Genomic DNA, 54566 nt, shown 5'->3' with positions numbered 1-54566 from the left:
CGCATGGACATCTCGCGTCTCCCCTCCGAGCTGGAGCAGGCGGCCGTCCGGCTGTGGCACGACTGCGGCCTGACCCGCCCGTGGAACGACCCCGCCGCCGACCTTGCGCGCGCTCTTGACGGCCCGTCCTCGACGGTGCTCGCGGCGGTGGACGACGGCCGGCTGGTGGGAACGGTCATGGCGGGCCACGACGGCCACCGCGGCTGGGTCTACTACCTGGCGGTCGACCCCGGCTCGCGCGGGGCCGGCCTCGGGCGGGCGCTGATGGAGGCGGCCGAGTCGTGGCTGCGCGAGCAGGGCGCACCCAAGGTGCAGCTCATGGTGCGGGCGGACAACACGGCCGTCGTCGACTTCTACGAGCGGCTCGGGTATGTCGACCAGAAGGTCGCGCTCCTCGGTCGCTTCCTCGACGAGGAGCTGCAGGCGATGCGCGAGCGGGCGTCGCACGACTGACCGGCTACCGGCCGGCGGTCAGCCCCTCTGCACCGGGCCGAGGGCCTCCAGCACGGCGTGGCCCCCGTCGAGGATGCCGCCGACCACGCCCTCCTGCCCGTCCGACCCCGGAGGCGTGTGGTGCGGGTCGTCGGTCAGGCGGACCCGCCGGCAGCCGTAGTCGTCGACCACCACGCCGGTCAGGTCCCCGTCGTGGCTGTAGACGACCATCCAGCGGGGGCCGAGGTCCGCCGTGCAGGCCTGGTCGTCCGGGACGAGGGCGAGCCCGTCCAGGGCCTCCCCGAGAGCGGGCAGCGTCTCCGGCGCGACGGCGTCGGGGCCTGCGGCACGACGCCACCCCATCACGACGCCGCCCGACTCGGTGGTCGCGCGGTCCTCGCTGTCATAACGGCATACCCACGCCTCCTGCGGCTCGAGCAGCTCGGGGAGCTCCTCGGCCGCGTGCTCCACGCCGAAGCCGTGGCCCGAGGGGTCGTCACCGATCGGCAGCTCCTCGGGACAGGGGTTGCCGCCCGCCTCGTCGAGCTCGCCCGGCTGGACGGTGGGGGTGTCCGCAGCGCCCTCCGTCGTCACGACGCAGCCGGTCAGTGCCAGTGCGACAGCGGCAAGGGCTGTGACCGTCACCCTGCGCGCGTCGCCAGGACCGGAGAGGTATGCAGTCCGCATACCTGACCATCCCACGACCCGGGGATGCCGTGGGGTCAGGCGCCGTCGGGCGCGCTCGCCCGGGTGCTGGCGTCGATGAGGCGGTGCAGCACGTCGCGCAGGCCGACGAGCTCCTCCAGGCTCATGCCGAGCCGGTCGAGGATGCCGGCGGGGATGCGTTCGGCCTCGGCGCGCAGCTCGCGGCCGCGCGGGGTCAGGGAGATGGCGAGGGATCGCTCGTCGTCGGGCCGCCGCTCGCGCGTGATCAGGCCACGCGCCTCGAGACGCTTGAGCAGCGGCGACAGGGTCGCGGGCTCGAGGCTGAGCCGCTGGCTGAGCCGCACGACGCTGACGGGCGTCTCCTCCCAGAGGGCGAGCATCACGAGGTACTGCGGGTGCGTGAGCCCCATCGGGTCGAGGAACGGGCGGTAGAGCGCGATGACGTTGCGCGAGGCGACGGCCAGCGCGAAGCACACCTGCTGGTCGAGCGCCAGCAGGTCGGGCTCCCCCGAGGGCAGGGACGTCGGCACGGTCGTCATGAGCGACACGGTAGCCCACGACGGGCGGGTAGACTCTCCCCTAATCATTAGGGCACTAAGCATTGGGAGCGGGCATGGCCAAGAAGGTAGAGAGCGACGGGCTGTCGCTCTGGTATCGGTTCACGTGGCGGGTGAAGTACATCGTGCTGACCTTCTACGGCCCCCCGCGCCTGGCTGGTCGCCTGGACCCGATCACCCGGCTCGAGCAGGACCGGGCCGCCAAGGTCGCCGAGGCACGCGCGGCCCGCGGTGGCGCGGGGACGTCGTCCGCCTTCTGACGGCGGCCGTCCCCTTCGACGTCAGGCGTCGTCCGGCTCGTAGCCGACGAGCCAGCGCAGGCCGTAGGGGTCGATGACCTGCCCGTCGGTCGCGCCCCACGAGCGCTCCCGCAGCTCGTCGACGACATGCCCGTCCTTGGCGAGCTTGTCGAACCACTCGTGCAGGACGGCGGGCGGCGCCGCGCCGAGCAGCGAGAAGAGCAACCCCTCGCACGAGAACGGCGGCTGGTCACCGGTGGCGTCGGCGACGAACAGCGTCACGGGACCGCCCGAGACCGAGCCGTGCGCGATCGCGTCGGGCGGCCCGTCGGTGCGGCCGAAGTCCGCGAGCGTGTGCATCTCGACGGTGCCGCCGAAGACGTCCGCGTAGAAGCCCAGGGCCTTACGCGCCGTGCCGGGCAGGAACAGGTATGGCGCAGGTGACGTCATACCTGCACCCTAGGCACGGGTGGGGACACCAGGTGGGAAGAACGGCGCTCCGCGCCGGTTCGCTCAGGCCAGCTCGACGCGGTCGGCCTGCGGGCCGCGGTCGCTCTGACGCACCTGGAAGCGGACCCGGTCACCGGAGTAGAGCTCGTCGACGCCCTTGAGGGTCGAGACGTGGACGAAGAGGTCCGCCCCGCCGGAGTCGGGCGAGATGAAGCCGAAGCCGCGCTCCGGGTCGTAGCGCACGACCGTGCCCTCGCCGCCGCGCGCCGGCACGCCGGAGTCGTCGCGCCCGCGGGACCCCGGACGGGAGCCCGACCGCTGGGGCGCACGGCCCCGCGCCTTGGAGCCGCCGCCGGCCAGGCGCACGTCGCGGGCCTGCGGGCCGCGGTCGCCCTGGACGGTCTCGAAGGTGACCCGGTCGCCCTCGTCGAGCTCGTCGAGGTCGCCGTCGAGCTCGCGGGCGTGGACGAAGACGTCGGCGCCGCCGGACTCGGGGGTGATGAAGCCGAAGCCCTTGTCGGCGTCGTACCAGGTGACGGTGCCGTCGGCGCCGTCCGCCTGCGCGGCGGCCGCGGGGCCGGCGGCCTCCGAGCCCAGCGGGAGGAGGTGGTCGGCCTGCGGACCCTTCTCGCCGGGCACGACGAGGAAGGCGACGCGCTGCCCCTCGGTGATGATGCCGCCGCCGACGATGGCCGAGCTGTGCACGAAGATCTCGCCGTCGCCGCTGTCGGGGGTGACGAAGCCGTAGCCCTTGGATGGCTCGTACCAGGAGACGGTGCCGAGCACGCCCAGCGGCGAGTCGGCGGACTGGTCGGCCGTCACGCGGACGCGGCGGGCCATCGGACCGCGGTCGCCCTCACCGATCTCGAACTCGACGACCTGCCCCTCGCGGAGCACCTTCACCGCGTCGTTGCTGATGATCTCGGACGCGTGGACGTAGAGGTCCTCGGCGTCCGGGCCGAGGGCGATGAACCCGAAGCCCCGGTCGGTGTCGAACCAGCGGACGGTTCCCTCGGTCACGGTGTCTCCTAGCGATGTGCTGAACGTGTGCTCCCCCATTCTCCCCGACCGGGCAGGGTTCCGCCCAGCGCACGTCAGCCCGCCTGCGGAGGCCGTCCCAGGTCGTCGATCCGATCGACGCGGTCCCGCGCCGCGTCATACGCCTGGTCCAGGCCGCGGCCGAGGACGGCGATCAGGTCGGGCACCTCGTCGGCCGCGAGGCGGCAGGTGCCGACGCAGACGTTGTCGCGCCACAGCGAGAGGACGACGACCTGCCACTCCTGGTGCCAGGTCGCGCGGAGCATCCGGCCGTCTCCCCGGAGGTCCGGGAAGATCGCCCCCGTGCCGGTGTCGCGCTGCAGGGCCATGAGCCATTGTGCGCCTCGCCCGACGAAACCACCAGGGTCCTGGCGACCCCGGATGCCACACTGACCGCTCGCGACGACGAGGAGAGATCATGCAGGTGAGAGCGATCGGCGCAGCGTTCGGCTCGGCGGACCCCACCTCCGTCTTCCCGACCGCCCCCCCGGCGCGCAACACCCCGAGGCTGGGTCCGATCCTGGCCGGCGTCCGCGTCTCGATCCGGATGACCGCCGTCCTCGCCTAGCGTCGCGCCCGTAGACTCGGCGAGTGGGCAACCCTCGGCCGTACCTCACGATGGAGGACGTCATCGGCGACACGCCGCTGGTGCGTCTGCAGCGCCTCCCGGGGCCCGAGAACGAGCGGCGCGGCAACGTCATACTCGCCAAGCTCGAGGGCAACAACCCGGCCGGCTCCGTGAAGGACCGCCCCGCGATCAGCATGATCCGCGGCGCCGAGGCACGCGGTGAGATCTCCCCCGGCGACACCCTGCTCGAGGCCACGTCGGGCAACACCGGGATCGGCCTGGCCATGGCGGCGGCGATCAGCGGCTACCCGCTGATCATCGTGATGCCCGAGGACGCCTCGGTCGAGCGGATCCAGACGATGAAGGCGTATGGCGCCGAGCTGGTCCTCACCCCCGCCGCGGGTGGCATGGAGGAGGCTCGCGACGTCGTCACGCAGATGGAGCAGGAGGGTCGGGGCCGGGTCCTGGACCAGTTCGGCAACCCGGACAACCCGCGCGCCCACGAGACCGGCACGGGTCCGGAGCTCTGGCGGCAGACCGACGGGCGGATCACCCACTTCGTCTCCGCGATGGGCACGACCGGCACGATCACCGGGGTCAGCCACTTCCTGAAGTCGCAGAACCCCGACGTCGAGATCATCGGGGCGCAGCCTGCGGAGGGTGCCAGGATTCCTGGCATCCGCGCCTGGCCGCCGGAGTACGTGCCGCGGATCTTCGACCCCTCCGCGGTGGACCGGACCATCGAGGTCAGCCAGCCGGACGCCGAGGAGATGGCCCGCCGGCTGGCCCGCGAGGAGGGCATCTTCGGCGGGATCTCCGCGGCCGGTGCCTGCTGGACCGCGCTGCAGGTGGCCGAGGAGGTCGAGGAGGCGACGATCGTCTTCGTCGTCTGCGACCGAGGGGACCGTTACCTCTCAGGGGGCGTCTTCCCTGCCTGAGCCGTCCAGGGCACACCGCCGGGCGGCGCGCGGGACGAGTGCCGCAAGCTCACCCAGGTGGGATGCCTCAAGGGTGGGGCGTGGTCCGTCCGGGTCGAGCTCGTGTCCGGGGCGCCGAAGGCGGACCACCGGAAGGCCAGCCTCCAGCGCACCTCTGACGTCCCTCGCGGACGTGGGGATGTGAACGATGGGGCCAAGTGCCTCCTGTGCGCGCTCATAGATCGCAGGACTCGGCTTGTATGCGCCCAGACGCTCAGAAGTCATCGCGAGGTCCGGTTGGATGTATGCCGCTGCCTGGGTCCGAGCGAAGAGCTCATCGTCAACGTTCGAGAGCAGGCCAAGACGGTAGCGCTCCCCCAGGGTCGGCAGTCCCTCACTCACGTCCGGCCAGAGCGGCCATGCGGGAATCGAATCGAGAACCTGCGCGAGATCGGCGGCGACATCTCCCTCGATGTGCAGCGCGGCATAGGCCTCGGCGAGCGCCTGACCCGCCAGCGCCCGGTAGGGCTGCCACGTCGCACAAAGCCGTTGCGCCCGCTTGTTCTGAACATCCCAGGCGTCGTACACGGTCTTGCCGTTCACCGACCAGCCGTAGGTGGCGCTGAGGCGGTCGAAGACGGCCCCTGCCCCGGTGCGCGAGTCGATCAAAGCGCTGAAAAGGTCGAAAGTCACCGTCATAGGTTCGCCAGCGGACACAACACGCCCTCGTGAGTAGATCGATCACCATCCCCGCGTTCGCGGCTCGAGCCAGCCTATCCGGACCCGGCTGACCAGCCCGGCCCCGCTCATCGGTCGGGAGTCCGACAGTTGCTTGGCTGAGCTCCGCCCGCGGCTACATCTTCATCTACGCCAGTAGCGCGCATCCGATGGAGGCCGGCCGTGCCAGACTCGGGCATGCCTGACCAGCGCCTGCTGGCCCTTGCCGCCGTTGACGAAGCTCTGAAGGACCCCGTCCGAGTTCTGCGGACGGTGACGGCGTCGGCTGACTTCGACGAAGCGTTGCACGCGCTCCAGGAGTCCTTCGGCTGGGATGAAGTCCAGGCGCGGCTGGTGATGCAGTTGCCCATAGGCAATACGCACAGGGACTTCAGGGAGCGGGTCGCGCAGGACCTGCAGCATCATGACCGCTGATCCCACGCTCCGCGCGGATCCAGGTTCGTCAGGCGGCTGCGTGATCCCGGGCCCGACGGTCCTTGCGTAGCCGTCTGAATAGATGGGCCAGCGACTGATGGATCGCAACTCCGACAGCCGTGTTCAAGGCAGCGAGGCCAGCTGCTCCGAGGAACTCCGTGGGTGATTCGACGATGTGGTCGAACCACAGAAGTAGCGGCCAACCCAGGGTCCCGACCACGAGGCAGGCCTTCCACCAGCGACCCAGGACCAACCCGAACAACAGCATCGTGGGAATCATCGGCCCCTCCTCAGACCCTCACGGTACGCCGTGCGGCCAGGTCATGGCATGTTGCCATCAGCGGCATGTCAGTGTGTTCCTACCCGCGGGCCCCCATACGGCGCCGGGCCGGGTTGTTGACGTGGGAAGGAATCGCATCGGGATGAACGAGCCCGTGGGCCACATGGAGGCGGTGCCGACGTCGGAGCCGGTGGGGGACGTGGCCGAGATCAGGTTCACGGCGGTTCGTGGCGGGCACCAGGTTCCTGCGGTGGCGTGGCTTCCTGCCACCCCCGCAGGCTCACGGGTGGTTCTTCTTGGTCATGGTGGGAGTGGACACAAGGGCATCCACCGGCACCGCGTGCTCGCACACCAGCTCGCGAGCGAGGGTGTGGCCTGTCTCGCAATTGACGGGCCGTATCACGGAGACCGCGCGGTCCCGGGCGATGGCCTGTTGGACTATCAACGACGGGTCGTAGACGAGGGGCCCGAGGCTGTTCATGCCCGCATGCGCCAGGACTGGCTCCATGCCCTGGATCACGCATCTCACCGATGGGGACTAGATGCGGAATCGGTCGGGTACTTCGGGGTTTCGATGGGCGCGCGGTACGGCATCGTGGTTAGCGCGGCGCTGGGTCCGCGGCTGAAGACTGCAGTCCTTGGCAAGTTCGGGCTCGTTACTCACGATTCGATGATGCTGGCCGTGTCGGCGAACGATGTGGTGCGGCAGTGCGCTGCTCAGATCAACGCGCCGCTGCTCCACCACGTCCAGTGGAACGACGAGATCTTTCCCCTGCAAGGGCAGTTAGAGCTGTTCGACCTGTTCGGCTCGCCTGAGAAGATCCTGCGGGGACGACCAGGGCCACATCATCAGACACGAGCCGATGACCTCCTCGCATGGAGCCAACACCTGGCTCAGTATCTGCGCCACACCTCTAGATAGGTCACCGATAGGCGCTCCACCAGCGGCATGGTCGGCCGCTACGCGTTCACAGCGGCAGTGCAGGTCGTTGCTGCGGAGTCGAGCAGCGTCGAAGATCATCGGGGCTGGAAATCAACCTTGATGCCCATATCTCGCCCCAGTCGCCGGAGCTGGCTGCGACGTTGCTTGTCACCGTCGTAGTAGTTGACCGTGCGGGCGGTCCAAAGCATGCAGACAGCCATGAGCCAGGCGTTGCCCTCTGATGACGACAGTCGCTCGGCCCTTGGCATGAGGGTGAACGGGAAACCGCGGCCGTCGTCCCCTTCCAGGTAGCAGTCCGTGAGGGTGACGGACGGGTGCGTGACGGCGCTCAGTAATCTGTAAAACGCATAGAAGTCTTGGGCGCCAAGTCTCTCCAGCAGCCGGTTGAACCGCCTCGCCTCTTCTGCCGCCGAAGTCGGCTGCGGATCGTCTCCGGCATGCGCAACTTGGTCGGCATGTGCCGCGAACCACGGCGTTTCCCGCAGGGTGTTCTGGAGGTTGTTCCTCTGACGAATTTCTTCGTTCAAGAAGGCGGCGGCGGCGTCCTCCACCTTGTCGACCCACAGAACCGTCATCGCCGACTCCAGGATTGCGCGAACGATCGGCATCTGCACTGGACTCAGTTCGGTCGGGAGATGGGGCCGCAGGAACTTGGCGCACTCGTACACGTGCGAGGTCAGCGCCAGCACGACCGCAGCCTGAGGGAGCGTCTTGCGCTGTCGCGATCGGAGTTTGTGTTCACCGGTCTCGACGTGAGCCTCCCAGCTGCTGAGCAGCTCATCCACTACGGCCATGACCGTCTCCGTGGAAGGGCGGGGGCTTCGGGTCCCTCGTTTCATAGCGAGCAGGGTAGCCACGTGGTATGACTCACCACGCCGCGCACACCGCGTTCTTACGCTGCCCCGCATGCGGCAGAAGAGTGCGGATTCGTGGCAGCCGCTAAGGTCGCGTCATGAAGCCGTCCCCGGGGGAAGTCGCGTCACGAGTCACTGCCATTGTGGAGTCGCCGTGGCCCCGACATCTCGAGGATGGTTTGCCCTGGCTGCAGTCGTTCGGTATCGACACGGACACAGCGGAGGAGACCCCGCGCCGGGGCGCCGACCGCTCCTGGCACATGGCGGCGATGCCCTCCTGGGGAGCGGTCCGTGCAGGGTGGGGCACCTACCGGGACGAGTTCGCGGACATCTTCTGGTTCCTGTGGGACGGCGAAAGCTCCGCTGATGTCCTACGGGCGGCCGACGACCTAGCTCGTGCCCTGACGGACGTCCATGGCGATCCTCGTGAAGTCACTGAGGCAACCCAGTACAGCGGAGGCTCCTGGTGGTGGCAGCTGGAGCAGCACAGCATCGAGATGTACGCCTACAGCGGCGCAGTCAACCCAGACGGCTACCCGACCGGGTCCCCCTGCGTGCAGCTACATATCGACCTCCGCGCAGTCGCTGAGCCGCGAGAGGCGGAAGCCCGTCGCACCCATGGGTAACCAACCACCGGCTTCCTGCGGTCAACGTCGAGACATGATTCCCACGGCGCACTGACGGTTCAGAACGCGCGACTCGCGGCATGAAGGGTGCTCGGTACTAACGGATCAGGGCCGTCCCGCCCTACGCGGGACCGATATCCGGCGACGTCAGGGGAGGGACTGTGGGAAGGTCGGCTATGACTAGCTCGAGGGCTTCCGATCCATACAACGTGCTTGCCGCGATCGACGCCGCGGTCGAAAACCCGGTCATCCTCGTCCAGCTTCTGCACAGCTGCCGCGACCGCGATAGCGCTTTCGACATGCTCCAACGCGAGTTCGGCTGGAACGAGCATCAGGCGCGTGCGGTCATGGACATGCAGTTCCGCCGAGTCGTCGAAGAGGATCGGCAACTGATACGACGCCAACTGGAGGGCGACGACTAGCCCCGCCGCACACGGCATGGTGGGTGTTCCGGGCGGGATGCCTCGCCCAGGGAGAGCAACCGACCAGCGGCAGGAGCGGATGCGGCATCCTAAGGGTGTGACTGAGCCGAGGCCGACGCCATCAGGTGCTGAGCGTCAGCGGCGCTCCCTGGAACGTAGTGCTTTGGCCGTTGGTCTGGGAGGGGTCGCCGCCTTCCAGGTTGCGCTTGCAGCCGGGGTCCCCTGGGGCCGTGCTAGTTACGGCGGCGCTCACCCCGGCGTCCTGCCTAGCCGCCTCAGGGTCGTGAGCGCAGGCGCGGCGCTTCTCTATAGCGGGCTCTCTGTCGTGGTCGGGAGCCGTCGCACTCCGGTGAAGATGCGCCGCCACGTGCTGACCGGCGTCACCACCCTGATGGGCGTTGGCACCGTCATGAACGGCATCTCGCCGTCCTGGCCCGAGCGGGCCATCTGGACTCCCACGACTGCCGTGCTGACGGCACTGGCCTGGCGAGCACGCAGGGACTTCTGAACAGGGTCGTCCTCCGTGCGGCTACGTGTTTCATTGACGTCAGGATCGGGCCCGGCCAGGCTCGGTCTGAGGTGACCGGGGTGGTCGCTCTCAGTGCGGCTGCCCACGCCGTTGGCGTGAGGCTCACATTTGGCCTGCGTCGCCCCGGTCACCGCCAGGGCCGGGAGAGGCTCGAGAGGGGTTTGCCCAGCCGTACGTAGCGGTGCCCTCCCAGCTCGACACGAAGTGATGTCGACGCAAGGGAGCAAGGCATGAATACAGAGAACCCGCTGGTCGTGATCGGGATGGACCCGCACAAGCGCACCGTCACGATCGAGGTGATGACCAGCCACGAGCAGGTCGTCGGCGGCGGCCGGTTCACCACCGACGCCGACGGCTACGCCCAGCCGCTGGGCTACGCGCGGCAGTGGCCGCAGCGCCTGTGGGCGGTCGAGGGCTGCGCCGGGATCGGCAAGCACGTGGCATCCCGCCTGGTCGCCGACGGCGAGGACGTGGTCGACGTGCCGGCGAAGATGTCCGCGCGGGTGCGGGTCTTCGCCACCGGCCAGGGCCGTAAGACCGACGCCACCGACGCCCATTCCATCGCCCTGGTCGGCGTCCGCATGGGCGGGCTGCGCCCGGTCGTCGACGACGAGCAGCTGGAGGTGCTGCGCATGTGCGTGGACCGGCGCGCCTCCCTGGGGGCCGAGCACACCCGCAAGGTGTGCCAGCTGCACAAGCTTCTCCTCGAGCTCATCCCCGGCGGGGCCAAGCGGTCCCTGTCCGCGGCCCAGGCCAAGGAGCTGCTCAAGAAGGTCCGCCCGACCACGACGGCGGGCAAGGTGCGCAAGGCCCACGCGATCGAGCTGATCGAGGACCTGGCCAAGATCTACGCCCGCACCAAGGCCGCGGACAAGGAGCTGAAGTCCCTGGTCAAAGCCACCGGGACCGGCCTGATCGACCTGCACGGCATCGGACCCTCCGGCGCCGCGCGGCTGCTGGTCGAGGTCGCCGACATCACCCGCTTCCCCGACCGCAACCACTTCGCGTCCTGGACCGGCACCGCCCCCGTGGACGCCTCCTCCGGGGACCACACCCACCACCGGCTCTCCCGCAAGGGCAACCGGCAGATCAACCGGGTGCTGCACATCATGGCCGTCGTCCAGCTGCGGCACGCGACCGAGGGCAGGGCCTACTACGACCGAAAGGTCGCCGCCGGCAAGACGCCGATGGAAGCGATGCGCTGCCTCAAACGGCGCCTGTCCGACCTGGTCTACAAGGCCATGCTCGACGACCTCGCCGGACACACGACGACGGGCCCGGGAGGGCAACTGGGTGACGACTCTGACTCCAGCGCGACCGGCTCACAACCCGACGCCGGCTCTTCGGACAAGCCACTTCCCGGACCCGCCACCACCAAGCCTAGAACCACCCTCCCAGCGGCGTCTTGACACAGAGGGGTGCCAGAAGAGTGCGTCTCAGGCAGGCGGCATCGGCCACGCCCGCGGTGGTGGAGGCACGCGCCGATCAGCACCGGGATCCAGTTCGATGACCCGTGCGCGCCAACGTTCCAGAAGTTCAATCAGTTCGCCGGCGGGAACTCTGTTGACGTATTCGCTGTCCGGCGGGTCGTAGTCATACCTGGCCTCGATTGCACCATCCTTCAACGCCAGGTAAGTGATATTGCCTGAAGCGAAGGGGGATTCCTCGAGGTCCGTGAGCCGTGCTCGTAGGTAGGACAGCGCCCGGTCAATCCAATAGGTCGATGGGCCGTCCTGCCGCGCGCCCCTCGGCGGGCGTGTTCCCAGACTATCGGCCAGGGCGTCAGCGAGGATCGGCTCGTCGCTAGTCAGGACGACGTCGACCAAGCCTTCAGGCGACTGAACGAAGCTGTACTCCAACGGTTCCTCCTCGCTGGGGCTCATCATCCTGTAGCGAGGGCGCCACCGGCTCTAGCGACTCGCGGCAATTGAGTGTGTTTTAGGTGCGTCCGCCGTGGGCTCTGCCGCGGTGGACAGCGTGCTCGTGGGTCAGTGGAAGTTCTCGTCCTACCGACGTGTCGACGCCCTTCTCCTCACGGGTGGTTCGCCAACTTCTTTCTGGGATTCTCTTGCTCGACGGGTTTAGTCAGCGCGTGTTCATTCCGGGACAAGACGGGCACGCATTGCTGTGCCTCATTCGGTGCTGACGGCTGTGTCCTTCGATGCGGCCCAGGAGGCGAGGAGTCGTAGTCGTTCGGCGGAGGGTGAGCCGGGTTCGGCGGTGTAGATGAGGAGGGCGAGTCCGGGCTCGGCGGTGATGGCCAGCTCTTCGTAGACGAGGGTGAGTTCGCCGACGAGGGGGTGGTGGAACCGTTTGGTGCCGGCCCCGTGGGCGCGGACGTCGTGGGCGGCCCACAGTCGGCGGAAGGTCTCGCTACGGGTGGACAGCTCGCCGACGAGATCCTGCAGGCCACGGTCGTGGGGGTCGCGACCGGCCTCGGCGCGCATGATGCCGACGCACATCTGGGCGAAGAGGTCCCAGTCGGGGTAGAAGTCGCGGGAGGCGGGGTCCAGGAACTGGAAGCGGGCGAGGTTGGGGGTACGGCCTCCGTCACCGATGACCGGGGAGTAGAACGTTCGACCCAGGGTGTTGGTGGCCAGCAGGTTCTGGCGGGGGTCGCGCACGAAGGCGACGGCGTCGGTGATGGCCTCCAGCGCCCACTGCAGGCTGTGGCGTGAGGCCGCCCTGGTCGGGGAGCGGCGCCGGGGTCGACCGGAGGTGGGGACGCCGTCGGCGGCACGGGCCAGGTCGAACAGGTGGGCGCGCTCGGTCTCATCGAGCTGCAGGGCGCGGGCGAGAGCTTCCAGGACGCCGGAGGAGGCCCCGGCGATCTGGCCACGCTCGAGCCGGGCGTAGTACTCCACGCTCAGCCCAGCGAGCGTGGCGACCTCGCTGCGGCGCAGCCCAGGAACGCGACGGGCCCCGGTCGTGACCAGCCCGACCTGGTCGGGCGTGATGCGGGCGCGGCGGGTGGTGAGGAACTCGCGCACCTCCTGATGGTTGTCCACGCTCTCGAGCGTAGGCCGAACCAGGCGCCACCGCTGGCCCTGAGGGGTGCCCTGTCGGTGCACCCCTTGACAGGGACTCCCTCATCCGGTGCGGGCGGGGTTCACTGGATCGAGCGCGGGCAGCGGCCCGCCTACCGGACGAGAGAAAGGCTGCACCACCATGCGCCAGGTTGTCATGCACGCCCCCGGCGACATACGGGTCGAGGACCGCGAGGACCCCACGATCATCGAACCCACCGACGCCATCATCCGGGTCTCGGCGACCTGCATATGCGGCAGCGACCTGTGGCCCTACCGCGGTGCCGAGCCGGTCGCCCACCAGGTGATGGGACACGAGTACGTCGGCGTCGTCGAGCAGGTCGGCCCGCAGGTGTCCACCGTGAAGGTCGGCGACTTCGTCGTCGGCTCGTTCTGGGCCAGCGACAACACTTGCGAGATCTGCCAGGCCGGCTACCAGGCCTACTGCGTGCACCGTGTCCTGATGGGCACGATCGGCACCCAGTCCGAGCTGGCCCGCATCCCCCTGGCCGACGGCACCCTCGTCGCCACCCCCGGCATGCCCGATGCGGACCTGATCCCCTCCCTGCTGGCGGCCTCCGACGTGCTCGGCACCGGCTGGTTCGCCGCGGTCGCCGCGCAGGCCGGACCGGGCAAGACCGTGGCCGTCGTGGGCGACGGCGCGGTCGGCCTCCTGGGCATCCTGGCGGCCAAACAGCTGGGCGCCGAGCGGATCATCGCGTTCAGCCGGCACACCGACCGGCAGGCCCTCGCGCGCGAGTTCGGCGCCACGGACATCGTGCAGGAGCGCGGCGAGGAGGGCGTGGCCCGGGTCAAGGAGCTCACCGGCGGACTCGGCGCCCACTCGGTCATCGAGGCCGTGGGCACCCAGGAGGCGATGATGCAGGCGATCGGGTCGACCCGCCCAGGTGGGCACGTCGGGTTCGTCGGCGTCTCCCACGACGTCACCATCCCCGGCGAGGACCTCTTCATGGCCGGCGTGCACCTGCACGGCGGACCCGCTCCGGTCCGACGGTTCCTGCCCGACCTGATCCAGCTCATCTGGGACCGCAAGATCGACCCCGGCAAGGTCTTCGACCTCACTCTGCCGCTCGAGCAGGCTGCCGAGGGCTACCAGGCCATGGACCAGCGCACCGCCACCAAGGTCCTGCTCACCCCCTGAGCCGTGATGCGTCCAGGACAGACAACGCTGACGGCGATCGGCCTGGCGGCCCTCCTGACCACCGGGTGCGCCGACGGGCCGCGAACGGATGATCAGAGCGACCCGGACAGGGACTCGCCCGTCCACACTGCGTCGGCGCAGGAGCCCTCAGACAACACTGCCGACCAGCCCACACCCCAACCCGATGCGACGTTCGGAGAAGAGATGCAGATCCAGATCACCATCGCAGACCAGACCTTCACCGCCACCCTGGCCGACAGTCCCGCCGCCGACGACCTCCTGACGCAGCTGCCGGTGACGGTCGAGATGGTCGACCACGGCGGGGTCGAGAAGACCGGCCCCCTGCGCTCTGCACTCTCCCTTGACGGCCAGCCCGAGGGCGCCGACCCGGAAGTGGGAGACCTGGGCTACTACGCTCCCGGCAACGACCTGGTCCTCTACTACGGGGACCAGTCCTACTTCCCGGGCATCGTCATCCTGGGCCAGTTGGATGGTGACGCCCCCGAGCGGATCGCCAGCCTGAGCGGTGCAGTCACCGCCACAGTCGAGGCAGGTACAGGACGATGAACCTCCAGCACTTCCTCGACCATGTCAACAGCGGAGCCCCGGTGCTCGGCGGGTCGCCGGAACACAGGTTCATGCACGCTGCCGCACAAGAAGCCCTCAGGGTGACCGCCAGGCTCAACACCGGCTACACCACCCCCGAGCAGGTCCGCGCCCTGCTCGAGGAGCTGACGGGCAAACCGGTCGAGGAGTCCGTTGCCCTCTTCCCGCCCTTCTACAGCGAGTTCGGCAAGAACCTGACCCTCGGCCCCGGCGTCTTCATCAACCTCGGCTGCCGATTCCAGGACACCGGCGGCATCACCATCGGCGAGGGCACCCTCATCGGCCACGGCAGCACCCTGACCACCCTCAACCACCACGTCGACCCAGCCCGGCGAGCCGACATGCTGCCCGCCCCCATCCATATCGGCCGCAGTGTCTGGCTCGGAGCCGCCGTCACCGTCGTACCAGGTGTCACCATCGGCGACGGCGCCATCGTCGCAGCAGGCGCCGTCGTGACCAAAGACGTCCCACCCAACGCCATCGTCGCCGGCGTCCCAGCCAAACTCAAACGCATGACCGGTCACGAAGCGTAACCTCCGACACCCACACAACCGATGGCCAGCCGTACGGCTGTCGCGACCAGCGGCAGAAGCGGATGGTCTTCGTCTCACACCTGCTACCTTCGGCGAGTCAGCTAAGCGCCGGCCGGATCGCCTCCTTAGGGTCGCACCGGTGGGGTCTGAGTGACAGCGGACCCGAGCCCGATTGCAACAGCTAGGAGGCAGCCGTGTCGGGGAAGTGGCCTCGAGTTCTGTTGGCCGTGGGTCTTCTCCTGGCAAGCCTGACGGCTCTCATGGTGAATGAACCCGAATTGAGCCTCGTTGCCGGCTCGTTAGCACTAGTGGCGCTGCTCTGGCTCCTCACCGACATGCTGAGAGCGAACCGGCGGAAACGTTGAGTCTCGCTCCTCGGTCTTGCGCACAGCGGCATGAGCGTGCGCTACTTGTCGCGGCGTGAACCCCACTCTGCATGGAAGTACCGGGCGTTCTGACTGCCGACGCGGATGATCGCGTCGGGCTCGGGCGGGGAAGGCCAGAGCTGGAGCAGGTAATGGTCCACGACCTGGTCCACGAACTCGTCGGCCGCGCCGGCGTCACGTCCGCGAGCGCTGACCCGTAGCCGGTAAGAGCCTGCAGGGAGCTCGAGAGGCCAGCTGGACTCACCCGCCCATGACGTGACCCGAACCCCGATCTCCGAGGGTATTGTCAGGGACACTTCGACCACGTCTTCCCAGGGCCCATCGGCCAAAGGCGGTGCAGCGCTCGAGAGAACGACTTGTACGTGCGAGCCCCCGGACCGCCGAGCCAAGTGGACGTACACCCCGTCCGGGTCGCCAACGCCGACCAGGCCGTTGACCTGACCAGCGAAGAAGCGGTCCACGTCGCCGTCGAACCCACCGTCCCAGGACCAGACGAGGTCGATCTGGCCGTAATCCGTCAGGACGATCGCATCCATCAGCGACTTCTGCATGGCCGCACCCTAGTGGGGAAAAAGCTTCCTCAGGAGCGTTGTTCTGCGCGGCAAGAGCGTGCGTGTGGCGGCGCACCACCGGGGTCTACTTGCAGCCCTTCTCTTACCCCTAAGGGAAGACCCGTGTGGTCCCTTACCGACTGCTCGGCCGCTGGCTCAATGTAGCTGGAAGCGGCAGCTGCGGAGGGTTCGTCAGTCCTCGGCAAGCGAGGCCGCGACGCGGTCGAGCTCGTCCCGGCTTACGCGCGTACCCGGCAACTGGATCACGATAGCGTCATCGCCATGCCGTGGAACAACGTGCATGTGGACGTGAGAAACATCCTGCTCGGCCTCTGCACCATCGGACAGGTGCAGATTCACCGCTGGTGCGTGCTTTGCCTTAACTCTCCGCGCGATCAACTGCGTCATTCTCCACAGGGCGGCGCCCTCGTCAGGGCTGAGGTCATCCAAAGAGGGAACATGTCGGCGGGGCACGATGAGCACGTGCCCAGGGGCAACGGGGTATGCGTCCATGAAAGCCACAGTCAGCTCGTCGCTCACGGCGACACTCGCCTCCCCACGGTGGTTCGAAATGTCGCAGAACGAACATGCAGGCGGCGCACTCGGAGACATGGATGCACTCTACGAGCGGCGGTCCATGGTCGCGATCACAGCGGCATGGTTGGACGCTACGCGATCACAGCGGCAATGTCGGACGCGCCGAAGGCTGGCGTCCTCCTGGCGGCAATAGCGCGCGTGCACGCTCCCTGCCACAGAATCGGGTACCGCTCCTTCACTCACGGAGAGGAGGCAACCCTCCACAGGAGCGGCCTATCAAGTGACCGCGCCCGACAAGGCACGACGAACTATTCAGCCATCCCCCCACGGATGTTGTCTTGGAGCGCCGCGGACGGCTTTTCGTAGAGCCGCCAGTCTGCGCGTGGGCTCGGGAAAGCGCTCCACAACTCCGCATGTTCTGAGTCGACATCTATGGAGAACCGAAGCACGTCATATCGCGTAAATCTTGCAATCGGGACCACGTAATGAGGAACCCGTGTGACCGGAAACCATCGCGTGTCCTCTGGTTTGGGCCGCATGAGTTGCAGCACCTCGCCGCGCTCCGACCGGAGCAGAAGCGACCTTCTGCCCCACTGGTCGGTGGTCGCTTCCTGCTGGCGCCACGTGCAGCGAGAGAAGCCTGCCTTCTCGAGCACTTGCATGCAATCGAGAACGCCATCCACAGCATGCAAAGCCTCTTGAGAGGGGACAGTCGCTCGGCTGAAGTGCATGAGCTTGTTGCGAACCTCGACGGCGGCGGAGTCGCGAAGGGTTGCATAAGCTGACCGCAACAGCCCGATGATCTCGGCCTGCGCTTCGGGCAGCAAGTCTAAGAAGATGTGTCTATGCAGGAAGGGCACACTCGTCACGCCGGACCTATCAACGCTGATGGACTCGTCATCGCGAAGGGCGCTCGGACCCTTGGACCGCAAATTTTCGAGGAGATCTGCCAGAACGTCCAGACCGTTAACCATCGCCTGCAAGCCAGCGGGCCCGCTGTCTCGGAGTCGAACTTGCGCCTGACCGCGCGTGCGCGCCTGACTAAGGGCAAACCACGCTCCCTCTCCATGGGCAGGCCGGTAAGCGAAGGGCCGAGGCGACTTGACGTGATCCTGCGTCAACGCCCACCAAGTAAACTGGATGACGTCCGTAAGTGCACCTTCTAGGAAGGTGTAGAAGTTGCTCGCCGTGCCCCGCAGAGTTTCGATGTCCAGGGATGATGTCGTATGGAATTCTTGCAGCATCGATCGTATTTCGGCTCCAAGCCTCCTGACGTGAGCAGTCACATCGTCGGAGATGTCCAGGTCAAAGCCGAGCGACCATAGGAGGGCGTCGAGGAACGCCTCGTCACGATCACCAGCTCGAGGGTCGATAAGCGACCCCTCGGGAACGTGAATATCGACCTGCTCGCACGCTCGCCGAAAATTGTCTTCGCTCGAGAATGCCAGGGACCGAAGAAGGTCTCTCGGCGCAACTCGCTCGAGCGCTTGCACGATCCTGTCATCTGCATCTTGCCCATCGACGTTACGGAGAAGCCACGTGACCTCGGAGCCCGAAACGCCTTGGCCGGTGAGTGTTTGCTCGACCAGACGTCGCAACTGAAGCAGCGGAAAGCGAGGGTCTTGAGAGTCAACGCGCGGACCATGCCGGCTAATCTGCGGAACTCCAGGGTTCGATGGATTATGCCGCACGTTCAGCCGTGCTTGCCGTACCTCGCCAGGACCAAGTTGGAGATCACCAGCGTAAATCAGTTCATCCAGTGCGAGAATGATCTCTTCGTCCGTGTGCAGCAAAATCGACTGTAAGTCCGCGGCAAATTCATCCGGAGTGGGGCTCTCGCGCCTAGGCTCGGATGATCCGAGCTTTATGCAGAGCAGCCGAGCCTCTTTGGGAGTTAATAGATCGCCAAGGGACCAGACGAGCGATGTCCAACGACTGGGCCTACGCAACTTGTCCTCATGTTCGTCCAGTTTCGACCTTAGAAACCGCTCCCATTCGTTATCCTTCGCGATTGCACTATCGGGAAGATCATCTATTTGGCGAAGCGTTTGGTTTATTGTGGCCGATGGGTCGGTGAGCAACTGGATCGAGTGCACGGTGTTACATCTCGCGTCAGGGCAGTGCTGCAGGGGCACCCGCATCGACGGTTTTAGCAATCGGGTGTCCGCGGACTTTAGGAGGCCGGCGGGGCCGCTAACCCAAGATCCAATCTGATACACCCCCACTGGGGTGCCCTCAAGCAACTTCCGCGTTTCAGAGACCGCGAGTGTCCGCCTAAGGTCCGGGAAGAGTTCGCAAGCAGCGTCGTAAAGGTACGGCCCCTGAACGAACGGATGCCTTAACTTCTTCTCACGGATGTCGGATGAGAACGTACTTCTTAGTGCGTCGATGTTGGTCTGGTTAACGTCGATTAGCAATTCCTCCCGGAAGAACTCGAGGAAAGTTGCAAGCCGAGCTTCCTTTGGGTTTCCGCTCCTCCCGGACAGGTCCTGAAAAAACTTGTGCCCAGCCGGGGTGAGCTTGATAAGCGACGGGATCTTATCTGAGGGCTTGTAGTTGCGACCAACGCTTGAGTGGCGCAGGAACTCGATGAGGTCGAGGCAGTCGATTATGCGGCCGAACGTCTCGACGTCTCCATAAGATGAATTTAGCGACTGAATGCTGGTCACCCTTGCCCCTGGTTTGTCCACGATTACGTTCGGTCACCCTATGCGCTAACCCTGAAGATCGTCCAGCCTTCGACGGCACATACGGGGCGTTCGCGGACGCGGTCTCTCGTCCGGCGTCGTCCGTCGTGGCGCGCCAGGCCACCGTAGCCCCACGCTCGTCCCGCACTCGGCGTGTCCAAGCGTTAGGAGGTTCGCGCTCAAACATCCGACTTTCGGCGGATCCGGCCTGTCATGACCCTCTCCGCAGGTGCGTGTCAGGTGGCACATCGGGCGTTCGGTGGACCGCCTCATCGGCGCAGGGGCACCTGCCCTCAGCCCTCCGTTCTGGGGCTGCGACGATTCCGTCCATGACCCGCGTCCTTCCCGGTATCCGAGCATGAGCACGACTTATCGGGTCGAGGGTGCACGGCCCAGCGATGCACAGTTTCTGGCTGAAGTCCTGGCGGAAGCGTTCAGCGCCTACGCCTGGACGTCGTGGATCGTCCCGGCCGACCGTCGTGCTGACCGGCTGCGGGCTTTGTTCGAGCTGACGGTTGGCGAGGTCGGGCTGCCCTACGGCGAGGTGTGGGTGGCGCGAGGCCCGGAGGACACGGTCGTCGGCGGGATCGTCGTGCTGCGGCCCGACCGTGAGGTCCCCTCGAGCGTCCGGGAGGCGATCGGCGCCCAGGAGGAAGCCATCCTCGGCGACCGGCTCGAGGTCAGCAACGCAGCCGATGCGGCATGCGCCCGCCTCCGACCCACCGCGCCGCACCTCACGATCGCCACCATGGGCGTCTCCCCCGCCTACCGCCGGCGGGGCATCGCGCGGGCGCTGCTCCAGCCCGCCCTCGCACTGGCTGACGAGCTCGGGGCCCCGGCCTACCTCGAGACCTCCTCGGAGGCGAACGTCGCCCTCTACAGCAGCGTGGGGTTCGAGGTCAGTGGCCACCTCGTGATCCCCGATGGTGGACCGCCTGTCTGGGCCATGCGTCGCCCTCCGGCGGGATCGGCAGCGAGCGCGGCGACGTGATCCGACGCGGCTCGCCGCTGACCGGGTCGGTGAAGCTGACCTCGCGCGCCAGCAGCTGCAGCGGGGTCGACCAGTCGTCCACGGCGACCTCGCGCAGCACCGGGTAGAGCGGGTCGCCGAAGATCGGGATGCCCAGCCCGGCAAGGTGCAGCCGCAGCTGGTGCGTGCGACCCGTCCTCGGAGTCAGCCGGTAGCGGCCAACCCCGGGCGAGACGACGTCCTCGAGCTCGACGAGCGTCTCGGCGTTGGGCTCCCCCACCACCACCTGCGCCTGCAGCGAGCCTCGCTCCTTGACGATCCGGTTGCGCACCAGGAGCGGAAGGTCGAGCCCGTCGGGCAGCGGCGCCAGCGCGGCATACGCCTTGGCGAGGCCACCCTCCTGCACGAGCCGCTGGTAGGCGGCGCGCACGTCGGGTCGGGTGGTGAGCAGCAGGACGCCGCTGGTCAGCCGATCGAGTCGGTGCACCGGCACCAGGTCGGGCAGGTCGAGCTCCCTCCGCACCCGCACCACCGCCGTCTGGGCGACATGTCCCCCGCGCGGCATGGTGGCGAGGAAGGGCGGCTTGTCGACGGCCATCAGCCCGGTGCGCTCGTCATGGAGCAGGACCGTCAGCTCCCCCGGCACCTCCGGCTCCTCGACCAGGTCGCGGTAGAGGTAGACGACGCCACCGGGGACGTAGGCGGTCGCCGTGTCCACCCGGGTCCCGTCCCCCAGGACCACCTCACCCTCGGCCACCCGCCGGGCGATCCCGTCGGGGTCGCCGGTCACGCCGACCAGGAACTCCACGACCGTGGCCGGCGCGCCCGGCTCGGCGTGACCCGGACGGCCCGGCATCCGGACACGCGCAGGCCCCAGCCCGTCCCGAGGTGGGAGCGGTGGCTGGGGCCTGCGTCGACGGGCCATCGGCCGGTCAGGTGCCGGCGAGGGCGTCAGTCGCGGGTGAGGCGCCGGTAGGTGACCCGGTGCGGGCGGGCCGCATCGGCGCCCAGGCGCTCGATCTTGTTCTCCTCGTAGGCCTGGAAGTTGCCCTCGAACCAGTACCACTTGGCCGGGTTCTCCTCGTCACCCTCGTAGGCGAGGATGTGCGTCGCGGTGCGGTCGAGGAACCACCGGTCGTGGGAGATGACCACGGCGCAGCCCGGGAAGTTCTCCAGCGCGTTCTCGAGGCTGCCGAGGGTCTCGACGTCGAGGTCGTTGGTCGGCTCGTCGAGGAGCAGCAGGTTGCCACCCTCCTTGAGCGTCAACGCCAGGTTGAGGCGGTTGCGCTCACCACCGGAGAGCACTCCGGCCTTCTTCTGCTGGTCCGGACCCTTGAAGCCGAACTGGCTGACGTAGGCCCGGGAGGGGATCTCGACGCTGCCGACCTGGATGAAGTCGTTGCCGTCGGAGACGACCTCCCACAGCGTCTTCTCCGGGTCGATGTTCTCCCGGCTCTGGTCGACGTAGGAGATCTTCACGGTCTCACCGATGCGCACCTCGCCGGAGTCCGGCTCCTCGAGGCCCACGATCGTCTTGAAGAGCGTGGTCTTGCCGACACCGTTGGGGCCGATGACACCGACGATGCCGTTGCGCGGCAGCGTGAAGGACAGGCCGTCGATGAGCACGCGGTCGCCGAAGCCCTTGCGCAGGTTCTCGACCTCGATGACCTGGTTGCCCAGGCGCGGACCCGGCGGGATCTGGATCTCCTCGAAGTCCAGCTTGCGGGTCTTCTCGGCCTCGGCGGCCATCTCCTCGTAGCGGGCCAGACGCGCCTTGTTCTTGGTCTGCTTGGCCTTGGGGTTGGAGCGGACCCACTCCAGCTCCTTCTCGAGGCGCTTGGCGAGCTTGGCGTCCTTCTTGCCGGCGATGGCCAGGCGTTCGCGCTTCTTCTCCAGGTAGGTGGAGTAGTTGCCCTCGTAGGGGTAGAGCTTGCCGCGGTCGACCTCGGCGATCCACTCCGCGACGTTGTCGAGGAAGTAGCGGTCGTGGGTCACGGCGAGGACGGCGCCGGGGTAGCTGGCGAGGTGCTGCTCCAGCCACAGGACGGACTCGGCGTCCAGGTGGTTGGTGGGCTCGTCGAGCAGCAGCAGGTCGGGCTTGGACAGCAGCAGCTTGCACAGCGCGACGCGGCGGCGCTCACCACCGGAGAGCACGGTGACGTCGGCGTCCGGCGGCGGGCAGCGCAGCGCGTCCATCGCCTGCTCGAGCTGGGCGTCGAGGTCCCAGGCGTCGGCGTGGTCGATCTCCTCCTGGAGCTGACCCATCTCCGCCATCAGGGCGTCGAAGTCGGCGTCCGGGTCGGCCATCTGCTCGGAGATCTCGTTGTAGCGGTCCAGCTTGGCCTTGATCTCGCCGACGCCCTCCTGGACGTTGCCGAGGACGGTCTTCTCCTCGTTGAGCGGTGGCTCCTGCAGCAGGATGCCCACGCTGTAGCCGGGGGACAGTCGCGCCTCACCGTTGGAGGGCTGGTCGAGCCCGGCCATGATCTTGAGGATGGTCGACTTGCCGGCGCCGTTGGGTCCCACCACACCGATCTTGGCGCCGGGGAAGAAGGACATCGTGACGTCGTCGAGGATCACCTTGTCGCCGACCGCCTTGCGGGCGCGCGTCATGGTGTAGATGAATTCGGCCATGCCTCCCAGGGTATCCGTCGGGACGGTGCCGACCCCAATCGCCGTCGGCCGCCCCGTGCCGGACGGACCGGCACGCAGGGGTGGGGCGACCGACGGCTCATGGGGCGGGGCCACCGGCTGCGCAGGGGGGGGTGGGACCGGCTGCGCAGGGGGGTGCGACCGGCTGCGCAGGGGGGGTGCGACCGGCGGCTGCCCGCCCGTCAGGCGGCGACCTCCTCCTGCGCCGGCTGCTCCTCCGGGAGCTCGTCGAAGGGCGGCACGTCCTCCCCCGCCGGCGGCTCGGGCTGCGGCCCCTCCTGGGACGGGTCGTACTCGTCCACCCGGTCCAGGCCGTAGCTCGTCGCGCCGCGACGGAAGTCGCACGAGCCGAGGCCGAGGTTGGGCCCGACCGCGTCGGCGTCGATGGTGGCGTCGACCCGCGGGCCGGACTCCGCCTGCCACTCGTTGAGCCGGAACTTGCCGTGCACGATCACCGGGTCGCCCTTGTGCATGCTGTTGAGGACGTTGGCTCCCAGGGAGCGCCAGCACATGACGTCGAAGAAGGTCGTGCCCGTCTGCACCCACTGCCCCGACGCCCGGTCGAAGCGGGTGTTGTTGACCGCCACCCGGATCGTGGCGAACGGCTCCCCCGTGCGGGTGCTGCACCTCAGCTGCGGGTCGTGGGTCAGGTTGCCCGTGATCGTCATCCTCGTGTCCACCATCGTCGTTCCTCCCTGTCGTGCCCGTCGGTGACGGGTCGTCGTGGGAGCCAGCCTGCGTCGCCGGGGACGGGTGCAGAAGGGGGAGCGACGGGGCTGTGGACCGACCAGGTCGGCCACAGCCCCGTGTGGATCGGGCGACGCCTCAGGCCGAGGCGCGCTCCAGCAGCTCGCGCACCTTCTCGTGCCGCTCGAGCACGGTGAGGACCGGACGGCGGACGTGCTGGTAGGACACCTCGTCGATGGCCTCGTCGAGCCGCTCCTCCACCTGACGACGCCGACGACGGGCACCGACCGAGGCGGCCACCCGGGCGAGCGCCGCGAGCAGCAGACCGGCCAGCAACCCGCCGGCCAGCAGCGCGAGCGGCACCGGGACCGGCCCGACGAAGGGCACCTCGGTGGGCACGGCGAACCAGCCGAGCACCGCGACGAGCACCAGCCAGAGCAGGCCGGCCACGGCGGCGAGCGCCAGCAGCAGCTGCAGGACCCCGAGCACCGACCACCACAGCGGCGCGCGCGAGCGCAGCGGGGTGCTGATCACGGCCTGGTCGAGGGCGTCGGCGAGGTTGCCCTCGGACGGGCTCGCCGCCTCGACCAGCGCCTCCTGCCAGCGCACCGGCAGCTCCTTGCCGGCGTCCTCGGCGACCTGCTGGGCCGCGAGCTGCACGTTGGCCCGGGCGGCCGGGGTCGGCGACGGCAGCGACGAGCGGCCGAGCACGGCGCGCACGTCGGACGGCGCGATGCCGGTCGGCGACGGGGTGTCGTCGCCGAGCCGCAGCCGGCGCAGCGGGTCGGGGCGCAGGCCCGAGACCCAACGGGTGAAGGGCCAGCCGGCGCGAGCGTTGGCCTGGCGGCGGTAGTCGCGCTCGACCGCGTCGAGCACGACGGGCACGCCCGAGGCGACCTTGAGCGCCTCGTGGAGCCTGGTGTCGGCCGAGGTGGTCAGCTCCGGCGTCGTCGGGGCCACGCCCTCGGCGACGTGCTCGGCGCTGGTGCGCAGGTCGGCGACCAGCCGGGCCTCCGCGGCGTTGCGCGCGCTGACGACCTGGGCGATGCGGCCGCGCAGCTCGGCCAGACCCTCCTGGGTGCGGACCGAGGTGAGGATCACCTCGTGGTCGCCGGCCCCGTCGTCGCGCACCAGCCGGCGCAGGTCCTCGCGCACCTGCTGCAGGTCGTCGCGGTCCTTGACCCGGTCGGCCTGGTTGAGGACGACGAGCATGACGGTGTCGTGGTGCCGCAGCGGCTGGAGGTAGTCGTCGTGCAGCCGGGCGTCGGCGTACTTCTGCGGGTCGGCGACCCACACGAAGACGTCTGCGCGCTCGAGGATGCGGTCGGCCTCGACGCGGTGGCGCAGCTCGCGGGAGTCGAAGTCGGGCAGGTCGACGAGCACCAGCCCGTCGAGCTCGGCCTGGCCCTCGGCCGTCTCCACCTGGTGGCGCGCGTCGATGCCGAGCCAGTCGAGCAGCTCGCCCGCGGGCTCCTCGCCCCACACGGCGGCGCTGGCGGTCGACGTCGTCGGACGGCGCGGGCTGATGACCGACACCTCGTTGCCGACGAGGGCGTTGAAGATGCTGGACTTGCCCGACCCGGTCGGGCCGGCGAGCGCGACCACGGTGCGGCCGCCCTTGAGCGCCCACCGCTCCTTGACCCGGTCCACGACCCCGCGGGCCTGCTCGGACGCCATCGGGTCGAGCTGGTCACCACCCACGTCGAGGGCGGAGCGGAGGCGCTCCGCGCGCTCGGTGAGCGGCACCATACCCGGGCTCCGTCCGGCGCTGCGTCGCCTGCTCACCGGGCCCCCTCCACGTCCGCCGCAGCCTCCCGCAGCTCCTCGGCCGCCTGCTCCGGCACGGCCACCTCCTCCAGGACGCGCTCGAAGCGCGCCCGCTCGTCGTCGTAGAGCTGCTCGACGTGCACGAGCAGCGCCTTCCTCGCCTTGGTCGCCATGGACCGCACGGCCTGGTCGCCGAAGACCGCCTCCAGCAGCCGCTGCGCCAGCAGCGCCGACCCGCCGGCGATGGCGACCTCGCCGCCGGTCAGGCCCGCGGACATGCTGAAGACCACGATCATGAGCAGCACCGCCAGGCCGTTGACGCCGAACGCCAGGTAGCGGGCGGTGGCCCGGCGCGAGCCGGCCTCGTCGCGCACCAGCTCGAGCACCTCGCCCTGCCAGTCGCGGATGAGCCGCTCGACCTTCTCGGACAGCTCCGGCGAGGCCTTGCCCAGCTCGGGGTGCTCGCGGACCAGCTCGGCGCCGCCCGGCAGCTGCTTCCACGTCCGGGTCGCGGTGCTCGCGGCCACCTGCCCGTGGGAGGTGACCAGCGCGGCCACGCCGGTCTGGATCGCGTCGCCCAGCGGCTCGGAGGTCACCTGCTTGCCGGTGAAGTAGGCGGCGACCCGGTCGCGGAGGCGGCCGATGCCCGCCTCGACGGTGCGCAGGAACTCGCCGGTCCCGACGAGCTCCTGCCAGCGGGCCAGCACCTCGCCGCGCAGCAGCGAGCCGTCCTGGACGCCCTGGGAGACGCCCGACAGCGCGTCCTTGTATGCCGTGCGCGGCACCTTCGCGAGGGCCGCGTGCGCCGCGGCCTGCTGCTGGGCGGCCTCGGCCACGACGAGGGCGCGGCCGTCGAGCGTGCCGAGGGTGCCTGCGAGCGTGCGGCGGATGACGACGGAGCGGACGCGGGCGTCCCCGGCCAGCGACTGCAGCCAGCTGCGGAGCCGCTCGACGTGCTTGACCGGGATCATCCCCTGGTTGAGGTCGACCTCGAGGACGGTGAAGATCGGCGCCTTGCCCAGGCCCTGCTCGCGCAGCATCGAGGCCAGGTGCAGGCGCACCTGGTCGAGTGCCTCCGGGGGCACGCGGTTGAGGACGACCGCGACCGAGGTGCCGCGCTCGGAGGCCTCGCGCAGCAGGTCCCACGGCACGGCGTCGGCGTAGCGGGCGGCGGTGGTGACGAAGAGCCACAGGTCGGCGGCGGCCAGCAGCTGGCGCGAGAGCGAGCGGTTGGCCTTGACGACGGAGTCGATGTCAGGGGCGTCGAGCAACGCCAGCCCCGAGGGCAGCGAGTCGTTGGTCACCAGCCGCACCGAGCCCGGGTCGTCGGCGGCGCCGCCCTCGGCGTCGCCGGAGACGCGGGCCAGGCCGGGAAGCACGCGCTTGCCGGTGAACCAGCGGGTGTCCTCCTCGGTGTGGACGAGGACGGAGGCACGGGTCGTCGGACGGATCACGCCGGTGCGGCTGACCTGCTCGCCGACGAGGGAGTTGACCAGGGTCGACTTGCCCGCACCGGTCGAGCCGCCCACGACCGCGAGCAGCGGCGCGTCGAGCGAGCGCAGCCGTGGCAGCACGTAGTCGTCGAGCTGCTGCACGAGCTGCTGGCGCGCGGCGCGCGCCTCCTCGGCCCCCTCCAGCACGAGCGGCAGGCGCACGGTGTCCGCGGAGTCCCGGAGGTGTTCGACGGCGGCGAGCAGCTCAGCGGGATCCTTGTGGTTCACGTGGCCCAGTTTCGCAGGCCACGACCGGTGCGACCAACACGAACCGCCGCGGGCGAGCCCCCGTCCGGGCGTGTCGCGAGCCACGACCGGTGCCACCGCGGCACCGGCCCCCGAGGAGGCCGGCCTCACCGGGTGCTGTCGGCGTGCGCGAGCAGGCTGCGCGACTCGGCGAGGAAGGACTGCGCGTGCGGGCCGAACCACTCGCCGATCTCGCGGAAGCGCGCGACGAACTCCTCCCGGTCGCCGCGCAGCAGCAGCTCGAAGGCCTGGGCGTAGCGGGTGAGGTAGCGCTGGATGAGCGCCACGACGTCCGGGGAGGCGGTGATGATGTCGTAGTAGAGCTCGGGGTCCTGGGCGAAGAGCCGCCCGACCATGACCAGCTCCAGCCGGTAGATCGGCGAGGACAGCGCGAGCAGCTCCGACAGGTCGTGGTCCTCGTGGGCCAGGTGCCAGCCGTAGACGAACGTCGAGAAGTGCCGCAGCGCCTGGATGAGCCCCATCATCTCGTCGTGCTCCTGCGCACCGATCTCGTGCACCCGGGCGCCCCAGAGGCTGATCTGCTCGACCAGCCAGCGGGAGGCCTCGGGGTCCCGACCGGGCACGACCGCGACGACCTGCTTGGCGAGGCTGTCGATGTCGGGGCCGAACATCGGGTGCAGCCCCAGCACCGGCCCCGGGTGCGACTCGAGCATCGCCTCGACGGCGGCCCGCTTGGTCGAGGTCAGGTCGACGAGCAGGCAGTCCGCCGGCAGCGGCGGCAGCTCGCGGATGACGCGCACGGTGTCGGCGATCGGCACCGAGACGACGACCATGCCGGCGTCGGTCACGGCCCCGGCCACCTGCTCGGGGGTGTCGTCGCGCTCGACGACGCGCACGTCATACCCCGAGAGGGTGAGCATGCGGGCGAAGAGCGAGCCCATCCTGCCGCCGCCACCGACCACGACGACCGGGCCGAGGTCGGGCGCCTGGCGGGTGAAGCCCATGTTCTTCTCGTGGGCGTAGGCCTCGCGCATGCAGCGGCGCAGCACGTCCTCGACGAGGTCCGGCGGCACCCCGCGCCGCGCGGCGAGCTCGCGCTTGGCCTCGATCATCGTGCTCTCGCGCTCAGGTGCGTAGATCGGCAGCCCGTGGCGGCCCTTGACCTCGCCCACCTCGCCGACGAGCTGGAGGCGACGGGCGAGCAGGTCGACGATCTGGGCGTCGACCTCGTCGATCTGCGCGCGCAGCTCGGCCAGCGGGGCCTCGGCCCCGCCGGCCCGGTCAGGCGAAGGTCCCGGCATGCGGGCGATCCTAGTCCGCCGCTCCGACCCCTCTACACTCTGCTCGTCTGCCCCCGTAGCTCAATGGATAGAGCACCGGCCTTCTAATCCGTAGGTTGCAGGTTCGAGTCCTGCCGGGGGCGCCCCGCAGGTATGCCGTCACGCACCGGCGACGAACACGCGCCGGTGCGCGACGATCGTCTGCAGCAGCCGCTGCTCGCGCCCCAGCCACTCCGGGTCGGGGTGGCCCGCCTCGGCGTTGAGGTGCTTGCGCACCATCGCCAGCTCGCCGCTCTCGTCCTGGAAGGACGTCATCGCGGCAGCGGCCCGGCGCCCGCCCACGCTGCGCGCCCAGCGGCGGGCGCGGCGGCGCTCGCCCGGGCTGGCCAGCATCGCGACCTCGGCCGGGGTGAACCAGCCGTTGATGCCGTAGCCGGTGAGGGTGTCGCGCAGGATCACCGACTCCCGGCGGCGGGCCCAGCGCAGCAGGAAGAGGAAGGCGATGAAGAGCGGCACCTGCACGACGGCGAAGATCAGCAGGTAGGCGTCGGCCGCGACGACCGCGCTGTAGTTCCACAGCCCGTGCAGGAAGACGGCCGAGACGAAGCCGAGCAGCGGGATCCACGCGGCGGACCAGCGGCGGCGGTGCGTGATCAGGCCCAGGGCCAGGCCGAAGCAGACCGTGAACATCGGGTGGGCGAACGGGCTGACCAGGCAGCGCATGACGAAGAGCCCGACCAGCCCGGCGGTGCCCATCTCCACGTAGGCCTGGCCGAGGTAGAGGATGTTCTCGACGAAGGCGAAGCCCGCGGCGACCAGGCCGGCGTAGACGATGCCGTCGGTGACGCCGTTGAACTCCCGGCGCGCCCGCCAGAAGATCAGCAGCACGCCCAGCCCCTTGGCGAACTCCTCGGTCAGCGGCGCCAGCACGACCGCGCCCACCACCATGGGGTCCTGGTCGAGGCCCGCGACGAAGTCGACGCCGAGCTGGTTGAGCACGATCGCGCCGAGGGTCGAGATGAGCGCGCCCCAGAGGAAGGCGAACCACAGCAGGCGCGCGGGCTCGGCCTCCAGCCGGTCGATCCACAGGAAGGTCGGCACGACGATGCCGATCGCGATCGAGGCCGTGAGCATCGCCAGGCCCGCCGCGGCCAGGCCGATCACGTCGTAGACGATGAGGCCCATCACCAGCGCCGCCAGCCCGAAGAGGGTGACGACGACGCCCGTGACGACGAACCCGCGCAGCCTCGGCCGATGGGTCGCGTTGGGCGGCACCGGGGCGTCGGGCTGGAAGGCGAGCACACCCTGCCAGGACCCGCCCGAGGTCCCCGCGGAGGGGCCGGTGGAGGGCGGGTGGGGCGCACCCGTCGGGGGCTGATGAGGCGGCGGGAGCATGGCCGCGACATTATCGCGCGCCGCGGGGAACTAGGCTCGGAGCGTGAGTGACGAGCGGATCGTGTGGATCGACTGCGAGATGACGGGCCTCGACACCGAGGCCGACGCGCTCGTGGAGGTGGCCTGCCTGGTCACCGACTCCGAGCTGAACATCCTTGGTGAGGGCGTCGACGTGGTCATCAAGCCTCCCCAGGAGGCTCTGGACCAGATGGGCGACTTCGTCCGCGACATGCACACCCGCTCGGGCCTGCTGCCGCAGCTGGAGTCCGGCACGACGCTCGAGGACGCCCAGGCCCAGGTCCTCGACTACGTCCGCTCCTTCGTGCCCGAGGGCCGCAAGGCCCCGCTCGGCGGCAACACCGTCAGCACCGACCGTGTCTTCCTCGCCCGCGACATGCCCGAGCTCGAGTCGCACCTGCACTACCGGATCATCGACGTCTCCTCCATCAAGGAGCTCGCCCGACGGTGGTACCCCCGCGCCTACTACGCCTCCCCCGCCAAGATCGGCGGCCACCGCGCCCTCGGCGACATCCTCGACAGCATCGCCGAGCTCCGCTACTACCGCGAGGCCGTCTTCCTGCCGCAGCCCGGCCTCGACAGCAGCACCCTCAAGCAGATCGCCGCGAAGCACGCCCGCAAGGCCTGACGCGCGGGGCCGCGGGCCCGTCCCTCCCTCTCTCCCTATGATGACTCCGTAGACGTGGGCTGAACACGCGTGTAGCGTGCTGAACATGCGTTCAACACCGAGCGCCGACCTGACCGCCCGGGCCCGCATCCTGCAGGCCGCGGTGCGGCGCTTCGCCCAGGACGGCACCGGCGCCCCGCTGCGGACCATCGCGGCCGACGCCGGCGTCAGCGCGGGGCTGATCCTGCACCACTTCGGCTCCCGCGAGCGCCTGCGCGAGGCGTGCGACGAGCACGTGCTCGTGCAGATCCACGACGCCAAGACCGAGCTGCTCACCGACGAGGCCTCCGGCGGCGGCGCCACGCTGCTCGTGCAGCTCGCGCAGATCGAGGGGTATGCCGCGTCCGTCGGCTACGTGCTACGCGTCCTGCAGTCCGGGGGGCCGCGCCAGCGCGCCTTCGTCGACGCGGTCGTCGCGGACGCCGTCGACTACCTGCGCCGTGGCGAGGCCGCCGGTCTGGTGCGGCCCAGCCGGTTCCCCCAGGAGCGGGCCCGGATGATGGTCGAGCAGTCGCTGGGCTCGCTGCTCCTGCAGCTGCCGGCCCAGCAGGAGCACCTCGACCTCGAGGAGCTGCCCCGCTGGTTGCGCGACTACTCCCTCCTGGTCCTCGGCCCCGCCCTCGAGCTCTACACCGAGCCGCTGCTCACCGACCGCTCGATGCTCGACGCCTTTCTCGCCACCCTCCCGCCCGACGAAGGAGCAGGACCATGACCGAGCACGCCATCGAGGTCCGCGACCTCACCAAGACCTTCGGCGCCACCCGCGCGCTCGACGGCTTCTCCCTCACCGTGCGGACCGGCGAGGTCGCCGGCTTCCTGGGCCCCAACGGGGCGGGCAAGTCCACCGCGATCCGCGTGCTGCTCGGCCTGCTGCGGGCCGACTCCGGCACCGCCCGCGTGCTGGGGCTCGACCCCTGGCACGACGCCGTACCGCTGCACCGCCGGCTGGCCTACGTCGCCGGCGACACCAGCCTGTGGCCGGGCCTCACCGGCGGCGAGGTCATCGACGTGCTCACCCGCGGGCAGCGCGACGCCCGGCACCGGCAGCGTCGGCAGGAACTGCTCGAGCGCTTCGAGCTCGACCCCACCCGCAGGACCCGCACCTACTCGAAGGGCAACCGGCAGAAGGTCGCCCTGGTCGCGGCGCTCGCGGCCGACGTCGAGCTCTACCTGCTGGACGAGCCGACCTCCGGCCTCGACCCGCTCATGGAGGCGGTCTTCACCGACGAGGTGCGCCGGCTGCGCGACGAGGGCCGCACGGTCCTGCTCTCCAGCCACATCCTGGCCGAGGTCGAGAAGCTCTGCGACACCGTGACGATCATCCGAGCCGGGCGCGACGTCGAGACCGGCACGCTCGCCGACCTGCGCCACCTCACGCGGTCCGCGGTCACCGCCACGCTGCCGCCCGGTGCGGACCCGTCCGCCCTCACGGCCGCCCCGGGGGTGCACAACCTCACGGCCGAGGACGGGCGGCTGCGCCTCGACGTCGACGACGTCCACGTCACCGCCCTGCTCCCCCGGCTGGCCGAGCTGGCCGTGACCGACCTGACGATCACGCCCCCGTCGCTCGAGGAGCTCTTCCTGCGGCACTACGGCGACGACCTCCGCGAGCGGGAGCCGGTGGCATGAGCACCGCGACCACGACCGCCCCGACCACGGCCGCCCCGCGGCACCGGGAGCCGCCCGGTGCCGTCGAGCCGTTCGCCGGGACCGGGTGGCTGGTGCGGCTGATGCTGCGCCTCGACCGGGTCCGCATCCCGGCGTGGGCGCTGTCCTTCCTCGCCCTCGTGGCCGGCTCGGTCGCCTCCCTCGAGGCGACCTACCCCACCGCGGAGTCGTTGCAGGCCCGCGCCGCGCTCATGGACAACCCGGCAGCGGTGCTCATGACCGGTCCGGCGTTCGCCCTCGACGACTACACCTTCGGGGCGATGGTCGCCAACGAGCTCTCGCTGTGGATCTTCGCGCCCGCGGCGGTGATGAGCGTCCTGCTGGCGGTGCGGCATACCCGCGCCGAGGAGGAGTCCGGCCGCCTGGAGGTGGTCCGGGCCCTGCCCGTCGGGCGCCTCGCCCCGCCCACGGCCGCGCTGGTCACCGTCGCCGTCGCCAACCTGGCCGTGGCCCTCTCGGTCGCCGCGGCCCTCGTCGGGACGGGGATGGAGCCGGTCGACTCCGTGGCGTTCGCCGTCGCCGCCGGCCTGACCGGCATGGTCTTCGGCGGGGTCGCGGCGGTCGCGGCCCAGGTCACCGAGCACGCCCGGGCGGCGTCCGGAGCCGGGCTGGGCGCCGTCGCGCTGGCCTTCCTCGTCCGCGGCGTGGGCGACGTGATCGACAGCCAGGGCTCGTGGCTGTCGTGGTTCTCCCCCTTCGCGTGGGCGCAGCAGACGCGCCTCTACGTCGACCTCCGGTGGTGGCCGCTGGTCCTGCCCGTCGTGGCGACCGTGGTGCTGCTGGTGCTGGCCGCGTCGCTGGCCCGCCGCCGCGACCTGGGGGCCGGGCTGCGGCCCCCGAGCCCCGGCCCTGCGGGAGCGCGGGCCTCACTGCTCTCCCCCGCCGGGCTGGCCTGGCGTCTGACGGCCGGGACGTTCGTCGCCTGGGCCATCGGGCTGGTGCTCTTCGCCGTGGCCTTCGGCACGCTCGCGACGGCGCTGGACGGGATGGTCGAGGAGATGCCCGCCATCACGGACTGGGTCGAGATCGACCTCGCCGACCTCACCCGCTCGTTCGCGGCCGTGATGCTCTCGATCCTCGGCATCGGGCCGCCGGCCCTGCTGGTCTGGGGCGTGCTGCAGCTGCGGGGCGAGGAGCAGGCGGGCCGCCTGGAGGGTCTGCTGGTGTCGGGCAGCTCGCGCACCGCGGTGCTCGCCGGCTGGTGCGCGACCGTCACGCTCTGGGCCCTGGCCGCGCTCGTGCTGCTCGGGCTGGGCGTCGGCGTCGGCGTGATGCTCGCCACCGGCGACGCCGGCTGGGTCGTCGAGCTGACGGCCGCGTCGCTCGCCTACGTGCCGGCCACCCTGCTGCACGGCGCCGTGGCGGTCGCCCTCGTGGGCCTGCTGCCGCGCTGGTCGGCCCTGGCCTGGGCGCCGGTCCTGTGGTCGGGCCTGGTCGTCTGGCTGGGCGGCCTGCTCGACCTGCCGGACTGGGCCGCCGGGCTCGCGCCGCTCGCGCGCACGCCCCTCGTGCCGGGCGTCGACCTGGCGTGGACGCCGCTGCTGGTCATGGCGGCACTGGCGGTGCTGCTGAGCGCGGCGGGCGTCGTCGGGCTGCGGCGGCGCGACCTACCTCGCTGAGGGCGGAGCGCCCCGAGCGGCTCACGACATACCCCTGGCGCGCGACGCCCGCCCGCAGGCCGGAGCACGCCCGGGGCCACCGACCTCGAGGGTGCACGTGCACCCTCGAGGTCGGCGAGGTCGGGCGGGTCCCCGGCCCGGCGCGCGTCAGGCCCGGGCCCGGCTCCGCAGCACGAGGGCGACGGCGCCTGCGAGCACGACCAGGACCGCGGCGCCCGCCACGACGAGCCTCGGGCCCCCGCCGCCGGGCTCGGCGTCCACGGCCCCGACGGTCACGCCCTGGTCAGCGGCCCCAGAAGGCGCTCCTCCGGAGCGGGTCGAGAACTCGACCGTGCCGGTGATCGGGTGTCCGTCGGAGGACGTCACCCGCCAGCGGACGGTGTAGTCGCCCGCGGGGGCGGCCGGGTCGACGGGCTGGTGGACGACCGTGTCGACGACCTGCAGGTCCCCGGTCGCCCAGTCGCGGCCGTCGGGCCCCTCGACGACCACCTGCGAGCCCAGGGGCACCGGGACGTCGCTGAAGGTCAGCTCGATGGCCTCGGGGACGGTCTCGAGCACCTGGCCCTGGTCCGGCTCCGAGGACAGCAGCCGGTCGTGGGCCGACCCGGCCGGTGCCCACCAGGTGAGCAGGACGAGGACGAGCACCGCGACGACCGGCCCGAGGGTCCGGCCCCACCCGGCCACGAGGGCCGGGCGGGACTGGTGAGCGGACCAGGAGGTCACGAGCGGGCGGTCGAGCGGGTGCGCTGGAAGGCCACGGCCCCGAGCACCGCGCCGACCAGACCGAGCAGCGCCCCGACCCAGCCGAGCGCCGACGAGGAGCCGGCCTCGACCGCCGCCGACGTCTCGCCGGTCTCCGCCCCGTGGCCGCCCGAGGCCTCCGTGACGGTGTAGGTCGGCGCCGGGGCCTCGAGGTCGTGCGGGTCCTGACCCTCGGCGGCCAGCTCGGCCCAGTCGGTCGCCCCCTCCAGGCAGGTCTGCAGCGTGGGGAAGGCCAGCGTCTCGCCGGGGGTGTCGGGGTTCTGGACCTGGATCTCGAAGGCGGCCCGGTAGCCGTCCTCGAGCGGGGTCCTCGCGGTGTAGACGACCTTGCCGACGTGCTTGGTCAGGGTCACGCCGTCGGCGGTGGTGATCGGCTCGGAGAGCTCCTCCTCGATCTTCTCCACGTCCCAGCCGTCGTAGACGGTGGGCTTGGCGTCGGCGATGGTCTCCGGGATCGAGATGGTGAAGGAGGTCGTGGGCGAGCCGTCGCAGCCGTGCGAGGCCGCGAAGGTCAGCACCGTGTAGGCACCCGCCTCCGTGGTCGACGGTGCGACGGTGACGTGGGCGCTCGCGGGGGGCAGGCCCAGGCCCAGGAGGACGAGGCCGGCGGCGGAGGCGAGCAGGGGACGACGAACGTTCATGAGAGGTCCTTTCGGGCGGCGCCGCGCAGGAGGCAGCGCCGGATGGAGCGAAGAAGAAGAGGGATGCGCGCCGGTGGGCGCGAGAGGGTCAGCAGCTGACCGGCGGCGGCCCTCGCGTCGGGGGCGGCAGGACCAGCGCACCCCCGCACGGCACGAAGGAGAGGCCCGCGACGCGCTGGCGCGGGACGACCGGGAGCACGACCGGCTGGGGCAGGTCGAGCAGCGAGCGCACCGGCGCCAGGAGTGCGCGCAGGACGGCTTCGCCGTGGCTGATGGCGGCGGCGCTGGCCAGCGTCGCCAGCACGTGCGCCAGGACCATCGACGTGGTGGTGGCGCCGTGCGCGGCGGCCTGCTCGACCATCCCGTCGCAGACCAGCACGGTGTGGTGCTCGTGCACCGCGACCGGGGCGCACCGTGCGGTGGCCGTGAGCAGCACGAGCACGTGGTGCAGGGCGAGCTGACCGGCTCCCAGGAGCGCGAGCAGCGGCACGGGGCGCAGGGTCCTGCGGGTGAGCGGCAGGACCAGCAGGAGGACGACCGCGGCGAGCGCGGCCATTACGACCGGGCCCGGCAGGTGGGCGCCCGCCCGGGTGTGGGCGGTCGCGGAGAGGCCGAGGACGACGGTGGTGACGGTGAGGGCGCGCAGCAGTCGCGGCAGGATGCCGGGCATGCGCACCTCCTTCACCCGGTGCGCGACCGTCGCGGCACCGCGCGCATCATGGTGGCAGGTGCTCGGGACGGTCAAGCCCCCAGGGGTCGGGTATGCCGCGCTGTCCGGGCGGCCGCCCCCGGCGGCTCCTGCGCGACGGGCGTAGGGTCGGCCCCAGGAGGTGGCACGGATGGGTCTCGACGACGTCATCGAGCTGTTCAACCCCGGGCACAAGCACCTGGCGGAGGAGCGCGACCGCAAGCGCATCGAGGCCCAGCTGCCCGGCTCCGAGGCCGACGACGACCCGAGCGCGGCCACCGTCGACCTCGACCGCGGGGTGATCCTCCTGCCCCCTGCAGCGGCTCAGCAGGACGCGGGCACCACGGCCGCCGGGGAGGTCACCGACGACGCCTGACCCGCGAACGGCCCGCTCACCGCCGCCGTCGAGGAGCTGTGACCCTCAGGTCGTCGAGCCCGGCTCCAGCCGGCCGCCGGCGGGGACCACGGCGCCCCGGCCGATCCGGCTGTCGCGGCCCACGAGCGTGACCGCCTCGTCGGTCAGCCGGGTCCCGGCAGGGGTCTCCCCCACGCGGGCGTCCCGCCCGACCACGACGCGCTCGTCCAGGACGGCCGTGCGCACGACGGCCCCGGCCTCCACGACGACGTCGCCCAGGAGGACGCTGTCCTCGACCACCGCCCCGGTCTGCACCTCGACGCCAGGGCCGAGGACGCTGCGACGCACGGTCCCGCGCACCCGGCTCCCCGCGGTGAGCATGGCGTCCTGGACCTGTGCCGTTTCCGCGCACCAGGCGGGCGGCCCGGGCACGCGGGTGCCCAGCACCGGCCGGTCCAGGTGGTCGAAGACGTCCACGCGTCCGGCGAGCAGGTCGCGGTGCGCCTGCAGGTAGACGGCAGGCCGGCCGACGTCCTTCCAGTAGCCCGGGAGCGGATCGGCATACGTGCGACCCCGCTCGACGAGCGCGGGCAGCAGGTGCTCGCCGAAGTCGCCCAGGCCGGTGTCCCCCGCGTCCTCGGCCTCGGTGTGCAGCTCGGCCCGCAGGCGCTCCAGCTCGGCGACGAGGACGACGGGGTCGTAGAGGAAGATCTCGACCGCGACCGTGCCGTTGTCCGTCGAGGACGGCTTGTAGTCCACCGCGCGCACCCGGCCGTCGCGCCCGGTGGACACGACCATGTTGTGGGTCGCCTCCTGCACCCCGACCTCCGAGGTGAGGACGGTGCACTCGGCGCCGCGCTCGAGGTGGCGGCTGATCATCGGGCGCAGGTCGGCGGAGAAGACGTGGTCGGCGGACAGCACGACGAGCACGTCCGGTGCGAAGGCGGCGATGTCGTCGCGGATCCGGAAGAGCCCGTCGGCGTTGCCCCTCGCGAAGCCGGCGTCGTGCGCCGTGCCCGACCCCTCCTCGGGGGTGAGCCGGCGGAGGCCGCCGCGGCTGCGGTCGAGGTCCCACGGCCGTCCGCCCGCGAGGTAGGCGTCGAGGGTGGCGGACTGGTACTGCACGCTCACCCACACGTCGGCCACCCCGCTCGCGGAGAGCGACGACAGCGGGAAGTCGATGAGGGAGCAGCTGCCCGCGAAGGGCAGCGCGGGCTTGGCACGCTCGCGCGTCAGGACGTCCATGCGGGAGCCGGCGCCGCCCGCCTGGACGACCGCGAGCGTCCGCAGTCCCACGGGAAGAGTCAGCACAGCCCGAATCTACGGCTTCCCTGGCGTCCGGGGCGGCCGGACGGGCACGCTGGGAGCGTGCACCCGGACCGAGCCCCGGACGTCGAGGACGACTTCACCGGTCCTCCGCGCCCCGACCTGTGGGTGGACCACTACCTGCCCCACTGGACCACGCCCGACGCTCACGGGCCCGCTACCGGTCGACGCCCGACGGGCTGCAGCTGCGCATCGAGGAGGACCAGCCCGACTGGCGCCCCGAGGACGCCCCGCTCCGCGTCTCCAACCTGCAGACCGGCACGTTCTCCGGCGCCCCTTCGGCCGTCGGCACCCACCGCCATCGGCCCGACGGTCTCGTCGTCCGCACGGCGACCCCGACGAGGCTGCTGTGGGCGCCCTCGGCCGGACGGGTGGAGGTGACCGTCAGCGCGACCACCGCCCCGGGCTGCATGCTCGCCGCCTGGCTCGTCGGCACCGAGCACCGCGCCCCGGACGAGGCGGGCGAGATCTGCCTCTTCGAGATCGACGCCGACGCCGTCTCGCCGCACGCGACCCGGGCCCGCTGCGGCCTGAAGGCGCACGGCGACCCGCGGCTGGCCACGGACCTGGCCGAGGTGGAGGTCCCGCTCGACGCGACCCGACCGCATACCTGGTCCGTGTCGTGGGCGAGGGCCGGACCGAGATCGAGTGCGAAGGTCGGGTGGTCCGGCACCTGGACCAGGCACCCGACTACCCGATGTTCCTCCTCGTCGACCTCTTCGAGATCGGCCCGCCCGGGGGCACCTATCCCAAGGCGGCCACCCTCCACCGCGTCCGCGGGTGGAACGGCTAGGCCCCCGCGTAGGTCCCGACCGACCAGAGGTTGCCCTCGGGGTCGCGCACGACGGCGACCCGTCCGCCGTAGTCCTGGTCGTCCGGCTCGCGCAGCGACGTGCCCCCGGCCGCGAGCGCCCGCGCGTGGAGCTCGTCCGGGTCGTCGCACAGCAGGTAGACCGCGGCGGTGCCCGGGCGCACCGGCCACGCCGACCGCTCGGCAGAGGTCGAGATCATGACCCCGCCGCCCTTCGCCCACCGGTACTCGGCGTTCTGGACGAACGACGGGTCCCGCTCCTCGCGGAAGACCGCCCGCTCCTCGAAGCCCAGCACGGTCAGCCAGCGCATCATCGCGTCGGCGTCCTCGCACGTCAGGCTCAGCCACATCCCCACGTCCACAGGTCTCCTCCTCGTGTCGTCCCGACGGCCACCGCGGCCGTCACGGACGATCGTCGTCGACCTCGCCGCGCCAGTCTTGGACGAACGGGAACTCCTCGGCCAGCCACCGGGTCGGGGTGCACCCGGCGAGCGCGGTCCACTCCCGCGTCAGGTGCGACTGGTCGGCGTAGCCCGCGTCCGCCGCCACGTCGGCGAGGCGCACCCGCCCCGCGCGCCCGGCCTCCAGCAGGAGCCGGACGGAGCCCTGGAAGCGGGCGATGCGCTGGTACTCCTTGGGGCCGATGCCGCACTCGGCCCGGAACTGCTCGGACAGGTGGCGCCGGCTCCACCCCACCTCTACAGCCACCTCGGAGACGGGTATGCCGTGCCGCAGCGCCCGCTGGGCCCGCGCGACCTCGGGCCGGGGACCGGGGCCGTCGTGCCGCGACAGCCCGGCCAGCAGCGCGGTCTCCGTGAGACGCAGCAACTCCTCCTGGTCGTCCTCGGCGTGCAGGCGCTCCGGCAGGGAGCGCAGCTGCGGCGCCCCGGCGATGGCGTCGAGCTGGTCGAGCTCGACCAGCTCCCGCGACAGCGCGGCAGCCGGCAGCCCGAGGAGCGCGCGGGCCCCGGAGGTGGTGAGCATGAGCTGCACCCCGGTCTGGTGGCCGTCGTGGTGGATCGCGGCGGGCGCCACGTGCAGCCCCGAGAGCAGCGACCTGCGGGGCGCGCGGGTGGCCGGCGCACCGGACCAGCCGACGTCGATCGCCTCGCCGAGCGGCAGCACGAGCGTCAGCGCGGGGGACGGCAGGCCGCGGTGCACCCCCGGCGCGCCGAGCGACATGTCGTAGGCCGCCATCGAGATGACATACGGCGCCAGCGCCGGGTGCGGCTTCCTCGGCAGGTATGCCGTGCCCCCACCCACGTCGCCACCGTACCGGGGACGGGACGCGCCCGGCAGGGGTCAGGCGGGTCGGGTGGCGAGGATGTAGCCGCCGGGCACCCAGGGCCCGGTGCCCTCGTACCGGTAGAAGAACCTCGCGACCCGGTTGGTGGTGCCGGCCTCGCCGAAGAAGCAGGGGTTGACGTGGATGCCGGCGTTCCCGCTCCCGGGCACGCCGATGTTGCCCACCGAGCTCGAGGTCGCGGACAGGAACGCCGTCTGGCTCCGCACGTCGTCGCCCGGCACGGCGAAGTCGACCGGGACAGGAGTGCTCGTCCCCCGCACCGTGACGCACTTCTCGACGAAGAGGAGCGGTGGGCCCGAGGATGGGGTGGCCTTCTGGTCGGCATAGCTCCACCACAGGCGGGAGCGCAGGCCCGCGTCAGGGGCGTCCTCGTCTCCCAGGTCGTAGACCCGGAGGCAGACGGACTGACCGGCGCAGGCCGTGACCACCACCTGCACGCTCACGGCGAAGCGGGGAAGGTCGGCACCACAGCCGGGATAGGGCTCGCTGGCGGGCCGGCCGTCGAGCTGGGCCCCGACCAACGACCCGACGCACGCGGCCGGCGCCACGGAGCCGACCGCCACCACCGGGAGCGCCCAGGCGGCTCCCGTCACGAGGGTCCGCCGGGAGGGGGTCAGCGTCGAACAGACGTCGGTGTCAGGGGTCAGGAGGACCTCCACGGGTCGTCCTGACCACGGGCGGTCCGCTGGGAGGTCGGGCCCATCATCTCGGCCCCCGCGAACCGTTCGCGATCTTTCCGCAACGTCAGCGCCGACGTCAACGGTCCCGAGCACGGGCACGGAGCAGGACCGTCCGGTGTCGTGAGGACGACACCGGACGGCCCCGGTCATCACGGCCGGTCCCCACGGCCACCCGCCAGGTGGCCGTGCCCCTCGATCAGCGGGGCCGGGCCGCGTTGACGTAGCCGCCGAACTGCCAGGCGCCGGTAGCGTTCAGGCGGTAGTACAACTTGGCGACCTTGTTGACCGAGCCGGCTGCCCCGAAGTTGCACGGGTTGACGTGGATGCCGTCGTTCTCGCTGGAGCAGCACGCCTGGATGGTGCCCTGCACGGCGGCACCCTGGGACGACGACAGGAAGGTGGTCTCGCGCAGCACGCGGTCGTTCTGGACCGCGAAGCTGACCGGGAACGTCGTCCCCGCCGCGGGCACGGTCACGGTCTTCTCGATGTAGAGGTACCCCGACTGACCGATGCGGCTCCACCAGAGTCGGGAGCGCGAGCTCGACCCGCTCCCCGTCTCGTCCCCCAGGTCGTAGACCCGCAGTTGGATCGAGGTCGCGTCGCACGGGCTCACCAGCACCCGGACGCTCACGTCGAAGTGCGTGTTCTGGTTGCAGCTCCCGTACTTCGCGCCCACCGACCAGGATCCCTGGACGACGCTGCTGACCTCCGCCATGCACGGAGGGAGCGAGGCTGCCGCCGCCGGTGCGGCGACGCCGACGGTCACGGCGGGGACGGCCCAGGCCGCCCCCTTCACGAGGGCTCGGCGGGACGTGGGCATGGTGGGATAGACGTCATCGTCACGGGTCACGGAATCTCCAAGGGTGTGTTCCTGCATCACGGGCGGACGACGGCAGGGTCCGGGTGCACGCACGGCCGGACGTCACGGAAGGCCGTCGTCCCCTGCGGATCGTTCCGCAGGCCGCTGACCTGCGTCAACGCCGCGAGGCCCGCGCGCCGGGGTGAGATTGGTCACACAGGGGAGGCGTAGAGCACGAGAAAGGGCCCCGGTCGCGTGACCGGGGCCCTTCTCGAGCGGGGTGAGTGACGGGACTTGAACCCGCGGCCACCTGGACCACAACCAGGTGCTCTACCAGCTGAGCTACACCCACCAAGGCGCTGCCGGGCGCCTGGGCGTCCGACAACGCGGATCATCGTACCCCCTCCGGACGAGTGCTCCGAATCCGGCCCGGGGGAGCAGCTCCGCTCAGTCGGGGTCGCGGTCGCGACCTCGCCCGGGCAGGCCCGGCTCGTGGCCCGCCTCGCCCAGGTCGCGCTCGGCCTCCATCCGCAGCTGCCGCGCCTCGCGCACGATCTCCTCGGCCTTCTTCAGCTTCTTCTCGGTGCCCTTGGTGTCGCGCGGCGGCAGCTGGATCGTCTCCTCCGCCGGCATCCCGGCGGCGAGCTCACGGCCGCGCTCCAGCTCGGCGTCCAGCTCGGCGCCGAGCACCAGGACGTTGTTGATGATGAAGATCAGCAGCAGCAGCACGATGACACCACCGATGGCGCCGTAGGTGCGGTTGTAGTTGCCGAAGTTGAGGACGTAGATCCCGAAGCCGGCCGCGGCGACGATCGCGACCACGACCGCGAGCGCGGCGCCCGGGCTGAGCCAACGGAACGTGGGCTGCCGCACGTTGGGGGTGCCCCAGTAGAGCAGCGCCACGATGAGCATGAGCATGACGACGAGGAACGGCCACTTGGCGATGTTCCAGACGGTCGTCACCGTGCCGGAGAGCCCGACGACGCCGAAGACCGCGTCCGCGACCGCTCCGGACAGCGTGATCGAGAGGACCATGACGATCAGCAGCACGAGCACGACGACGGTGAGCAGCAGCAGCCAGGGGCGCAGCTTCCAGACCGGGCGCCCCTCCTCGATCTCGTAGATCTTGTTCATCATGCGGCTGAAGGCGTTGACGTAGTTGGACGCCGACCACAGCGCGCCGAGCACACCGACGACAAGCAGGACGAAAGAGCCCTCGGCCTGCCCGATGCTGTCGAGGAAGCCGACGACGGTGTCCACCGTCTCCTGCTGGAGCCCGAGCTCGCCGGCCATGTCCTCGACGGCGGTCTGGGTCGCCTGGCCCTGCCCGAGGATGCCGAGCACCGTCGTCAGCGCCAGCAGCATCGGCGCCAGCGACATGATCGCGAAGTAGGTCAGCGCGGCGGCGAGGTCGGAGCCGCCGTCCTCGCCGAACTCGGTGACCGTGCGCTTGAGCACGCTCTTCCAGTGGGGCCGGGGCAGGTCGGTCGGGGCGTCGGGGCCGCGCTCGGCCGCCTGCTCGAACTCGTCCTCGTCCCGGGGCCGGCCCAGGGTCTGCTGCTTCTCGCTCACCTCAGCAGCATCGCACGGGGACGACGAAGGGGCAGGTCGTGAGACCTGCCCCTTCGTGCTGGTGCGCCCACAGGGACTCGAACCCCGAACCCGCTGATTAAGAGTCAGCTGCTCTGCCAATTGAGCTATAGGCGCGACAGCGGAAAACTCTAACGGTCCTCCTGCCAGAGTTCCAAATCGTGTCCTCCGGCACGCATACGCGAGGATGGGACCCATGCGTGCACTCGTGAAACCCCATGCTGGACCGGGACTGGAGCTGAGGGAGGTGCCGGAGCCGGACCCGGGCCCCGGCGAGGTCAAGATCCGGGTGCTGCGGGCCGGCCTGTGCGGCACCGACCTGCACATCGAGGGCTGGGACGACTGGGCCGCCTCGATGCTGCGGCCGCCGCTCGTGGTGGGTCACGAGTTCTACGGCGAGATCGTCGAGCTCGGCGAGGGCGTGCCCACCGACGACCGCTACGGCCTGGCCGTCGGGCAGCGCGTCTCGGTCGAGGGCCACGTCATCTGCGGCACCTGCCGCAACTGCCGCGCCGGCCGTCAGCAGATGTGCGTGCGCACCTCCAACCTCGGCGTCAACCGCGACGGCGCCTTCGCCGACTACGTCGTCGTGCCGCACACCAACGTCTGGGTGCAGCCCGACCTCATCGACCCCGACCTCGGCGCCCTCTTCGACCCGCTCGGCAACGCCGTGCACACCGCGCTGTCCTTCCCGTTGACCGGCGAGGACGTGCTCATCACCGGCGCCGGCCCCATCGGCGTCATGGCCGCCGCGGTCGCCCGCCACGCCGGCGCCCGCTACGTCGTCGTCACCGACCTGTCCGACTCGCGCCTGCAGCTGGCCCGCAAGGCCGGTGCCGACGTCGTCGTCAACGTCGGCCGCGAGCGCATCGTCGAGGCGCAGCGCCAGCTCGGGATGGCCGAGGGCTTCGACGTCGCCCTGGAGATGTCGGGCAGCCCGCACGCGGTGCGCGAGCTCATCGAGAACTGCACCCACGGCGCCAAGGTCGCGCTGCTCGGGCTGCCGCCGGAGTCGTTCGCGATCGACTGGGGCAAGGTCATCACGCACATGCTCACGCTCAAGGGCATCTACGGCCGGGAGATGTACGACACCTGGTACAAGATGACCTTCATGCTGCAGACGTCCGAGCAGCTGCGAGACCGGGTGCGCTCGGTCATCACCCACCGCTTCCCCGCCGAGCAGTGGGCGGACGCCTTCGAGGCCGCCCGCTCCGGCGAGGTCGGCAAGGTCATCATGGACTGGAGCTGAGGAGAGAGATGTACGACGTTCAAGACCAGCTGCGCGCCGAGCTGGAGCAGATCGAGGCCGACGGCCTCACCAAGCGCGAGCGGCTCATCACCACGCCCCAGTCCGCCCACATCGGGACCACGGCCGGGGACGCGCTCAACTTCTGCGCCAACAACTACCTCGGCCTGGCCGACCACCCCGAGATCGTCGCCGCCGCGCACGAGGCGCTCGACGAGTGGGGCTTCGGCATGGCGTCGGTGCGCTTCATCTGCGGCACGCAGACCCAGCACCGCGAGCTCGAGCGGGCGATCGCCGACTTCGTCGGGACCGACGACGCGATCCTCTTCCCCTCCTGCTTCGACGCCAACGGCGGCATCTTCGAGGTGCTGCTCGGCCCGGAGGACGCGGTGATCTCCGACGAGCTCAACCACGCCTCGATCATCGACGGCGTGCGGCTGTGCAAGGCGCAGCGCTACCGCTACGCGAACCGCGACATGGCCGACCTGCGCGCCCAGCTCGAGGCCGCCCAGGACGCGCGCCGCACGCTGATCGTCACCGACGGCGCCTTCTCGATGGACGGCTACCTCGCGCCGCTGCAGGAGATCTGCGACCTCGCCGAGGAGTTCGGCGCGATGGTCATGGTCGACGACTCCCACGCCACCGGCTTCGTCGGCGAGAAGGGCCGCGGCTCGCACGAGGCCTGCGGCGTCATGGACCGGGTCGACATCCTCACGGGGACGCTCGGCAAGGCCCTCGGCGGTGGCTCCGGCGGGTATGTCGCCGCGCACCAGGAGATCGTCGACCTGCTCAAGCAGCGGGCCCGCCCCTACCTGTTCTCCAACGCCGTCGCCCCGGCCGTCGTCGCCGGCTCGCTGCGGGCGCTGCAGCTGGCCCGCGACTCCGACGAGCCGCGCCGGGTGCTGCGCCGCAACGCCGAGCTCTTCCGCAGCCTCATGACCGAGGCCGGCTTCGAGCTGCTGCCCGGCGAGCACGCGATCGTGCCGGTCATGTTCCCCGGCGAGGACGGCGCCCGCCGCGCCTCGCAGATCGCCGACGCCATGCTGGCCAAGGGCGTCTACGTCATCGCCTTCTCCTTCCCGGTCGTGCCCCGGGGCAGGGCGCGCATCCGCGTCCAGCTCTCGGCGGCGCACTCGGAGGAGGACGTGCGCGCCTGCGTGCGGGCCTTCGTCGAGGCGCGCGACGAGGTCGGCTGAGCTGCAGGGGTATGCCGTGCGCACGGCATACCCCGAACCCCTGCGTGGACGAGGTGGTCGGCTGTTGGTGGCCACCTCGTCCCGTGGTCGGGGCACTCCCCCGGGCCGCCTATACTTGAAGGGTTGATCAAGGGTTTCGCGCGCCGGGTGGCTGGGACGGCGCGCACGCACGAAAGGTGTGCCCACACCCTTGTCACCCGTTCAGTCCTACCAGCGCCTCTTCGCGCTCACCGGGCCCCTCTACGTCCTGATCGCCTTCGTCGGCCGCATCCCGCTGGCGATGTCGCAGATCGCCTCGCTGCTGGCCGTCACGGCGGCCACCGGGTCCTACACCGCCGGTGGCGTGACCGCCGGCGCGCTCGCCGTCGCCAACGCGATCGGTGCCCCCGTCGCCGGTGGTCTGACCGACCGCCTCGGCCAGCGCCCGGTGCTGCTCGTGCAGAGCGTCGTCGGCACCCTCGGCCTGGGCGTCCTGGCCTGGATGACCCTCGTCCACGACCCGTCGGCGGCCTGGTGGCCGCTGCCCGTCGTCGCGGCCGTCGGTGGTGCCTTCGTGCCGCAGGTCGGCACCATGGCCCGCGTCCGCTGGCGCCCGATCAGCCGTCGCCGCAGCGACGACCCGCGCGTCATGGACGCCGCCTTCTCCTACGAGGGCGCTGCTGACGAGGCCTCCTTCGTCATCGGCCCGGCGCTCGTCGGCCTGGTCGCAGCCGTCTCGGCCCCGGTCATCTCGCTCGTCGTCGCCGCCGTGCTGCTCGGCGCCTTCGGCACCTGGTTCGCGCTGCACCCGACCGGCTCCCTCGTCGGCCCGGCGCCCGCCAGCGCCACCAGGGCCGCGCGCCTGCTGACCCCGGCGCTGGTGCTGCTCGCCGCCACCCAGCTCTCGATCGGCATGGTCTTCGGCTCGGTCCAGACCGGCACCTCGGTGCTGGCGACGCAGGCGGGCATGCCCGGCATGACCGGCCTGCTCCACGGCCTGCTCGGCGTCGGCAGCGTGCTCGCCGGCCTCGCGGTCGTCGCGGTGCCCGAGACCTTCCCGCACGCCCGCCGGCTGCGCCTCTTCACCGGCGCGCTGCTGGTGCTGAGCCTGCCGCTGCTGCTGGTCGACACCCTGACCGGGCTCACCCTGGCGCTGCTGGCCCTCGGCTTCGCGATCGCCCCGTCGATGATCACGACCTTCGCCCTCGCCGAGCGCTCCACCCCCGCCCGCCGCCTGGGTGCCGCCATGACGCTGCTGGCCGCGGCGACCGGTGCCGGCTACGCGGTCGGCGCCGGCCTCGCGGGTCGCCTCGCGGACCTGGCCGGGCACCGTCCTGCCTTCGCGGTGACGGTCGGCGCGACGGTGCTGGCCTTCACGCTCGCGCTCGCCGGGTCGCGGCTGCTGCGCCGGGCCCCGGCGGAGGCCACCTCTGGTGTCGCCGACGCCGCTGCCGAGCAGGAGACGGTCCCCGCCTCCGCCTGAGCAACGGCCTACCCCGCGAGGAGCCGCCCGGACGAGGTGTCCGGGCGGCTCCCGCTTGTCAGGGGGTCGCTCTCGCGCCGCCGGGCAGGCACGGTCGTGCCGACGGGACAAGGGCGCCCCTCTAGCGAGCAAGGTTGTGCGCGTCGGGCGACGTCGCCCGTCCACCGAGCAAGGTTGTGCGCGTCAGGCGACGTCGCAGACGGTGCATCACCGGCAGAACGCTGCCTGACGCGTCCCGCCCAGCTACGCCGCCCGTCACCCGGACAAGGTTGTGCGCGGCGAGCAACACCCTTGGAGGCGCATCAGCGGCAGAACCTTGTCTGCCGAACGGCGGCAGAACCCTGTCTGCCGAACCGCGGCAGGACCTTGTCTGCCGGACGACCCTCAGGCGCCGCAGCCGCCCGCGCCGCAGGCGCAGCCACCGATGCGACCGCCGCCGCAGCCGTCGGTGTCGACCGCCGCCGAGGCCGCGGCGAGCTCCTGGGCCGACAGCGGCTCGACCCCGAGCCGCTCGGCCAGCTGCGCGAAGACCTCGACCAGCCGGCGCACGTGCCACTGGTGCTCCTCCTGGGCGTGCTCGCGCACCTGGGCCCCGGTGAGGTGGTCGGAGAGCCAGACCGCGTGGGCGGCCGGGCTGACGGCGGAGTCGGTGCCCCACCAGACGTCGACGGGGCAGCGCACGTCGGCCGGGTCGACGCCCCAGGGCTCCTGCACCTGGAGCAGGTCGAGGACGATGCCCTCGGCGCCGGCGTGCGCGCCGAGACCGAGCTCGAGCTGGTCGCGGAGGAAGACCGGGTCCTGCAGGGCGACGGCGTGGAGCATCCGCTGCTGCTCCTCCATGCCGCGGACCCACTCGTGCGGCTCCATGGCCGGGCTCCCGGCGTCGCCGGACGACGGCGCGAGGGGCCAGACCAGGGTGAGGGCGCCGACGCGCTCGGGGTGGAGGGCGGCGAGCGCCAGGGCACCGGGCGTCGCGCCACCGGCGGCCAGGATCCCGGCCGGGCCCTCGACGCCGGCGTGCTCCAGCACGTCGAGGATGTCCTGGGCCAGCTCGCGGGCGGTGCGGGGCTCGCCGCCGGGGGTGTCGCCATACCCGGGCCGGTCGAAGGTCAGCACGCGCAGGCCGAGCGCGTTGAGCGCGTCGCGCGCGGGGGTGCCGCTGAAGCGGGACCCCGGGGTGCCGTGCAGCGCGACGACGGGCACGCCGTCGGCGGCCCCCTGCACGCGGTAGGCGATGCCGCTGGTGGTGGTCGTGCCGTCGGCGGTGCTGGTGCTCACGCCCTCCAGTGTCTCAGAGCCAGCCGGAGCGCTTGAACGACCGCCACAGCACCGCGACCGCGGCGGCCATGAGGACCAGCGAGAGCGGGTAGCCCAGCATCCAGTGCAGCTCGGGCATGTGGTCGAAGTTCATCCCGTAGATGCCCGCGACCAGGGTGGGGACGGCGATCATCGCGGCCCAGGCCGAGATCTTGCGCATGTCCTCGTTCTGCCGGACGCCGATCTGCGACAGGTGCGTGGAGAGGGCGTCGGTGAGGAGGGCGTCGAAGCTGTCGATGTCGGCCAGCACCGCGTCGAGGTGGTCGGCCGTGTCGCGGAACTGCAGCCGCAGCTCCTCCGAGCGCACCCTTCCCTGCCGCTCGGTCAGCTGGTGCAGCGGCATCCGCAGCGGCAGCGCCGCCCGCCGGAACTCGAGCACCTCGCGCTTGAGGCGGTAGATCGTCGTGGAGTCGGCGCTGCCGACGTCGCCGAAGACCTCGCGCTCGATCTCCTCGAGGTCCTTGCCGACCTCCTCGTCGATCTCCTGGTAGGAGTCGACGACCTCGTCCACGAGCCCGTGGAGGACGGCCATCGGCCCCTCGCGCAGCAGCTCCTGCTCGTGGCTCTCGAGCCGGTCGCGCACGTCGTGCAGCGTGGCGGGGTCTCCGTGCCTCACGGTGACGGCGACGTGCGGGGCGATGACCGCCATGACGTCGCCGGTCTCGATGTCCGAGCTCTCCTCGACGTAGCGGAGGGTCTTGACCACGGCCAGGACCGTGCCGTCGTAGGCCTCGACCTTGGCGCGCTCGCCGCCGCCGAGCACGTCCTCGACCGCGAGCGGGTGGAGGTCCAGCTCGGTGCGGACGTGGTCGAACTCCTCGGGCGTGGGGTCGGCCAGCGCCACCCAGATGAAGTCCGACCCCGGGGCCCCTTCGGCCTGCAGCCGGGCCAGGTCCCGGCTCAGGTCGCCGCACTCCTCGCGCCGGCCCTGCCGGTAGAGGGCGCGGTGGACGATCATGTCCGGTGCCTAGAGGTAGAGGCCGGTGCCGGCGTCCGGCACCCGCTCCGCCGCGACGGCGTGCAGGTCGCGCTCGCGCAGCAGCACGTAGTCCTTGGAGCCCAGCTCGACCTCGGCCCGCTCCTCGGGGTCGAAGAGCACCCGGTCGTCGAGCTGGACCTGACGCACGTTGCTGCCGATGGCCACGACGCGGCCCCAGGCCAGTCGCTTGCCGATGCTGGCGGTCGCGGGGATGACGATCCCGCCGCCGGAACGACGCTCACCCTGCTCACCCTCCAGGGACACCAGCACCCGGTCGTGCAGCATCCGGATGGGCAGCTTGCCCGACTCTCCCACCTCGGTCGGTCAGCCCTTGTAGAACGCCCGGCGCAGCAGGCCGAGGACGATCGCGGTGGCGGCGACCCCTCCGAGCACGGTGGCGACACGGTCCAGGCGCACGTTGCCCTGCTCGTCGAAGGCCGCGTCGTTGGCCTTCGTCTTGAGCGAGGCGATCGCGTTGGCCTTCAGGGTCTGCGGGCTGACCCGGTAGGCGAGCTCGTCGACGGTCCGCGCCATCCGGGTGCGGGTCGCCGCGAGGTCCGCCTCGATCTCCCGCACGGATCGTGCTGACTGGGTGTCGGCCATGTACTCGCGTCCTCAGGTAGGTGGTCAGGGACTACGCCTGAGACGATAACGCAGAACATCTGCCGCCGAACCTCAGGAGGTCACCCCCCCATGTCCCGCCTCGAGCCCGGCCAGCCGGCCCCCGACTGGACCCTGCCGACCGCCGACGGTGGGCAGCTGAGCCTGTCCGACCTCCGCGGCCGCAAGGTGATCCTCTACGCCTACCCCGCCGCCATGACGCCGGGCTGCACCAAGCAGGCCTGCGACTTCCGCGACAACCTCGCGATCCTCCAGGACGCCGGGTATGCCGTGGTCGGCATCTCCCCCGACTCCCCCGCCAAGCTGGCCAAGTTCGTCGAGAAGGAGGGCCTGACCTTCCCGCTGGTCTCCGACGAGTCCAAGGAGGTGCTCACCGCCTACGGCGCCTACGGCGAGAAGAAGAACTACGGCCGCACGGTCATGGGCGTGATCCGCTCCACCTTCGTCCTCGACGAGGAGGGCGTGGTCGAGCTGGCGAAGTACAACGTCAAGGCCACCGGCCACGTCGCGATGCTGGCCCGCCAGCTGGGGGTCGAGCTCCCGGCCTGATCCGGTCTTCACCAGTGCAGGGGTTGGGCACGCCCGGGGCGCCCGGGGCCGTGCACAACGCCCGCACTCGTGCGTTCCGGCTGTCGCGCTTCAGCGCCGGCCTCGGCGACATGGTCCGGCGGTACGGGCTCGGGCTCACGGGAGTCGGCCCGGTTAGGCTGGCCCGGCGCGCTCGTGGTGGAACTGGCAGACACGCAGGATTTAGGTTCCTGTGCTCCGGCGTGCGGGTTCGAGTCCCGCCGAGCGCACCAGGCCGTCGGGGGCGCTGCGGCACGACGACGGCCAGCCGGGCCAGGGACCGGGTGGTCAGCCCAGCAGCACCTCGCCGCGCACGGTCGTCACGACCTCGCCGGCGATCCAGACGTCCGCGCCCTCCTGCTCGACGAACACCCGGCCGTCGCGACGCAGGCGCGCGCCCTGCCCCGCGACGTAGGTCGACGGCAGCCGCCCGGCGCCGATCAGCCACTGCGCCAGCCCGGCGTTGAGGCTGCCGGTCACCGGGTCCTCCACGAGGTGGGCGCCGTCGCGGAAGAACGAGCGCACCTCGACGTCCTTGCCGACCGCGGACGGGTCGGACCAGCGGCCGACGACGCCGAGGGCCAGCCCGAGCGCGCCCGCGTCACCGTCGACCACCGGGAAGTGCTCGGCGACCGGCTCGACGGCCAGCACGGCCTCGGCGTCGGCGAGCTCGACCGCGATCCAGCCAGGGCCGTTGTCGACCCACTCCACGGCCAGCACCTCGTGCTCGCTCACGCCGAGCGCGGCGAGCGCCCGGGCCCGGTCCCCCTCGTCGGCCGGGCCGGTGCGCAGCAGCGGAGGAGCGGCGAACGCCAGCCGGGGCTCGCGCCGCAGCGGGACCAGCCCGACGGCGCACTCCTGCACCACGCGGTCCGGCTGCCGCGGCACGCCGCCGGCCTCGAGCCAGGCGTGGGCCGAGCCCAGCGTCGGGTGGCCGGCGAACGGCAGCTCGCCGCCGGGCGTGAAGATCCGGACCCGGTAGTCGGCGGCAGGATCGGTCGGCGGCAGCAGGAAGGTGGTCTCCGACAGGTTGGTCCACCGGGCGAAGGCCGCCAGCATGTCGTCGGTCAGGCCCTCGGCGTCGTGGACGACGGCGAGCGGGTTGCCGGAGAGGCCGTCCCCTCCGGGCGGGCCGAAGACGTCGACCTGAGTGAAGCGGCGCGGGGCGGGACGGTCCATGCCGCCCATCCTGCCGGGTCGGGCGGGCGGTCGGCAGCAGGGTCGGGAGGCACCCGGCCCAGAGGCGTCAGACCACGTGCAGGCCGACCTCGGGGACGCCCGGCGTGAGCACCCGCCAGGAGCGACCCCAGGACCGCGCCTCGGCGACGACGGCCGGGGCCATCTCGGTCGTCGTCAGGCACAGCACGGTGGGCCCGGCGCCGGAGACCACGGCCGCGTGCCCGAGGGTGCGCAGCGTGTCGACCGCCCCCATGGAGACCGGGTAGACCTCACGGCGCTGCTCCTGGTGCAGCCAGTCCTGGGTGGCGTCGAGCAGCAGGGCCGGCTCGGAGGTCAGGGCGTGGACGAGCAGGGCGGCCCGTCCGGCCTGGTGCACGGCGTCCGTGCGCGGCACGTGGGGGCCGAGCACGGCACGGGCCACCGAGGTGTCCACCCGCTCGCTCGTGGGCACGAGCACGACCGGCACGACGTCGGGGTGCAGCGCGGGCCGCGCGGTGCGCACGACCTGCGGCGCGGGCATCCACGACAGCGTCAGCCCGCCGTAGACGGAGGCCGAGGAGTTGTCGGGGTGCCCCTCGGCGATGCCGGCGCGGGTGTTGACCAGGCCCAGGTCGGCCTCGGTCAGGTCCCCGCCCCGGGCGAGAGCGAAGCCCAGCCCCAGGCCGCCGACGATGGCCGCGGCGGAGGAGCCGAGCCCGGCGGCCATGGGGATGCGGTTGCGGCAGGTCAGGCGCAGGCCGTAGCCGTCCAGCCAGCCGATGCCGCAGGCGGTCAGCGCCTCCTGCAGGCGGGCAGCCACGAGGTGGCTCTCGTCGCGCGGCAGGACGTCGGCGCCCTCCCCCTCGAGCACGACCTCCAGGCCGGCGCCGGCGGGCAGGACGTCGACCCGGTAGCCGTCCTCGAGCCCCAGGGCCAGGCCCACGGCGTCGAAGCCGGGGCCCAGGTTGGCGGTGCTGGCCGGCACCGCCACCGAGACGCTGCGGCCCGGCTCGGGCGCGACCATCACTCCAGGCCGAGCGCGGCCGCCGCGCTCATCACGTCGACGGTCACGCGCACCGGCTCGACGTCGCCGCCGTCGGCGGTGCGCAGCGCCCACTGCGGGTCCTTGAGCCCGTGGCCGGTGACCGTGCACACGATCGTGGCCCCGGCCGGCACGAGCCCGGCCGCGTGCGCCTTGAGCAGGCCGGCGACGGACGCGGCGGAGGCCGGCTCGACGAAGATGCCCTCGCGCGAGGACAGCAGCCGGTGCGCGGCGAGGATCTCCTCGTCGGTCACGGCGTCGATCAGCCCGCCCGACTCGTCGCGCGCGGCCTCGGCCTGCTGCCAGGAGGCGGGGTTGCCGATGCGGATCGCGGTGGCGATCGTCTCGGGCTCGTCGACCGGGTGGCCGAGCACGATCGGTGCGGCGCCGGCCGCCTGGAAGCCCCACATGCGCGGGCGTCGGGTCGCGACGGCGGCGCCGTCGGCACCGGGGGCGTCCGGGTCGGCGTACTCGGTGTAGCCCTTCCAGTAGGCCGTGATGTTGCCGGCGTTGCCGACCGGCAGGCAGTGGATGTCGGGGGCGTCACCCAGGGCGTCGACGATCTCGAAGGACGCGGTCTTCTGGCCCTCGATGCGCGCCGGGTTGACCGAGTTGACCAGCTCGACCGGATAGGCCTCGGCGAGCTTGCGGGCCAGGTCGAGGCAGTCGTCGAAGTTGCCGTCGACCTGGATGAGCGTGGCACCGTGCGCGATGGCCTGGGAGAGCTTGCCCATCGCGATCTTGCCGTCGGGGACCAGCACGCCGCACGCCATACCGGCCTTGGTGGCGTAGGCCGCGGCGCTCGCGCTGGTGTTGCCGGTGGAGGCGCAGATCACGGCCCTTGCCCCCTTGCGGGCGGCGTCGGAGATCGCGGCCGTCATGCCCCGGTCCTTGAAGGAGCCGGTGGGGTTGAGGCCCTCGTACTTGACGTGAACCTGCGCGCCCACGAGCTCGGAGAGGTGCTCCGCCGGGACGAGCGGCGTGCCACCCTCGCGCAGGGTCACCACGCGCTCGGTCACCGAGGCGGGGAGTCGGGAGGCGTACTCGGCGATCACGCCGCGCCACTGGTGCGCCATGGCAGGGGTCCTCTGGTCGGGCTGGTGGGGCAGGACAAGGGTATGCCGTGCCGATCCGGACCGGACCTCCCGCTCCCCGTGAGACAATGGGAGGGTCGGCCCCCCGGGCCCGGCACTCATGTTGTATGGCAGCGAAGGGCAGTTGAACAGTTCGATGCGGTTCTCCACCGGTCAGGTCGTCGTCCACCCCCACCACGGTCCCGCCCGGATCACCGGCACCTTCTCGCGCGTCCTGCGCGGGCAGGAGGTGCACTACCTGCAGCTGGTCGTCGCGCACAACCAGCTCGAGCTGTCGATCCCCGAGGACAAGGCCGAGGAGCTCGGCGTCCGCGCCCTCATGTCGGCCGACCAGGTGCGCGCCGCCTTCGAGCGGCTGACCGCCGAGACCGGCTTCGAGGAGTCGCAGTGGTCACGGCGCATCAAGCACAACGTCGACCGCCTCAACTCCGGCGACATGCTCATCGTCGCCGAGCTGGTGCGTGACCTGACCCGTCGCGAGGCCGACAAGGGCCTGTCCCTCAACGAGCGCGACCTCCTGCGCGAGGCCCGCCGCCCCGTCGTGCACGAGCTGAGCATCGTCCTCGGTCTGACCGAGGAGGAGACGCTCGCCGTCGTCGAGGCCGCCGTCATGGAGGGTCGGGTCCCCGACCTCGACGGCCTCGACCCGCTGGCCTCCGCCAGCTGATCCGTCAGCCGCCCAGCAGGGCGGCCACATCCGCGGCGAGGGCCCGGAAGGCCTCGCCGCGGTGCGAGACGGCGTGCTTCTCCGCGCTGGTGTGCTCGGCGAGCGTGCGCCCGTCCGGGCGGACGAGCAGCGGGTCGTAGCCGAAGCCGTTCTCCCCGCGCGGGGCCCGGCCGACGACGCCGCGGCAGGTCCCCTCGCGCACGACCTCGGCGCCGGTGCTCCCCGGGGTCTCCCCCGGGAGCACGAGCGCGGCCGCGCAGACGAAGCCCGCGCCGCGGTGCTCGTCGGGCACGTCGGCGAGCTGGGCCAGCAGCAGCGCGTTGTTGGCGCTGTCCTTGTCGGTCCCGGTCACCTCGGCGAGCGGGCCGGACCAGCGCGCCGAGAAGACGCCCGGGGCCCCGCCGAGCACGTCGACGGCCAGCCCCGAGTCGTCGGCGAGCGCCGGCAGCCCGGTGCTCGCCGCGGCGTACCGGGCCTTGAGCAGGGCGTTCTCGGCGAAGGTGACGCCGCTCTCGACGACGTCCTCCAGGTCCGGGAAGGCGTCGAGCCCGACGAGCTCCAGCCCGGCGGCGTCGAGCGCCTCGGCGAGGATCTCGCGCAGCTCGACGACCTTGTGCGCGTTGCGGGTGGCGAGGACCAGGCGCCGGTCGGCGGTCACCACGTGGGCGGCCCCTG

The 54566-nt window shown here is 71.2% G+C and carries 62 protein-coding genes and 4 tRNA genes (1 of these 66 only partly in view); 27 read left to right on the top strand and 39 right to left on the bottom strand.

Features of this window, described 5'->3' with window-relative positions; all coding sequences use genetic code 11:
* Nucleotides 1-3 precede the first annotated feature (3 nt).
* A complete protein-coding gene (locus FB476_RS04765; protein ID WP_141817762.1) occupies nt 4-453 on the top strand; it encodes a GNAT family acetyltransferase in 450 nt (149 codons plus the stop codon).
* An 18-nt stretch (nt 454-471) separates the two neighbouring features.
* Here the strand turns inward: FB476_RS04765 and FB476_RS04760 are convergent, their stop codons facing one another.
* On the bottom strand, nt 472-1026 hold the full coding sequence (locus FB476_RS04760) for a hypothetical protein (protein ID WP_141817761.1): 555 nt from the start codon (nt 1024-1026) through the stop codon (nt 472-474).
* A gap of 128 nt (nt 1027-1154) precedes the next feature.
* Nucleotides 1155-1637: a MarR family winged helix-turn-helix transcriptional regulator gene (locus FB476_RS04755; protein ID WP_141817760.1), complete on the bottom strand. Its 483-nt coding sequence runs from the start codon at nt 1635-1637 to the stop codon at nt 1155-1157.
* A gap of 74 nt (nt 1638-1711) precedes the next feature.
* On the opposite strand from FB476_RS04755, the gene FB476_RS04750 reads away from it, so the two are divergent.
* Nucleotides 1712-1915, top strand: coding sequence for a hypothetical protein (locus FB476_RS04750; RefSeq protein WP_141817759.1), 204 nt, complete (start codon nt 1712-1714; stop codon nt 1913-1915).
* Between the two features lie 21 nt (nt 1916-1936).
* On the opposite strand, the gene FB476_RS04745 is transcribed toward FB476_RS04750, so the two are convergent.
* The 3 genes from FB476_RS04745 to FB476_RS04735 form a co-directional block, all read right to left on the bottom strand.
* Nucleotides 1937-2344 (bottom strand): VOC family protein, encoded by a 408-nt coding sequence (locus tag FB476_RS04745; RefSeq protein ID WP_141817758.1) that lies wholly within the window; start codon nt 2342-2344, stop codon nt 1937-1939.
* Between the two features lie 63 nt (nt 2345-2407).
* Entirely contained in the window at nt 2408-3364 is a 957-nt protein-coding gene (locus FB476_RS17105) for a cold-shock protein (protein ID WP_141817757.1), read from the bottom strand.
* A gap of 74 nt (nt 3365-3438) precedes the next feature.
* On the bottom strand, nt 3439-3711 hold the full coding sequence (locus FB476_RS04735; RefSeq protein WP_141817756.1) for a hypothetical protein: 273 nt from the start codon (nt 3709-3711) through the stop codon (nt 3439-3441).
* A gap of 89 nt (nt 3712-3800) precedes the next feature.
* On the opposite strand from FB476_RS04735, the gene FB476_RS16360 reads away from it, so the two are divergent.
* The gene (locus FB476_RS16360) at nt 3801-3950 is read left to right on the top strand and encodes a hypothetical protein (protein WP_170233523.1); all 150 of its coding nucleotides are present in this window, start codon (nt 3801-3803) and stop codon (nt 3948-3950) included.
* A 23-nt stretch (nt 3951-3973) separates the two neighbouring features.
* Entirely contained in the window at nt 3974-4888 is a 915-nt protein-coding gene (cysM, locus tag FB476_RS04730; RefSeq protein WP_202876902.1) for a cysteine synthase CysM, read from the top strand.
* Here the strand turns inward: cysM and FB476_RS04725 are convergent.
* Entirely contained in the window at nt 4865-5560 is a 696-nt protein-coding gene (locus tag FB476_RS04725) for an HAD-IA family hydrolase (protein WP_202876901.1), read from the bottom strand. The genes cysM and FB476_RS04725 overlap by 24 nt on opposite strands.
* Before the next feature lie 222 nt (nt 5561-5782).
* Between FB476_RS04725 and FB476_RS04720 the strand changes: the two genes are divergently transcribed.
* Together FB476_RS04720 and FB476_RS04710 are read left to right on the top strand one after the other, a co-directional pair.
* Complete coding sequence (locus tag FB476_RS04720; RefSeq protein WP_141817754.1) at nt 5783-6019, top strand: hypothetical protein; 237 nt, start codon at nt 5783-5785, stop codon at nt 6017-6019.
* Between the two features lie 422 nt (nt 6020-6441).
* Nucleotides 6442-7221, top strand: a complete 780-nt coding sequence (locus tag FB476_RS04710) for a dienelactone hydrolase family protein (RefSeq protein ID WP_141817752.1) — start codon at nt 6442-6444, stop codon at nt 7219-7221.
* 95 nt (nt 7222-7316) lie between these two features.
* Here FB476_RS04710 and FB476_RS04705 read toward each other — a convergent pair whose 3' ends face one another.
* The gene (locus FB476_RS04705) at nt 7317-7931 is read right to left on the bottom strand and encodes a DUF5677 domain-containing protein (protein ID WP_141817751.1); all 615 of its coding nucleotides are present in this window, start codon (nt 7929-7931) and stop codon (nt 7317-7319) included.
* 1000 nt (nt 7932-8931) lie between these two features.
* Here FB476_RS04705 and FB476_RS04700 point away from each other — a divergent pair.
* The 3 genes from FB476_RS04700 to FB476_RS04695 all read left to right on the top strand — a co-directional run bounded on the left by FB476_RS04700 (nt 8932) and on the right by FB476_RS04695 (nt 11082).
* Entirely contained in the window at nt 8932-9144 is a 213-nt protein-coding gene (locus FB476_RS04700; RefSeq protein WP_141817750.1) for a hypothetical protein, read from the top strand.
* 349 nt (nt 9145-9493) lie between these two features.
* Complete coding sequence (locus tag FB476_RS16355) at nt 9494-9652, top strand: hypothetical protein (RefSeq protein ID WP_170233521.1); 159 nt, start codon at nt 9494-9496, stop codon at nt 9650-9652.
* Nucleotides 9653-9903: 251 nt separating this feature from the next.
* Nucleotides 9904-11082, top strand: coding sequence for an IS110 family RNA-guided transposase (locus tag FB476_RS04695; RefSeq protein ID WP_141817749.1), 1179 nt, complete (start codon nt 9904-9906; stop codon nt 11080-11082).
* 27 nt (nt 11083-11109) lie between these two features.
* Here FB476_RS04695 and FB476_RS04690 read toward each other — a convergent pair whose 3' ends face one another.
* Together FB476_RS04690 and FB476_RS04685 are read right to left on the bottom strand one after the other, a co-directional pair.
* A complete protein-coding gene (locus tag FB476_RS04690) occupies nt 11110-11532 on the bottom strand; it encodes a hypothetical protein (RefSeq protein WP_141817748.1) in 423 nt (140 codons plus the stop codon).
* A gap of 273 nt (nt 11533-11805) precedes the next feature.
* On the bottom strand, nt 11806-12681 hold the full coding sequence (locus FB476_RS04685; protein ID WP_141817747.1) for a helix-turn-helix transcriptional regulator: 876 nt from the start codon (nt 12679-12681) through the stop codon (nt 11806-11808).
* Between the two features lie 160 nt (nt 12682-12841).
* On the opposite strand from FB476_RS04685, the gene FB476_RS04680 reads away from it, so the two are divergent.
* The 3 genes from FB476_RS04680 to FB476_RS04670 all read left to right on the top strand — a co-directional run bounded on the left by FB476_RS04680 (nt 12842) and on the right by FB476_RS04670 (nt 15000).
* Nucleotides 12842-13861 carry a zinc-dependent alcohol dehydrogenase family protein gene (locus FB476_RS04680; protein WP_202876900.1) on the top strand — a complete coding sequence of 340 codons (1020 nt, stop codon included), beginning with the start codon at nt 12842-12844 and terminating at the stop codon, nt 13859-13861.
* Between the two features lie 204 nt (nt 13862-14065).
* Complete coding sequence (locus tag FB476_RS16895; RefSeq protein ID WP_238329551.1) at nt 14066-14428, top strand: cyclophilin-like fold protein; 363 nt, start codon at nt 14066-14068, stop codon at nt 14426-14428.
* Nucleotides 14425-15000 carry a sugar O-acetyltransferase gene (locus FB476_RS04670; protein ID WP_141817746.1) on the top strand — a complete coding sequence of 192 codons (576 nt, stop codon included), beginning with the start codon at nt 14425-14427 and terminating at the stop codon, nt 14998-15000. The genes FB476_RS16895 and FB476_RS04670 overlap by 4 nt, the downstream gene beginning before the upstream one ends.
* A gap of 406 nt (nt 15001-15406) precedes the next feature.
* Here FB476_RS04670 and FB476_RS04665 read toward each other — a convergent pair whose 3' ends face one another.
* The 3 genes from FB476_RS04665 to FB476_RS04655 form a co-directional block, all read right to left on the bottom strand.
* Nucleotides 15407-15937, bottom strand: a complete 531-nt coding sequence (locus tag FB476_RS04665; protein ID WP_141817745.1) for a hypothetical protein — start codon at nt 15935-15937, stop codon at nt 15407-15409.
* Between the two features lie 192 nt (nt 15938-16129).
* The gene (locus FB476_RS04660) at nt 16130-16549 is read right to left on the bottom strand and encodes an HIT family protein (protein WP_141817744.1); all 420 of its coding nucleotides are present in this window, start codon (nt 16547-16549) and stop codon (nt 16130-16132) included.
* 233 nt (nt 16550-16782) lie between these two features.
* Nucleotides 16783-19143, bottom strand: a complete 2361-nt coding sequence (locus tag FB476_RS04655; RefSeq protein ID WP_141817743.1) for a hypothetical protein — start codon at nt 19141-19143, stop codon at nt 16783-16785.
* A 376-nt stretch (nt 19144-19519) separates the two neighbouring features.
* Here FB476_RS04655 and FB476_RS04650 point away from each other — a divergent pair, with 376 nt between their 5' ends.
* Nucleotides 19520-20152, top strand: a complete 633-nt coding sequence (locus FB476_RS04650; protein WP_141817742.1) for a GNAT family N-acetyltransferase — start codon at nt 19520-19522, stop codon at nt 20150-20152.
* Here the strand turns inward: FB476_RS04650 and FB476_RS04645 are convergent.
* The 6 genes from FB476_RS04645 to tyrA form a co-directional block, all read right to left on the bottom strand.
* Nucleotides 20061-20987 (bottom strand): pseudouridine synthase, encoded by a 927-nt coding sequence (locus tag FB476_RS04645; RefSeq protein ID WP_238329549.1) that lies wholly within the window; start codon nt 20985-20987, stop codon nt 20061-20063. The genes FB476_RS04650 and FB476_RS04645 overlap by 92 nt on opposite strands.
* Before the next feature lie 95 nt (nt 20988-21082).
* On the bottom strand, nt 21083-22765 hold the full coding sequence (ettA, locus tag FB476_RS04640) for an energy-dependent translational throttle protein EttA (RefSeq protein WP_141817740.1): 1683 nt from the start codon (nt 22763-22765) through the stop codon (nt 21083-21085).
* 200 nt (nt 22766-22965) lie between these two features.
* Nucleotides 22966-23466 carry a single-stranded DNA-binding protein gene (locus tag FB476_RS04635; protein WP_141817739.1) on the bottom strand — a complete coding sequence of 167 codons (501 nt, stop codon included), beginning with the start codon at nt 23464-23466 and terminating at the stop codon, nt 22966-22968.
* 142 nt (nt 23467-23608) lie between these two features.
* Entirely contained in the window at nt 23609-25255 is a 1647-nt protein-coding gene (locus FB476_RS04630) for a YfjP family GTPase (RefSeq protein WP_238329548.1), read from the bottom strand.
* Nucleotides 25252-26958 carry a dynamin family protein gene (locus FB476_RS04625; protein ID WP_141817738.1) on the bottom strand — a complete coding sequence of 569 codons (1707 nt, stop codon included), beginning with the start codon at nt 26956-26958 and terminating at the stop codon, nt 25252-25254. The genes FB476_RS04630 and FB476_RS04625 overlap by 4 nt, the downstream gene beginning before the upstream one ends.
* A gap of 125 nt (nt 26959-27083) precedes the next feature.
* Nucleotides 27084-28238 (bottom strand): bifunctional chorismate mutase/prephenate dehydrogenase, encoded by a 1155-nt coding sequence (gene tyrA / locus FB476_RS04620; RefSeq protein ID WP_141817737.1) that lies wholly within the window; start codon nt 28236-28238, stop codon nt 27084-27086.
* Nucleotides 28239-28287: 49 nt separating this feature from the next.
* Here tyrA and FB476_RS04615 point away from each other — a divergent pair.
* Nucleotides 28288-28360, top strand: a tRNA-Arg gene (locus FB476_RS04615).
* 16 nt (nt 28361-28376) lie between these two features.
* On the opposite strand, the gene FB476_RS04610 is transcribed toward FB476_RS04615, so the two are convergent.
* Nucleotides 28377-29612 (bottom strand): PrsW family intramembrane metalloprotease, encoded by a 1236-nt coding sequence (locus tag FB476_RS04610; RefSeq protein ID WP_141817736.1) that lies wholly within the window; start codon nt 29610-29612, stop codon nt 28377-28379.
* A 43-nt stretch (nt 29613-29655) separates the two neighbouring features.
* Between FB476_RS04610 and orn the strand changes: the two genes are divergently transcribed.
* The 4 genes from orn to FB476_RS04590 all read left to right on the top strand — a co-directional run bounded on the left by orn (nt 29656) and on the right by FB476_RS04590 (nt 33584).
* Entirely contained in the window at nt 29656-30258 is a 603-nt protein-coding gene (orn, locus tag FB476_RS04605; protein ID WP_141817735.1) for an oligoribonuclease, read from the top strand.
* 85 nt (nt 30259-30343) lie between these two features.
* Nucleotides 30344-31009, top strand: coding sequence for a TetR/AcrR family transcriptional regulator (locus tag FB476_RS04600; RefSeq protein WP_141817734.1), 666 nt, complete (start codon nt 30344-30346; stop codon nt 31007-31009).
* Nucleotides 31006-31926, top strand: coding sequence for an ABC transporter ATP-binding protein (locus tag FB476_RS04595; protein ID WP_141817733.1), 921 nt, complete (start codon nt 31006-31008; stop codon nt 31924-31926). The genes FB476_RS04600 and FB476_RS04595 overlap by 4 nt, the downstream gene beginning before the upstream one ends.
* Entirely contained in the window at nt 31923-33584 is a 1662-nt protein-coding gene (locus FB476_RS04590) for an ABC transporter permease (RefSeq protein WP_141817732.1), read from the top strand. The genes FB476_RS04595 and FB476_RS04590 overlap by 4 nt, the downstream gene beginning before the upstream one ends.
* Nucleotides 33585-33731: 147 nt before the next feature.
* Here the strand turns inward: FB476_RS04590 and FB476_RS04585 are convergent, their stop codons facing one another.
* From FB476_RS04585 to FB476_RS04575, 3 genes are all read right to left on the bottom strand, one after another.
* A complete protein-coding gene (locus FB476_RS04585) occupies nt 33732-34307 on the bottom strand; it encodes a copper resistance CopC family protein (RefSeq protein ID WP_141817731.1) in 576 nt (191 codons plus the stop codon).
* The gene (locus tag FB476_RS04580; RefSeq protein ID WP_141817730.1) at nt 34304-34987 is read right to left on the bottom strand and encodes a YcnI family copper-binding membrane protein; all 684 of its coding nucleotides are present in this window, start codon (nt 34985-34987) and stop codon (nt 34304-34306) included. Before FB476_RS04580 ends, FB476_RS04585 begins: the two co-directional genes overlap by 4 nt.
* A gap of 88 nt (nt 34988-35075) precedes the next feature.
* On the bottom strand, nt 35076-35657 hold the full coding sequence (locus tag FB476_RS04575; RefSeq protein WP_141817729.1) for a hypothetical protein: 582 nt from the start codon (nt 35655-35657) through the stop codon (nt 35076-35078).
* On the opposite strand from FB476_RS04575, the gene FB476_RS16350 reads away from it, so the two are divergent.
* Together FB476_RS16350 and FB476_RS04570 are read left to right on the top strand one after the other, a co-directional pair.
* A complete protein-coding gene (locus FB476_RS16350) occupies nt 35656-35802 on the top strand; it encodes a hypothetical protein (RefSeq protein ID WP_170233520.1) in 147 nt (48 codons plus the stop codon). The genes FB476_RS04575 and FB476_RS16350 overlap by 2 nt on opposite strands.
* Nucleotides 35803-35826: 24 nt before the next feature.
* Entirely contained in the window at nt 35827-36051 is a 225-nt protein-coding gene (locus tag FB476_RS04570; RefSeq protein ID WP_141817728.1) for a DUF6191 domain-containing protein, read from the top strand.
* 45 nt (nt 36052-36096) lie between these two features.
* Here the strand turns inward: FB476_RS04570 and FB476_RS04565 are convergent, their stop codons facing one another.
* Nucleotides 36097-37341, bottom strand: a complete 1245-nt coding sequence (locus FB476_RS04565; protein WP_238329547.1) for a glucose-1-phosphate adenylyltransferase family protein — start codon at nt 37339-37341, stop codon at nt 36097-36099.
* 637 nt (nt 37342-37978) lie between these two features.
* Here FB476_RS04565 and FB476_RS16890 point away from each other — a divergent pair.
* Nucleotides 37979-38149: a hypothetical protein gene (locus FB476_RS16890; protein ID WP_238329546.1), complete on the top strand. Its 171-nt coding sequence runs from the start codon at nt 37979-37981 to the stop codon at nt 38147-38149.
* Here the strand turns inward: FB476_RS16890 and FB476_RS04555 are convergent.
* From FB476_RS04555 to FB476_RS04525, 7 genes are all read right to left on the bottom strand, one after another.
* Nucleotides 38146-38529: a VOC family protein gene (locus FB476_RS04555; RefSeq protein WP_202876899.1), complete on the bottom strand. Its 384-nt coding sequence runs from the start codon at nt 38527-38529 to the stop codon at nt 38146-38148. The two genes, FB476_RS16890 and FB476_RS04555, sit on opposite strands and share 4 nt — an antisense overlap.
* A gap of 40 nt (nt 38530-38569) precedes the next feature.
* Complete coding sequence (locus tag FB476_RS04550) at nt 38570-39430, bottom strand: helix-turn-helix domain-containing protein (RefSeq protein WP_238329545.1); 861 nt, start codon at nt 39428-39430, stop codon at nt 38570-38572.
* Between the two features lie 39 nt (nt 39431-39469).
* Nucleotides 39470-40132, bottom strand: a complete 663-nt coding sequence (locus tag FB476_RS04545; protein ID WP_141817727.1) for a hypothetical protein — start codon at nt 40130-40132, stop codon at nt 39470-39472.
* A 217-nt stretch (nt 40133-40349) separates the two neighbouring features.
* Nucleotides 40350-41003, bottom strand: coding sequence for a hypothetical protein (locus FB476_RS04540; protein ID WP_141817726.1), 654 nt, complete (start codon nt 41001-41003; stop codon nt 40350-40352).
* Between the two features lie 228 nt (nt 41004-41231).
* Nucleotides 41232-41304, bottom strand: a tRNA-His gene (locus FB476_RS04535).
* Nucleotides 41305-41399: 95 nt separating this feature from the next.
* On the bottom strand, nt 41400-42524 hold the full coding sequence (locus FB476_RS04530; protein ID WP_170233519.1) for a YihY/virulence factor BrkB family protein: 1125 nt from the start codon (nt 42522-42524) through the stop codon (nt 41400-41402).
* Nucleotides 42525-42583: 59 nt separating this feature from the next.
* A tRNA-Lys gene (locus FB476_RS04525) sits at nt 42584-42659 on the bottom strand.
* Nucleotides 42660-42738: 79 nt separating this feature from the next.
* On the opposite strand from FB476_RS04525, the gene tdh reads away from it, so the two are divergent.
* The 3 genes from tdh to FB476_RS04510 all read left to right on the top strand — a co-directional run bounded on the left by tdh (nt 42739) and on the right by FB476_RS04510 (nt 46446).
* Nucleotides 42739-43791 (top strand): L-threonine 3-dehydrogenase, encoded by a 1053-nt coding sequence (tdh, locus tag FB476_RS04520; protein WP_141817725.1) that lies wholly within the window; start codon nt 42739-42741, stop codon nt 43789-43791.
* Nucleotides 43792-43799: 8 nt separating this feature from the next.
* Nucleotides 43800-44984 carry a glycine C-acetyltransferase gene (locus FB476_RS04515; RefSeq protein ID WP_141817724.1) on the top strand — a complete coding sequence of 395 codons (1185 nt, stop codon included), beginning with the start codon at nt 43800-43802 and terminating at the stop codon, nt 44982-44984.
* A gap of 190 nt (nt 44985-45174) precedes the next feature.
* Nucleotides 45175-46446, top strand: a complete 1272-nt coding sequence (locus tag FB476_RS04510) for an MFS transporter (protein ID WP_141817723.1) — start codon at nt 45175-45177, stop codon at nt 46444-46446.
* A 384-nt stretch (nt 46447-46830) separates the two neighbouring features.
* On the opposite strand, the gene FB476_RS04505 is transcribed toward FB476_RS04510, so the two are convergent.
* The 4 genes from FB476_RS04505 to FB476_RS04490 are packed head-to-tail and all read right to left on the bottom strand — an operon-like array spanning nt 46831 to nt 49345.
* The gene (locus FB476_RS04505) at nt 46831-47724 is read right to left on the bottom strand and encodes an alpha/beta fold hydrolase (protein WP_141817722.1); all 894 of its coding nucleotides are present in this window, start codon (nt 47722-47724) and stop codon (nt 46831-46833) included.
* Nucleotides 47725-47737: 13 nt separating this feature from the next.
* The gene (locus FB476_RS04500; RefSeq protein WP_141817721.1) at nt 47738-48721 is read right to left on the bottom strand and encodes a magnesium and cobalt transport protein CorA; all 984 of its coding nucleotides are present in this window, start codon (nt 48719-48721) and stop codon (nt 47738-47740) included.
* Between the two features lie 9 nt (nt 48722-48730).
* On the bottom strand, nt 48731-49027 hold the full coding sequence (locus tag FB476_RS04495) for a GroES family chaperonin (RefSeq protein ID WP_141819857.1): 297 nt from the start codon (nt 49025-49027) through the stop codon (nt 48731-48733).
* Nucleotides 49028-49066: 39 nt separating this feature from the next.
* On the bottom strand, nt 49067-49345 hold the full coding sequence (locus FB476_RS04490; protein WP_141817720.1) for a DUF3618 domain-containing protein: 279 nt from the start codon (nt 49343-49345) through the stop codon (nt 49067-49069).
* A gap of 90 nt (nt 49346-49435) precedes the next feature.
* Here FB476_RS04490 and bcp point away from each other — a divergent pair, with 90 nt between their 5' ends.
* Both bcp and FB476_RS04480 read left to right on the top strand, forming a co-directional pair.
* On the top strand, nt 49436-49912 hold the full coding sequence (bcp, locus tag FB476_RS04485; RefSeq protein WP_141817719.1) for a thioredoxin-dependent thiol peroxidase: 477 nt from the start codon (nt 49436-49438) through the stop codon (nt 49910-49912).
* A 168-nt stretch (nt 49913-50080) separates the two neighbouring features.
* A tRNA-Leu gene (locus FB476_RS04480) sits at nt 50081-50163 on the top strand.
* Between the two features lie 55 nt (nt 50164-50218).
* On the opposite strand, the gene FB476_RS04475 is transcribed toward FB476_RS04480, so the two are convergent.
* The 3 genes from FB476_RS04475 to thrC form a co-directional block, all read right to left on the bottom strand.
* A complete protein-coding gene (locus FB476_RS04475; protein WP_141817718.1) occupies nt 50219-51109 on the bottom strand; it encodes a PhzF family phenazine biosynthesis protein in 891 nt (296 codons plus the stop codon).
* 67 nt (nt 51110-51176) lie between these two features.
* Complete coding sequence (locus FB476_RS04470; RefSeq protein ID WP_141817717.1) at nt 51177-52112, bottom strand: homoserine kinase; 936 nt, start codon at nt 52110-52112, stop codon at nt 51177-51179.
* Entirely contained in the window at nt 52112-53206 is a 1095-nt protein-coding gene (thrC, locus tag FB476_RS04465) for a threonine synthase (protein ID WP_141817716.1), read from the bottom strand. The genes FB476_RS04470 and thrC overlap by 1 nt, the downstream gene beginning before the upstream one ends.
* A gap of 154 nt (nt 53207-53360) precedes the next feature.
* On the opposite strand from thrC, the gene FB476_RS04460 reads away from it, so the two are divergent.
* Nucleotides 53361-53891: a CarD family transcriptional regulator gene (locus FB476_RS04460; RefSeq protein WP_170233518.1), complete on the top strand. Its 531-nt coding sequence runs from the start codon at nt 53361-53363 to the stop codon at nt 53889-53891.
* Between the two features lie 4 nt (nt 53892-53895).
* On the opposite strand, the gene FB476_RS04455 is transcribed toward FB476_RS04460, so the two are convergent.
* Both FB476_RS04455 and rph read right to left on the bottom strand, forming a co-directional pair.
* Nucleotides 53896-54549, bottom strand: a complete 654-nt coding sequence (locus tag FB476_RS04455) for a non-canonical purine NTP pyrophosphatase (RefSeq protein WP_141819855.1) — start codon at nt 54547-54549, stop codon at nt 53896-53898.
* On the bottom strand, nt 54546-54566 hold the final stretch of the coding sequence (gene rph / locus FB476_RS04450; RefSeq protein ID WP_141817714.1) for a ribonuclease PH. 780 nt of this gene lie beyond the right edge of the window; 21 of the gene's 801 nt are visible here — the last part of the coding sequence; its start codon lies beyond the right edge, outside the window — the gene reads right to left on this strand; its stop codon occupies nt 54546-54548. The genes FB476_RS04455 and rph overlap by 4 nt, the downstream gene beginning before the upstream one ends.

The organism is Ornithinimicrobium humiphilum (assembly GCF_006716885.1).
In the GTDB taxonomy this organism is placed as follows: Bacteria; Actinomycetota; Actinomycetes; order Actinomycetales; family Dermatophilaceae; genus Ornithinicoccus; species Ornithinicoccus humiphilus.
The sequence above is the reverse complement of the archived record's forward strand: the minus strand, read 5'-3'. Positions and strand labels throughout refer to the sequence as shown.

Bases quoted from the DNA above. Each gene is read 5' to 3' on its own strand.
- FB476_RS04575 (WP_141817729.1), bottom strand. From the start codon at position 35,657: ATGCCCGGCATCCTGCCGCGACTGCTGCGCGCCCTCACCGTCACCACC.
- FB476_RS04495 (WP_141819857.1), bottom strand. From the start codon at position 49,027: ATGCTGCACGACCGGGTGCTGGTGTCCCTGGAGGGTGAGCAGGGTGAG.
- FB476_RS04680 (WP_202876900.1), top strand. From the start codon at position 12,842: ATGCGCCAGGTTGTCATGCACGCCCCCGGCGACATACGGGTCGAGGAC.
- bcp (WP_141817719.1), top strand. From the start codon at position 49,436: ATGTCCCGCCTCGAGCCCGGCCAGCCGGCCCCCGACTGGACCCTGCCG.
- FB476_RS04660 (WP_141817744.1), bottom strand. From the start codon at position 16,549: ATGTCTCCGAGTGCGCCGCCTGCATGTTCGTTCTGCGACATTTCGAAC.
- FB476_RS04500 (WP_141817721.1), bottom strand. From the start codon at position 48,721: ATGATCGTCCACCGCGCCCTCTACCGGCAGGGCCGGCGCGAGGAGTGC.
- FB476_RS04720 (WP_141817754.1), top strand. From the start codon at position 5,783: ATGCCTGACCAGCGCCTGCTGGCCCTTGCCGCCGTTGACGAAGCTCTG.
- FB476_RS04645 (WP_238329549.1), bottom strand. From the start codon at position 20,987: ATGCCGGGCCGTCCGGGTCACGCCGAGCCGGGCGCGCCGGCCACGGTC.
- thrC (WP_141817716.1), bottom strand. From the start codon at position 53,206: ATGGCGCACCAGTGGCGCGGCGTGATCGCCGAGTACGCCTCCCGACTC.
- FB476_RS04755 (WP_141817760.1), bottom strand. From the start codon at position 1,637: ATGACGACCGTGCCGACGTCCCTGCCCTCGGGGGAGCCCGACCTGCTG.
- FB476_RS16360 (WP_170233523.1), top strand. From the start codon at position 3,801: ATGCAGGTGAGAGCGATCGGCGCAGCGTTCGGCTCGGCGGACCCCACC.
- FB476_RS04745 (WP_141817758.1), bottom strand. From the start codon at position 2,344: ATGACGTCACCTGCGCCATACCTGTTCCTGCCCGGCACGGCGCGTAAG.
- FB476_RS04665 (WP_141817745.1), bottom strand. From the start codon at position 15,937: ATGCAGAAGTCGCTGATGGATGCGATCGTCCTGACGGATTACGGCCAG.
- FB476_RS04570 (WP_141817728.1), top strand. From the start codon at position 35,827: ATGGGTCTCGACGACGTCATCGAGCTGTTCAACCCCGGGCACAAGCAC.
- FB476_RS04515 (WP_141817724.1), top strand. From the start codon at position 43,800: ATGTACGACGTTCAAGACCAGCTGCGCGCCGAGCTGGAGCAGATCGAG.
- FB476_RS04735 (WP_141817756.1), bottom strand. From the start codon at position 3,711: ATGGCCCTGCAGCGCGACACCGGCACGGGGGCGATCTTCCCGGACCTC.
- FB476_RS04600 (WP_141817734.1), top strand. From the start codon at position 30,344: ATGCGTTCAACACCGAGCGCCGACCTGACCGCCCGGGCCCGCATCCTG.
- FB476_RS04710 (WP_141817752.1), top strand. From the start codon at position 6,442: ATGAACGAGCCCGTGGGCCACATGGAGGCGGTGCCGACGTCGGAGCCG.
- FB476_RS04695 (WP_141817749.1), top strand. From the start codon at position 9,904: ATGAATACAGAGAACCCGCTGGTCGTGATCGGGATGGACCCGCACAAG.
- FB476_RS04470 (WP_141817717.1), bottom strand. From the start codon at position 52,112: ATGGTCGCGCCCGAGCCGGGCCGCAGCGTCTCGGTGGCGGTGCCGGCC.
- FB476_RS04580 (WP_141817730.1), bottom strand. From the start codon at position 34,987: ATGAACGTTCGTCGTCCCCTGCTCGCCTCCGCCGCCGGCCTCGTCCTC.
- FB476_RS04650 (WP_141817742.1), top strand. From the start codon at position 19,520: ATGAGCACGACTTATCGGGTCGAGGGTGCACGGCCCAGCGATGCACAG.
- tyrA (WP_141817737.1), bottom strand. From the start codon at position 28,238: ATGCCGGGACCTTCGCCTGACCGGGCCGGCGGGGCCGAGGCCCCGCTG.
- FB476_RS04590 (WP_141817732.1), top strand. From the start codon at position 31,923: ATGAGCACCGCGACCACGACCGCCCCGACCACGGCCGCCCCGCGGCAC.
- FB476_RS04595 (WP_141817733.1), top strand. From the start codon at position 31,006: ATGACCGAGCACGCCATCGAGGTCCGCGACCTCACCAAGACCTTCGGC.
- tdh (WP_141817725.1), top strand. From the start codon at position 42,739: ATGCGTGCACTCGTGAAACCCCATGCTGGACCGGGACTGGAGCTGAGG.
- FB476_RS04750 (WP_141817759.1), top strand. From the start codon at position 1,712: ATGGCCAAGAAGGTAGAGAGCGACGGGCTGTCGCTCTGGTATCGGTTC.
- ettA (WP_141817740.1), bottom strand. From the start codon at position 22,765: ATGGCCGAATTCATCTACACCATGACGCGCGCCCGCAAGGCGGTCGGC.
- FB476_RS04635 (WP_141817739.1), bottom strand. From the start codon at position 23,466: ATGGTGGACACGAGGATGACGATCACGGGCAACCTGACCCACGACCCG.
- FB476_RS16895 (WP_238329551.1), top strand. From the start codon at position 14,066: ATGCAGATCCAGATCACCATCGCAGACCAGACCTTCACCGCCACCCTG.
- FB476_RS04490 (WP_141817720.1), bottom strand. From the start codon at position 49,345: ATGGCCGACACCCAGTCAGCACGATCCGTGCGGGAGATCGAGGCGGAC.
- FB476_RS04460 (WP_170233518.1), top strand. From the start codon at position 53,361: ATGCGGTTCTCCACCGGTCAGGTCGTCGTCCACCCCCACCACGGTCCC.
- FB476_RS04610 (WP_141817736.1), bottom strand. From the start codon at position 29,612: ATGCTCCCGCCGCCTCATCAGCCCCCGACGGGTGCGCCCCACCCGCCC.
- FB476_RS04765 (WP_141817762.1), top strand. From the start codon at position 4: ATGGACATCTCGCGTCTCCCCTCCGAGCTGGAGCAGGCGGCCGTCCGG.
- FB476_RS04475 (WP_141817718.1), bottom strand. From the start codon at position 51,109: ATGGACCGTCCCGCCCCGCGCCGCTTCACTCAGGTCGACGTCTTCGGC.
- FB476_RS04670 (WP_141817746.1), top strand. From the start codon at position 14,425: ATGAACCTCCAGCACTTCCTCGACCATGTCAACAGCGGAGCCCCGGTG.
- FB476_RS16350 (WP_170233520.1), top strand. From the start codon at position 35,656: ATGCGCACCTCCTTCACCCGGTGCGCGACCGTCGCGGCACCGCGCGCA.